This is a genomic window from Mycobacterium aquaticum (assembly GCF_002086485.1).
Classification (GTDB): domain Bacteria; phylum Actinomycetota; class Actinomycetes; order Mycobacteriales; family Mycobacteriaceae; genus Mycobacterium; species Mycobacterium aquaticum.
The window spans coordinates 57,672-115,342 of sequence record NZ_MVHF01000009.1 but is presented as its reverse complement, the minus strand read 5'-3'; the positions used below and the strand labels follow the sequence as shown (position 1 = coordinate 115,342).

49 protein-coding genes, 3 tRNA genes and 1 pseudogene (2 of these 53 cut by a window edge) are annotated in these 57,671 nt (G+C 66.7%); 28 read left to right on the top strand and 25 right to left on the bottom strand.

Features of this window, described 5'->3' with window-relative positions; genetic code table 11:
- Positions 1-361, bottom strand: the 5' portion of a protein-coding gene (locus BST13_RS38670) for a hypothetical protein (protein ID WP_083164101.1). 38 nt of this gene lie to the left of the window's left edge; 361 of the gene's 399 nt are visible here — the first part of the coding sequence; it begins with the start codon at positions 359-361; its stop codon lies beyond the left edge, outside the window.
- Positions 362-496: 135 nt separating this feature from the next.
- Here BST13_RS38670 and BST13_RS12115 point away from each other — a divergent pair, with 135 nt between their 5' ends.
- The 3 genes from BST13_RS12115 to BST13_RS12105 all read left to right on the top strand — a co-directional run bounded on the left by BST13_RS12115 (position 497) and on the right by BST13_RS12105 (position 2,949).
- The gene (locus BST13_RS12115) at positions 497-838 is read left to right on the top strand and encodes an ArsR/SmtB family transcription factor (RefSeq protein WP_064948431.1); all 342 of its coding nucleotides are present in this window, start codon (positions 497-499) and stop codon (positions 836-838) included.
- 3 nt (positions 839-841) lie between these two features.
- A complete protein-coding gene (locus tag BST13_RS12110; RefSeq protein WP_083164099.1) occupies positions 842-1,327 on the top strand; it encodes an SRPBCC family protein in 486 nt (161 codons plus the stop codon).
- Between the two features lie 152 nt (positions 1,328-1,479).
- Entirely contained in the window at positions 1,480-2,949 is a 1,470-nt protein-coding gene (locus BST13_RS12105) for an amidase (RefSeq protein WP_083164097.1), read from the top strand.
- Positions 2,950-2,976: 27 nt separating this feature from the next.
- On the opposite strand, the gene BST13_RS12100 is transcribed toward BST13_RS12105, so the two are convergent.
- Both BST13_RS12100 and BST13_RS12095 read right to left on the bottom strand, forming a co-directional pair.
- A complete protein-coding gene (locus BST13_RS12100; RefSeq protein WP_158087143.1) occupies positions 2,977-4,374 on the bottom strand; it encodes a purine-cytosine permease family protein in 1,398 nt (465 codons plus the stop codon).
- A gap of 1 nt (position 4,375) precedes the next feature.
- Positions 4,376-5,542: a serine hydrolase domain-containing protein gene (locus tag BST13_RS12095; RefSeq protein WP_083164093.1), complete on the bottom strand. Its 1,167-nt coding sequence runs from the start codon at positions 5,540-5,542 to the stop codon at positions 4,376-4,378.
- 85 nt (positions 5,543-5,627) lie between these two features.
- Between BST13_RS12095 and BST13_RS12090 the strand changes: the two genes are divergently transcribed.
- Positions 5,628-6,557 (top strand): LysR family transcriptional regulator, encoded by a 930-nt coding sequence (locus BST13_RS12090; protein ID WP_158087142.1) that lies wholly within the window; start codon positions 5,628-5,630, stop codon positions 6,555-6,557.
- Positions 6,558-6,627: 70 nt separating this feature from the next.
- On the opposite strand, the gene BST13_RS12085 is transcribed toward BST13_RS12090, so the two are convergent.
- Entirely contained in the window at positions 6,628-8,130 is a 1,503-nt protein-coding gene (locus BST13_RS12085; RefSeq protein WP_083164089.1) for an APC family permease, read from the bottom strand.
- A 126-nt stretch (positions 8,131-8,256) separates the two neighbouring features.
- Between BST13_RS12085 and BST13_RS12080 the strand changes: the two genes are divergently transcribed.
- From BST13_RS12080 to BST13_RS12040, 9 genes are all read left to right on the top strand, one after another.
- Positions 8,257-9,027 carry a FadR/GntR family transcriptional regulator gene (locus BST13_RS12080; RefSeq protein WP_083164088.1) on the top strand — a complete coding sequence of 257 codons (771 nt, stop codon included), beginning with the start codon at positions 8,257-8,259 and terminating at the stop codon, positions 9,025-9,027.
- Positions 9,024-9,755: a PDC sensor domain-containing protein gene (locus BST13_RS12075; protein ID WP_083164087.1), complete on the top strand. Its 732-nt coding sequence runs from the start codon at positions 9,024-9,026 to the stop codon at positions 9,753-9,755. Before BST13_RS12080 ends, BST13_RS12075 begins: the two co-directional genes overlap by 4 nt.
- Before the next feature lie 127 nt (positions 9,756-9,882).
- Entirely contained in the window at positions 9,883-11,085 is a 1,203-nt protein-coding gene (locus BST13_RS12070; protein WP_083164086.1) for a cytochrome P450, read from the top strand.
- Positions 11,086-11,111: 26 nt separating this feature from the next.
- Positions 11,112-11,300, top strand: coding sequence for a ferredoxin (locus BST13_RS12065; protein WP_083164085.1), 189 nt, complete (start codon positions 11,112-11,114; stop codon positions 11,298-11,300).
- Positions 11,300-12,505: an NAD(P)/FAD-dependent oxidoreductase gene (locus BST13_RS12060; RefSeq protein WP_083164084.1), complete on the top strand. Its 1,206-nt coding sequence runs from the start codon at positions 11,300-11,302 to the stop codon at positions 12,503-12,505. Before BST13_RS12065 ends, BST13_RS12060 begins: the two co-directional genes overlap by 1 nt.
- 31 nt (positions 12,506-12,536) lie before the next feature.
- Positions 12,537-13,922: a glutamine synthetase family protein gene (locus BST13_RS12055; RefSeq protein WP_083164083.1), complete on the top strand. Its 1,386-nt coding sequence runs from the start codon at positions 12,537-12,539 to the stop codon at positions 13,920-13,922.
- Positions 13,919-14,626 carry an ABC transporter substrate-binding protein gene (locus BST13_RS12050; protein WP_083164082.1) on the top strand — a complete coding sequence of 236 codons (708 nt, stop codon included), beginning with the start codon at positions 13,919-13,921 and terminating at the stop codon, positions 14,624-14,626. Before BST13_RS12055 ends, BST13_RS12050 begins: the two co-directional genes overlap by 4 nt.
- Complete coding sequence (locus tag BST13_RS12045) at positions 14,623-15,336, top strand: gamma-glutamyl-gamma-aminobutyrate hydrolase family protein (RefSeq protein ID WP_083164081.1); 714 nt, start codon at positions 14,623-14,625, stop codon at positions 15,334-15,336. Before BST13_RS12050 ends, BST13_RS12045 begins: the two co-directional genes overlap by 4 nt.
- Positions 15,333-16,172: a gamma-glutamyl-gamma-aminobutyrate hydrolase family protein gene (locus BST13_RS12040; RefSeq protein ID WP_083164080.1), complete on the top strand. Its 840-nt coding sequence runs from the start codon at positions 15,333-15,335 to the stop codon at positions 16,170-16,172. The genes BST13_RS12045 and BST13_RS12040 overlap by 4 nt, the downstream gene beginning before the upstream one ends.
- Here the strand turns inward: BST13_RS12040 and BST13_RS12035 are convergent.
- From BST13_RS12035 to BST13_RS12015, 5 genes are all read right to left on the bottom strand, one after another.
- On the bottom strand, positions 16,112-16,939 hold the full coding sequence (locus tag BST13_RS12035) for a hypothetical protein (protein WP_245839528.1): 828 nt from the start codon (positions 16,937-16,939) through the stop codon (positions 16,112-16,114). The genes BST13_RS12040 and BST13_RS12035 overlap by 61 nt on opposite strands.
- A 64-nt stretch (positions 16,940-17,003) precedes the next feature.
- A complete protein-coding gene (locus BST13_RS12030) occupies positions 17,004-18,368 on the bottom strand; it encodes an aldehyde dehydrogenase family protein (protein WP_083164236.1) in 1,365 nt (454 codons plus the stop codon).
- 38 nt (positions 18,369-18,406) lie between these two features.
- Positions 18,407-19,498 (bottom strand): phenylacetate--CoA ligase family protein, encoded by a 1,092-nt coding sequence (locus tag BST13_RS12025; RefSeq protein ID WP_083164078.1) that lies wholly within the window; start codon positions 19,496-19,498, stop codon positions 18,407-18,409.
- Between the two features lie 63 nt (positions 19,499-19,561).
- The gene (locus BST13_RS12020; protein WP_083164076.1) at positions 19,562-20,614 is read right to left on the bottom strand and encodes a polyprenyl synthetase family protein; all 1,053 of its coding nucleotides are present in this window, start codon (positions 20,612-20,614) and stop codon (positions 19,562-19,564) included.
- A complete protein-coding gene (locus tag BST13_RS12015; protein ID WP_083164074.1) occupies positions 20,611-21,291 on the bottom strand; it encodes a hypothetical protein in 681 nt (226 codons plus the stop codon). Before BST13_RS12015 ends, BST13_RS12020 begins: the two co-directional genes overlap by 4 nt.
- 80 nt (positions 21,292-21,371) lie before the next feature.
- Between BST13_RS12015 and BST13_RS12010 the strand changes: the two genes are divergently transcribed.
- Genes BST13_RS12010 through BST13_RS11990 form a run of 5 tightly spaced genes read left to right on the top strand, consistent with a single transcriptional unit; the run spans position 21,372 to position 28,750 of the window.
- The gene (locus tag BST13_RS12010; protein WP_083164072.1) at positions 21,372-22,511 is read left to right on the top strand and encodes a hypothetical protein; all 1,140 of its coding nucleotides are present in this window, start codon (positions 21,372-21,374) and stop codon (positions 22,509-22,511) included.
- An 8-nt stretch (positions 22,512-22,519) separates the two neighbouring features.
- Positions 22,520-22,795, top strand: a complete 276-nt coding sequence (locus BST13_RS12005) for a hypothetical protein (RefSeq protein WP_083164070.1) — start codon at positions 22,520-22,522, stop codon at positions 22,793-22,795.
- Positions 22,795-23,529 (top strand): hypothetical protein, encoded by a 735-nt coding sequence (locus BST13_RS12000; protein ID WP_083164068.1) that lies wholly within the window; start codon positions 22,795-22,797, stop codon positions 23,527-23,529. The genes BST13_RS12005 and BST13_RS12000 overlap by 1 nt, the downstream gene beginning before the upstream one ends.
- Positions 23,526-26,729, top strand: a complete 3,204-nt coding sequence (locus BST13_RS11995) for an ATP-binding protein (RefSeq protein ID WP_083164066.1) — start codon at positions 23,526-23,528, stop codon at positions 26,727-26,729. Before BST13_RS12000 ends, BST13_RS11995 begins: the two co-directional genes overlap by 4 nt.
- The gene (locus tag BST13_RS11990) at positions 26,726-28,750 is read left to right on the top strand and encodes an FAD-dependent oxidoreductase (RefSeq protein ID WP_083164064.1); all 2,025 of its coding nucleotides are present in this window, start codon (positions 26,726-26,728) and stop codon (positions 28,748-28,750) included. The genes BST13_RS11995 and BST13_RS11990 overlap by 4 nt, the downstream gene beginning before the upstream one ends.
- Before the next feature lie 23 nt (positions 28,751-28,773).
- On the opposite strand, the gene BST13_RS11985 is transcribed toward BST13_RS11990, so the two are convergent.
- Positions 28,774-30,927 carry a KAP family P-loop NTPase fold protein gene (locus tag BST13_RS11985; RefSeq protein WP_083164062.1) on the bottom strand — a complete coding sequence of 718 codons (2,154 nt, stop codon included), beginning with the start codon at positions 30,925-30,927 and terminating at the stop codon, positions 28,774-28,776.
- 201 nt (positions 30,928-31,128) lie between these two features.
- A tRNA-Leu gene (locus tag BST13_RS11980) sits at positions 31,129-31,211 on the bottom strand.
- Between the two features lie 261 nt (positions 31,212-31,472).
- Here BST13_RS11980 and BST13_RS11975 point away from each other — a divergent pair.
- From BST13_RS11975 to pknB, 7 genes are all read left to right on the top strand, one after another.
- Positions 31,473-32,987, top strand: a complete 1,515-nt coding sequence (locus BST13_RS11975) for an FHA domain-containing protein (RefSeq protein ID WP_083164060.1) — start codon at positions 31,473-31,475, stop codon at positions 32,985-32,987.
- Between the two features lie 130 nt (positions 32,988-33,117).
- Positions 33,118-33,585 (top strand): FHA domain-containing protein FhaB/FipA, encoded by a 468-nt coding sequence (locus BST13_RS11970; protein WP_018602954.1) that lies wholly within the window; start codon positions 33,118-33,120, stop codon positions 33,583-33,585.
- Complete coding sequence (locus BST13_RS11965) at positions 33,582-35,117, top strand: PP2C family protein-serine/threonine phosphatase (RefSeq protein WP_083164058.1); 1,536 nt, start codon at positions 33,582-33,584, stop codon at positions 35,115-35,117. The genes BST13_RS11970 and BST13_RS11965 overlap by 4 nt, the downstream gene beginning before the upstream one ends.
- Positions 35,114-36,529: an FtsW/RodA/SpoVE family cell cycle protein gene (locus BST13_RS11960; RefSeq protein ID WP_083164056.1), complete on the top strand. Its 1,416-nt coding sequence runs from the start codon at positions 35,114-35,116 to the stop codon at positions 36,527-36,529. The genes BST13_RS11965 and BST13_RS11960 overlap by 4 nt, the downstream gene beginning before the upstream one ends.
- On the top strand, positions 36,526-38,004 hold the full coding sequence (gene pbpA / locus BST13_RS11955; protein WP_083164054.1) for a D,D-transpeptidase PbpA: 1,479 nt from the start codon (positions 36,526-36,528) through the stop codon (positions 38,002-38,004). Before BST13_RS11960 ends, pbpA begins: the two co-directional genes overlap by 4 nt.
- 82 nt (positions 38,005-38,086) lie before the next feature.
- On the top strand, positions 38,087-39,319 hold the full coding sequence (locus BST13_RS11950; RefSeq protein WP_083164052.1) for a protein kinase domain-containing protein: 1,233 nt from the start codon (positions 38,087-38,089) through the stop codon (positions 39,317-39,319).
- Positions 39,316-41,196, top strand: a complete 1,881-nt coding sequence (gene pknB, locus BST13_RS11945) for a Stk1 family PASTA domain-containing Ser/Thr kinase (protein ID WP_083164050.1) — start codon at positions 39,316-39,318, stop codon at positions 41,194-41,196. The genes BST13_RS11950 and pknB overlap by 4 nt, the downstream gene beginning before the upstream one ends.
- Here pknB and BST13_RS11940 read toward each other — a convergent pair.
- Positions 41,174-41,848 (bottom strand): aminodeoxychorismate/anthranilate synthase component II, encoded by a 675-nt coding sequence (locus BST13_RS11940; protein ID WP_083164048.1) that lies wholly within the window; start codon positions 41,846-41,848, stop codon positions 41,174-41,176. The two genes, pknB and BST13_RS11940, sit on opposite strands and share 23 nt — an antisense overlap.
- A 17-nt stretch (positions 41,849-41,865) precedes the next feature.
- Positions 41,866-42,615, bottom strand: coding sequence for a DUF881 domain-containing protein (locus BST13_RS11935; RefSeq protein WP_095533509.1), 750 nt, complete (start codon positions 42,613-42,615; stop codon positions 41,866-41,868).
- A gap of 94 nt (positions 42,616-42,709) precedes the next feature.
- Here BST13_RS11935 and crgA point away from each other — a divergent pair, with 94 nt between their 5' ends.
- Positions 42,710-42,994, top strand: coding sequence for a cell division protein CrgA (gene crgA, locus BST13_RS11930; RefSeq protein ID WP_083164234.1), 285 nt, complete (start codon positions 42,710-42,712; stop codon positions 42,992-42,994).
- A gap of 155 nt (positions 42,995-43,149) precedes the next feature.
- Positions 43,150-43,557: a PH domain-containing protein gene (locus tag BST13_RS11925; RefSeq protein WP_083164044.1), complete on the top strand. Its 408-nt coding sequence runs from the start codon at positions 43,150-43,152 to the stop codon at positions 43,555-43,557.
- A 69-nt stretch (positions 43,558-43,626) separates the two neighbouring features.
- Here the strand turns inward: BST13_RS11925 and BST13_RS11920 are convergent, their stop codons facing one another.
- Positions 43,627-44,172 carry a peptidylprolyl isomerase gene (locus BST13_RS11920; RefSeq protein ID WP_170064279.1) on the bottom strand — a complete coding sequence of 182 codons (546 nt, stop codon included), beginning with the start codon at positions 44,170-44,172 and terminating at the stop codon, positions 43,627-43,629.
- A gap of 102 nt (positions 44,173-44,274) precedes the next feature.
- Here BST13_RS11920 and cwsA point away from each other — a divergent pair, with 102 nt between their 5' ends.
- Positions 44,275-44,685, top strand: a complete 411-nt coding sequence (gene cwsA, locus BST13_RS11915) for a cell wall synthesis protein CwsA (protein WP_083164040.1) — start codon at positions 44,275-44,277, stop codon at positions 44,683-44,685.
- Between the two features lie 79 nt (positions 44,686-44,764).
- On the opposite strand, the gene BST13_RS11910 is transcribed toward cwsA, so the two are convergent.
- From BST13_RS11910 to eccA, 11 genes and pseudogenes are all read right to left on the bottom strand, one after another.
- Positions 44,765-45,229, bottom strand: coding sequence for an SRPBCC family protein (locus BST13_RS11910; RefSeq protein WP_083164038.1), 465 nt, complete (start codon positions 45,227-45,229; stop codon positions 44,765-44,767).
- Positions 45,230-45,236: 7 nt separating this feature from the next.
- Entirely contained in the window at positions 45,237-45,629 is a 393-nt protein-coding gene (locus BST13_RS11905; RefSeq protein ID WP_083164036.1) for a hypothetical protein, read from the bottom strand.
- Between the two features lie 94 nt (positions 45,630-45,723).
- A tRNA-Ala gene (locus BST13_RS11900) sits at positions 45,724-45,796 on the bottom strand.
- A 162-nt stretch (positions 45,797-45,958) separates the two neighbouring features.
- Positions 45,959-46,032, bottom strand: a tRNA-Ile gene (locus tag BST13_RS11895).
- A 59-nt stretch (positions 46,033-46,091) separates the two neighbouring features.
- Positions 46,092-47,015 (bottom strand): DUF3566 domain-containing protein, encoded by a 924-nt coding sequence (locus tag BST13_RS11890; protein ID WP_083164034.1) that lies wholly within the window; start codon positions 47,013-47,015, stop codon positions 46,092-46,094.
- A 51-nt stretch (positions 47,016-47,066) separates the two neighbouring features.
- Complete coding sequence (gyrA, locus tag BST13_RS11885) at positions 47,067-50,843, bottom strand: intein-containing DNA gyrase subunit A (RefSeq protein WP_083164032.1); 3,777 nt, start codon at positions 50,841-50,843, stop codon at positions 47,067-47,069.
- Between the two features lie 267 nt (positions 50,844-51,110).
- On the bottom strand, positions 51,111-51,947 hold the full coding sequence (locus BST13_RS11880; RefSeq protein ID WP_083164030.1) for an SDR family oxidoreductase: 837 nt from the start codon (positions 51,945-51,947) through the stop codon (positions 51,111-51,113).
- Between the two features lie 43 nt (positions 51,948-51,990).
- Positions 51,991-54,282 carry a TPR repeat domain-containing protein gene (locus tag BST13_RS11875; protein WP_083164028.1) on the bottom strand — a complete coding sequence of 764 codons (2,292 nt, stop codon included), beginning with the start codon at positions 54,280-54,282 and terminating at the stop codon, positions 51,991-51,993.
- Positions 54,283-54,284: 2 nt separating this feature from the next.
- Positions 54,285-54,602, bottom strand: a complete 318-nt coding sequence (locus BST13_RS11870; protein WP_142282771.1) for a hypothetical protein — start codon at positions 54,600-54,602, stop codon at positions 54,285-54,287.
- A gap of 140 nt (positions 54,603-54,742) precedes the next feature.
- Positions 54,743-55,825: pseudogene (locus BST13_RS11865) on the bottom strand (MinD/ParA family ATP-binding protein); the annotation flags it as partial.
- A gap of 62 nt (positions 55,826-55,887) precedes the next feature.
- Positions 55,888-57,671 carry the 3' portion of a type VII secretion AAA-ATPase EccA gene (gene eccA, locus BST13_RS11860; protein WP_083164022.1) on the bottom strand. It continues 40 nt past the right edge of the window, so the window shows 1,784 of its 1,824 coding nt (coding positions 41-1,824); the start codon falls outside the window, past its right edge; it ends in the stop codon at positions 55,888-55,890.

Below are 57,671 nucleotides of genomic sequence, written 5' to 3'. Positions count from 1 at the left end.
ACCACCACTGGGCGTATGCCTCGGCCTGCTGCGCGTCCTGGCGCAGTTTGCGACGAGCATTCATGTTGTGGGCCAGGGCAATCCAGTTCATCACCAGGATCGACAGGAAGCTCCACCAGCCCAGTAACAGGTTCTGCGTCAGGGCACTGCGCAGCGCTGCGTCGCACTGGGCGTAGGTGCCCGTGACGTGCCGAGTCTGGTTGAACCAGAACACGAGTGCGCCGATGTGGGTCATCGCCGAGACCTGGAAGATCGGCTCGGCCGGCGGGGGCGGGTACTGCGGCTGCCCGGACGGGGCCGGATAGCCGGGCGGCTGCTGGGGATAGCCGGGCTGTTGCTGCGGATAGCCGGGTTGCGACATGAGCGGACCTCCCTGAAATGGGGCACGGAGCGGCGCCCTTGGCGAGAAGTCTAAAAGCGCCGCGGCGGGCTTCGAAGCACGAGTTTCGGCGCGAGGCCTTGACAACGTACAACCGTTTGGTTGTATGTTGATGTGGTGACCGAGAGCGACGAGGACCGGGCCGACGCCCTGTTCCACGCGCTGTCCGATCGCACCCGCCGCGACATCATGCGCCGGGTGTTGGCCGGGGAACACTCGGTTTCCACGCTCGCGGCGAAGTACGACATGAGCTTCGCCGCGGTGCAAAAGCACGTCGCCGTGCTGGAAAAGGCCGGCCTGCTCACCAAGCGACGCAGCGGTCGCGAGCAACTGGCCAACGGCGATGTGGCGGCGGTGCGGTCGGTGGCGTCCATGCTCACCGAGCTGGAACAGGTGTGGCGTGGCCGCATCGCGCGTATCGACGAACTGCTCTCATCCGACCCGATCCAGGAGGACTGAACCATGCCCGTGACCGATGTCAAACATGACCTCGACAACCTGACCCTGACCATCACAGCCGACTTCGCCGCACCGGTAAAGCGCGTCTGGCAGGTCTACGCCGACCCGCGTCAGCTCGAAAAGGTTTGGGGCCCACCGACATACCCCGCCACGGTGGTGGACCACGACCTCACGCCCGGCGGTCGTACGACGTACTTCATGACCGGGCCGGAAGGCGACAAGCACGCGGGGTACTGGGAGATCACCGCCGTCGACGAGCCGACGAGCTTCTCGTTCGTCGACGGCTTCGCCGACCTCGACTTCAACCCGAACCCCGACATGCCGGTGTCGACCAACGTCTACACCTTCTCCGAGCACAACGGCGGCACCCGTGCGGTCTATGTGAGCACCTTCGCCTCGGCCGAGGCACTGCAGCAGGTGCTCGACATGGGCGTTGTCGAAGGCGCCACGCTGGCGATCAACCAGATCGACGAGCTGCTTGCTTCCTGACCCACGGCGCCGGCCGGCCGGCCTGGACACCAGGGCGGCCGGTGGCCACGGGCCCGTTGTCCCCCACGCCCACTGCAATCGCCCGGATCATCGAAGCGCGTGGGTAACACGATAGGTCCCTACGCAGGGCCCGGGCGGTATACGTTCGTACCGTGGACTTCGACGAGTACCGCGCGCATGATGCCACTGGCCTGGCGAAACTGGTTGCAGACAAGGAGGTTTCGCCGGCAGAGTTGCTCGCCGCAGCGCAGGAACGCGCAGCCGCCGTCAATCCGCGGATCAATGCGATCGTGCGCGATATCCCGGCGACACCACCCGATGACCTCAGCGGACCGTTCGCCGGTGTCCCGTTCCTGATCAAGGACCTCGGCCAGGATTACGCGGGCATACCGACCTCGGCCGGATCACGTGCGCTGATGTGGCGGCCCGCTGCCGAGCACGCCACTGTCGTACAGCGCTGGATCGATGCGGGACTGATCATCTTCGGCAAGACCAACACGCCGGAGTTCGGCGCGAAAGGCATCACCGAGCCCGTCGCGTGGGGTCCGGCGCGCAATCCCTGGGACCTGACGCGGACACCCGGTGGTTCGTCGGGCGGGTCCGCGGCGGCGGTGGCCGCCGGGATCGTGCCCTGCGCGGGAGCAAACGACGGCGGCGGTTCGATCCGGATCCCGGCGGCGTCCTGTGGACTTGTCGGCCTGAAACCCGGTCGGGGCCTGGTGCCGTCGGGGCCGGAGACCGCGGAATCCATGCACGGTGCGGCCGTCCAGGGCGTCGTCACCCGAACGGTGCGCGACACCGCGGCGATGCTCGACGTCCTCAGCGGCGGGGAACCGTGGGGCCCGTACGCACCCGCGATGCCCACCGCGTCGTTCGCGTCGTGTGTGGGTGCGGATCCCGGAAAGCTGCGGATCGGGGTACAGGTGCCGAGCGCGATCAATCCGACGCCGCACCCCGAAGCCGTTGCGGCGGTGGCGGCAACCGTGGGCGCGCTTACGGAACTCGGCCACCATGTCGAGGAACTCCCGCAAGCACCCTTCGACGACGCCGCGTTGGCGCGAGACTTCCTGCTCACCTGGTTCGTCTACACCGCTTGGGAACTCGCCGAGGCCAAGCGCCTGACGGGGGCCGGCGACGACCTGTTCGAGCGCGACACGTTGATCATGGCGGCTCTGGGCCGGGCCACCAGCAGCGTCGATTACGTGGATGCCGTGCAGCGACGCCATGAGCACACGCGCCGGTTGAGCACCTTCTTCGAGTCCTACGACCTGCTGCTGACGCCCACGTTGGCGACGCTGCCACCGACGATCGGCGAGTTCGACCTGCCCGGGGTGGTGCAACACGCCGCGGATGCGCTGATCAAGACCCGCACGGCAAGTCTGTTGCGCTACACCAAGATTGTCGACGACATGGTGGACAAGAACCTGGGCTGGGTGCCATACACCCAACTGGCGAATCTCACTGGCAGGCCCGCGATCTCCTTGCCGCTGCACTGGACCGCTGAAGGTCTGCCGCTCGGCGTCCAGTTCGTCGCGCCGCTCGCGGGCGAATCACTGTTGCTCAAGCTGGCCTCCCAGCTTGAGCAGGCAGTGCCGTGGGCGGATCGGCTCGCCCCGGTCTGACCTCGCACCGGAACTGCGTGGGCTGGCCTATGCGTCGACGAGGGCTTCGGCCGTTGCCGGGACCCGCTGCGCTGTCACCCGGGTGTAGCCCAGATAGAGAGCTGTGGCCACCACGAGGCCGACGATCCACGAGATATCGGACCCACCAAGGTGTTTGACAAACGGGCCCACGTACAGGCTGCTGTTGATGAAGGGGATCTCGGCGCCGATGGCCACCAGATAGATCACCAGCGCCGGCCAGTTGACCAATCCGTATTCGCCGCGGGCCTTGAACAATTCGCCGACGTTGTAGTGACCGCGCCGTACGAGGTAGAAGTCCGTGAGGTTGATCGCCGTCCACGGAACGAGCAGATACAGCAGGAACAGGGTGATGTTCTGGACTGTCTCGAGGATGTGGCCACTGGACAGCAAGGTGGCAGCGGTGGCGATCACCCCGGCGACGACGATGAAGACGGTACGTACCAACGCGGTGGATGAACCGTGGCCCTTGACCGAGATCGCGCTCACCGCAGTGAGATACATCCCGTAAGCCCCGTAGGCACCGGCCGGGACGGCGCCGACGACGATGGCGAGCAGGATCACGGAGCTCAGGCCGGCCACCTCGTTGCTGAGCATTCCGACCGCGTCTGCGCCTACGGCTTCCGCACTGATCGTCGCGGCCATCGCGCCGAGGATCATGACCCACGAGGCACCGACTGCGGACCCAAGGTAGGTCCACAGGAACGTCGTCCGTGACGGGGTGTCCTCCGGAAGATATCGGGAGTAGTCGGACACGTACGGCGCCCAGGTCAGCTGCCAGGACACGAAGATCGAGATGGCCAGCAACACGGTGCCGAACGTAGGGGCCGGGCCTGTCGGAGCGGACGCCGGCAGGTGGTCGGCGAGCGCCACGGTCAACACCGCGAACAGCAGAACCGACACCACACTGACGATCCGGGAGGACAGGTGCAGCAGCTTGTAGCCGACGATCGCGATGACCGATGGTACGGCGACCTGGATGACGATCGACCAGGTGAGGGAGATGTGCGCCCAATTGGCAAGTGCCTGCCCGGTGATGACGCCGCCCTCGATCTGAAAACCCATGTACATGAGCAGAACAAAGACCACCGGCAACAGCGCACCGAGAAAGCCGAACTGGGCGCGGCTCTGGATCATCTGCGGGACGCCGAGTCGCGGTCCCTGTATCGAGTGGTAGGCCATGAACAGGCCTCCGACGAGATTGCCGATCAGGATCGTCCCGATCGCCCAAGCGAGGTCGAGTCCGATGGTGACCGCGAGCACCCCGGTGACGAATCCGGTGATCTGGACGTTGCTTGAGAACCAGATCGTGAACAGGTGCCACGGTTTTCCGTGACGCTCGTCGAGCGGGATGTAGTCGATCGAGCGGTGCTCCAGGGCGTCGCCCGAAGCTGGATTGTGTTCCATGTCAGATCTCCTGCGCTGTTCTGGTCGCGGCCCGAGCGATGGCGGCCAGCGCATGCACCGATTCAGGGGTTTCGGCGACCGGGGAATCGTCGGCGGAGAACTTCGCGATCACCACGTCGGCCGACGGATCCAGCCAGAGGTACTGACCGAAAATGCCGACACCGTAGAAGCTTTCGTGTGAGTCCCCCGGAATCCACCATTGGTTCTTGTACGTGCCCGTGTTCTCCGCGTCCGATTCCGCGGTGGTGGCGAAGTGGCCGCCGCGACGAGTTTCGGCGATCCAGTCGGCCGGGATGACCGGCACCCCGTCCCGCTGCCCACCATCGAGGACCAGTCGCCCGAACCGGGCCAGGTCGCGCAGTCGCATACCCATTCCGGCACAGGCATAGGGTGTGCCGTGATCGTCGACGGTGAGGAACGCGTCGGCCTCGGCGCCGATCTTGGACCAGATGTGCTCCCCCATCATTTCCCGGTATCCGGATCCCCCGGCGCGCTCGATCACCCAGGACAGAACATCCGTTGTGCCCGAACAGTATTGGAATGCGGAGCCATGCTTTCCCGCTCCCCGCAGTTGCGCCAGGAACGCTCGGGTGCCGGCGACGTCTCCCGGGCGCCGTGCCCGCCAGCCCGCCGCGCGGTCGCCCGCGTGCACCTCGGCGGCCGGGTCCAGGTACGACATGTCGTAGTTCGGCGCCGCCGTCATGTCCAAAAGTTGCCGGACCGTGGCGGTGCCGAACGAGGATCCGTCCAGCTCCGGAATGTAGTACCGGACCTGGGCGGCCACGTCGAGCGCGCCCATCGATGCAAGGACCCCGGCCAGCATGCCGCAGAACGATTTCGAGATCGACATGACGATGTGCGTCGTGTTCGGCGTGAAATCGTCGAAGTAGCGTTCGAAGACGATCTCGTCGCCACGCAGCACGAGGATTCCGTCGGTGTGGCTACGGCGCAGAAACTCGTCTCCGCTGATCTCGCGGCCCTCTGCCGCGTCGACTGCGACCGCGTCCCAGTCGAGTTGTTCTGTGCCGATGGGTAATTCGCGTACTGCGGCATCTCCGCGCGTGATCGGGGCGCAGCGTACGAACTGCTCCACCCGGTGCAGGCCTTGCCGGTGATGCGGTGGGGTGAGCCAGTCGTCCAGTGCCGGGGCGTGTTCATCGTGGTTCATGCGACTGATCGTTGATCTGCACCGATGATTCGTCAAAGACCTAATGTGTAGGAATAGCCATGCCCATGAATTATTGTTGCTGGTCGTGGAGCTGCGACACCTGCGATACTTCTTGGCCGTCGCCGAGCATGGGACCGTCACCGCTGCGGCCGCCCGCCTGCACGTGGCGCAACCGGCGATTTCCCGGCAGCTCCAACGACTGGAACACGATCTCGGTGTGAGTCTGTTTGTCCGCCAAGGCCCGCGGCTCACCCTCACCGACGCGGGGCGGCACATGCTCGACATCGCCGCCGACATCGTGGCCCGCGCCGAGACGGCGAAAATGGCGGCGCAGCAGATTGCTCAAGGCCATCTGGCCAGGGTCTCCGTCGTCGCCGCAACCACAACCATCGAGTACGTCCTTGCGCCTTTCACCGCGACACTGGGCGCAGCCGATCCGTTCATCTCGGTGGTCGAGGTGCCGTCGGAAGCCGTGCACGATGCCGTCTTCGGCGGTCACGACCTGGGCCTTGCCGCCACGGCACCGCCTGCGAGCAGGCTTGCCTGGATCCGCCTGACCAGTGTGCCGTTGCGGGCCTATGTCGCACCCGAGCATGCCTGGGCTGCCCGGAGGGCGGTCTCCCTCGAGGAGCTGTCGCAGGTACCGCTGTTGCTTCCGACCCGCGCCGACCCGACCCGACTCGTCTTCGACGAAGCGGTCAACCGGGCCACGCTTCAGTACCTCCGCTACGAGGAGGTCGAGTCCCCACCGCTGCGGCAGGCCCTGGCCGCAGCCGATCGCGGCGTGGCCGTGGTTACCGACCTGGAACGCTTCGGGGCCCGACCGCTGCTCATTGTTGACGACGCCGGGGATCCGGTGCTGTTGACCATCCACGCCTGCTGGAATCCGGCACACTACGCCGCCGGATCGCTGGCCGCATTCGCGGAGAAGCTGAGTGTTTTCTCCGACACCGTCGTTCGTGCGGACGCGGAACGGATCGGCTCGCCCCGCTCTGACCCCACACCGGAACTCTGACCCCACACCGGAACTGCATTCCCGGTCGTAAAAGTGGGCGCTCAACGACCGGGAATGCAGTTCCGCGGCATCAGGGGGTGGGCATCTTCCTGGGCGTGGCCTTCGTGGGGATCGCGTCGCTGTGTGGGGCCGTGCTGCGGTCGTGAAGCGGGTGAACAACCATGTACACCAAGCCGATTCCGACGACGACGGCGGCTGAGAGGGCCACGATCCAGTTGTCGTACCAAGGTGCACCGGGGGTCCGGGGCCATGCCATGTTGATCATCGCGGTGACGCCGTAGACCAGGGCGGCGATGTTGACGGCCAGGCCCCACTTGCCGAGTTGGTACTTGCCGCTGGGCACCCAGCCCTTGAGCCGCGCCCGCAGTGCGGCGAGCACAACCATCTGGAAGCCGAGGTAGATGCCGAACGCCGCGAAGCTGATGATCTTGGTGATGGCGTCGGTGGAGACCTTCGACCCGATGACGATGAGGGCGGGGACGATCGCGGCCAATATCAGCGCGTACGGCGGCACGTGGCGGGTCGCCGAGAACTTCTTGAGCAGTGAGCTGCCCATGATCATGCCGTCACGCCCGTAGGAATAGGCCAATCTGCTCGCGGCGGCCTGCAGGCTCATCGCGCAGGACAGAAAGGAGATCAGCACCACGAGCAGGATCACCTTGGCGCCGACGGGCCCGAACGCCTCGTTCAGGACGGTGCTCACCGGATCGGTGTCCGTGCCTGCGATGACGGCCGGGATGTCGGCGACCGACAACACGAGCGCCAGGCAGACGAATGTTGCTGCGGCGCCGCCGATGTAGATGGTGCGGCGCATGGCCTTGGGAATCAGACGGCCCGGATTGGGCACCTCTTCGGCGACGTCACCGCACGCTTCGAAGCCGTAGTACTGGTAGACGCCGATGAGCGCAGCCGCGGCGAATGCCCACATGTAGTTGCCGTCGCCGCCTGCGCCGAAGCTGTCGAACAGCACGCTCAGGTTGTGATGACGGTGCCCGATGAGCAGCCAGCCGCCCACGACCAGCGCGCCGATGATCTCCGCGGTGAAACCGATGATCGCCGCTTTGGCAAGCACTTTGGTGCCCATGAAGTTGATGGCCGTGGCCACCGCGAGGAGAACGAGCGCGAAGGCGATCGTGTTGTTCACCGTCGCGTCGAAACCGAATGCTGCCGCGATGAACGGTCCGGCGCCGTAGACCACGGAGGCGATGGTGACCAGGAGGGCCACCAGGTAGACCCATCCGGTCATCCACGCATACCGGCGACCCCACAGCCGTCGCGCCCACGGGTACACGCCGCCGGCGACGGGGAACTGGGCGACGATCTCGCTGAACGTGAGCGCCACCAGGAGCTGGCCCACGCCGACGATGAGGAAGCTCCAGATCATGGGTGGACCGCCAGTGGCCAGCGCATAGGCGAACAGCGTGTAGACGCCGACGACGGGCGACAGATACGTGAAGCCGAGCGAGAAGTTCGCCCAGGGGCTCATGTCGCGTTTGAATTCGGACTGGTAACCGAGGGCGTGCAGATGTTGGACGTCGTCCTCGTCGGGACGGGCGGGGCTGGAAGTTGACATGGCCGTACTTTCTTGGGTAGGCGCAAGGTGAAGTAGTGCGAAAAACTACAGTCCTATGGTTTATCCGGCAAGAGATTCGGCGGAATTGGCCCGAAATCCGGTAGATTGCCGTCGTCGGACCTCGCGATGAGGACGTTCGCGGAGGAGGAGACGCAGGTGTCGTCGTTGTCGCCGCTGGTCGCGCCGGAAGCGCCGGTGGGGCGCGCCGACGAGATCGTGCAACGCATCACCGAGGCGATCCATCTCGGGTTGCTCGACGACGGCGAGCGGCTGCCCGTCGAAATCGATCTCGCCGCCCAGTTCGGGGTGGCGCCCATGACCGTCCGCGAAGCGCTGGCGACGCTGCGCGAACAACAGCTGGTCGAGACCCGGCGGGGCCGCAGCGGCGGCTCGTTCGTACGACGGCCCGAGGGCCCACCCATCGACCAGCTGACCGCGCGACTGGCCGCCATGAGCGCCTCTGACCTGCGAGACCTGTTCGATGAACACACCGCGATCGCCGGGCTGGCCGCGCGTCTGGCCGCGCAGCGCGCCGCGCCCTACGCCGTGCGGCGTCTGTTCGCCCTCACCGATCAGCTCGATGCGGCGACGACGCTCGGGGATCGGATCCGGGCCGACAGCCGGTTCCAGATCCAGGTGGCCATTGCGTCGCAGTCGGCGCGGTTGGCCCGCCGCGAGGCGAACCTGCAGGCCGAAGTGGCCGGCCTGATCTGGCTGCCTCTTGGCCCGCCGCTCGACGTGGCCGCCTACGTCGAGGAGCAGCACGCCATCGCCGCAGCAGTTGCTGCGGAGAAGGCCGACGACGCGCGGCAGCTTGCGGAAGCGCACGTCATGGGACAGCTTGCGCGCCTGACCACCGTCAACTTGGACCTCACGACCCAGGAATCCGGCTCATGACCGACGACACGCTGGCTCGCCACCTCGCCGAGCGGGCGTCGCAACCGCTCGAACCGATCTATGACCTGCTGGGCCAGGTCGCCGACGAGGTGCTGCGCAGCCGGCCCCGGCGCGCGGCGCTCACCGAGTCGCATTTCAGCGGGCTGCAGCGCATGCTCGCCGGTCTCCTACAGAACCATCGTGGGGTCTGGGGCATGGGTTTCATCGCCGCGCCGTTCGCCGTCGAAGGCAAAGAGCGCTATCTGGCCTGGTGGCAGCGCCGCGACGACCGCGTGGCCCGGCTGCGCCTCAACTTCGACCCCACCAGCATCGACGTCTACGACTACCTGCAGATGGACTGGTACCAACTCGCGCTGCACGGCCAGCAACGCGTGGCCTACGGACCGTACGTCGACTACAGCGGCTCGGACATGTACACCATCACCGCCACGATTCCCATCGTCGGCGAGGACGGCACGTTTCTCGGCATCGCGGGCGCCGACCTGGTGGTCGGCGAGGTAGAACGCAAGCTGCTCGAAGTGCTGCGCGAGACCGGCGACGACGCGTTGATCGTCAGCACCGAGCGCCGCGTCATCGCTGCGAACACGCCACGCTGGTTCGTTGGCTCGCGGCTGCCCGCCATGCCTGCGGTGGGCCCGGCCGATGATCCGTCGGCATATCGCGAGGTCGCCGACATGCCGCTGGGCATCGGCTGGGTGCTCGCCATCGCCTGGCCTGCCCGCGACTGACTTATCAGCGGTAAACCCCCTGCTGTCCGGCATTTTGCCGCCAGTTCGCATTCACCTATTGACATTAAGGATCTAGTTCTAGAGTATTTAGTGATCATTCGATCCCCGAGCTCTCGGAGGAAGCCCAATGCCTTCCGCAACAATCGGCCAAGCCCCCGCCTTCGACGTCGCCGACCCGGCCTTTTCCATCACCTCCGCCGAGGTGCACGACGCCAGGGAACGCAGCTGGTACGCCACCACCCCGTACGGCATCGCCGTACTCCGGTACGAGCAGGTCAGCCGCCTGCTCAAGCACCCGAAACTGCGCCAGGGCAGCGTCGCCTGGCCGGCCCACAACGGTGTGACCGAAGGCCCGTTCGCCGACTGGTTCGCCAGCTGGATCCTGAACAAGGAGGGCGAGGAGCACCACCGGCTGCGCCGGCTCATGAACCCCGCGTTCTCCCCCAAACTCATCGGCGGGCTGGTGCCGCGGTTCCAGGCCCTGGCGAGCGAGCTCATCGACGGCTTCGCCGAACCCGATCGGTGTGAATTCGTCAGCGAATTCGCCGAGCCGTACGCCGCCCGGGTCATCGCAATCATGCTGGGCATCCCCGAAACCGAATGGAAGATCATCGCTTCCGAGTCGGTGACGATCGGCCTGGCGATGGGCGTGACGCTGCGCGAGGATCTGCCCAAGATCGAAGCCGCGTTGCAGCGCCTGTACGACTACTGCGATGACCTCATCGCCGACCGGCGAGCCAACCCGCGCGACGACTTCGTCACCGCACTGGTCAACGCGTCCCGGCCCGAGGACGGCAGGATGTCCGACACCGAGCTGCGAGATGCCATGGTGCTCTTGATCTTCGGCGGATTCGACACCACACGCAATCAGCTCGGTCTCGCGATGCAGACCTTCATGGCCAACCTCGACCAGTGGCGCCTGCTCGCCGAGAACCCCGGCCTCGGCGGCAAGGCCGTGGAAGAGGTCATGCGGGTCAACCCGACCGTGCGCTGGGTAACCCGCGAAGTGCTCGAGGATTTCGAGTACGAAGGCGTCGAACTCGCCGCAGGCACCACCGTGCACCTGTACAGCGAGTCGGCCGGTACCGATCCGCGCGTGTTCGCGCCTGGCTTCGACATCGCCGCAGAACGCAAGCCACACTTCGGTTTCGGCGGCGGAGCCCATCACTGCCTCGGCCACTTCGTGGCCCGCTCGGACATGAGCGAGGCGCTGCCCCTGCTGGCCCGCAGACTTCGCGAGCCGCACGAACTGCCCGGCGCGACCTGGCTTCCGGACTCCGGTAACACCGGCCCGATCCGGCTGCCCATCGGTTTCACGCCGGCACCCTGACCCCACTCCCCCAGGAAGGAACCCTCATGCGCGTCACCGTCGATCTCGCCCTCTGCCAGGACCACGGCCAGTGCGCCATCGCCGCACCCAACGTCTTCACCATGAACGACGACGGCAAGCTCGAATATCACGGCTGTCCCAGTGATGCCGAGCGGGATTACGTCGAAGAAGCCGCGGACGTCTGCCCCGCCCAGGCCATCCTCATCGAGGACTGATGTCTCGCCACATCGCCGTCGTCGGTGGCTCACTGGCCGGCCTGCGTTCAGCTGAGCAGCTCCGCGCACTCGGCCACACCGGGACGATCACCGTGTTCTCCGCCGAGCGGCACTTTCCCTACAATCGGCCTCCGCTCTCCAAAGAGGCTCTCGCCCAGCCAGATTCGGATCTCCCCGCCGAGCTGGCCACCCGCCTGGCGTTCCGCCGCCGGACGAGCCTGGCCGACGTCGACTTCCGCTTCCGCACACCGGTGGTGGCCGCAGACCTCGCCGCGCACACCGTGACTGTCGACTCCGGAGCCACGGTGTCCTACGACGGGCTCGTCGTCGCCACGGGGCTGCGGCCCCGACGGCTCACCGTGCCGGGCCCCGAGCGGGGCCGACACGTATTGCGGACCGTCGAGGACTGCCTCGGCCTACGCCACGCCCTGCGACCGGAAAGCCGCGTCGTCGTGGTGGGTGCCGGCTTCATCGGGTGCGAGGTGGCCGGAACCCTCACATCGTTGGGGCACCAGGTGACGGTTGTCGAACCCGCGGGGGCACCGATGCAACGTGTCCTCGGCGTCGACGTGGCCACCGCGGTCCAGCGCCATCACAGCACCAATGGCATCCAATTCCTCACCGGGACCGGCGTCACGGCCTTCACCGGCGACGGCAAGGTCACCGGTGTGGTGCTCGACACCGGTACAACTTTGGCCGCCGATCTCGTGGTCGAGGCCGTGGGATCGGTCTGCAACGTCGAGTGGCTCGACCGCAATGGGCTCGACCTGAGCGACGGCGTGCTCACCGACAACGAGCTCGCCGTGATCGGTGCCGCGGATGTGGTTGCGGTGGGTGATATCGCGCGCTTTCCCAACCCGCTGTTCGATGACGTGCCACGCCGTGTCGAGCATTGGTCGATACCCACCGACACGGCCAGGCGGGCAGCGGCCACGCTCGTGCGCGGCCCTGGTGACGGCACACCGTTCAGCCCCGTCCCGGCGTTCTGGAGCGACCAACGCGACCTGCGCCTGCAGAGTTACGGCTCACCGGCATTGGCCGACGAGATCCGCATCGAGGAGGGCGATCTCGACGACCTGACCGCGGGCGTCGTCGCCACATACCACCACGACAACCGCCACATCGGCACCGTCGCGGTCAACCTCAGCCCCGCCCGGTGCCGCGCCCTGCGCGAAGCCTTCGTCGCCGCCGACGTGACGGCATGACAACCAATCCTTTCCACAACGAGGTAATCCGATGACCACCACACCACTGGACCTGCACCGCCAGGACAACGCCACCAGCCCCGACCTTGCCGCCGCGCTCTCCACGATCACCGATCGCGGGGTGGAACTCGTCTACTTCCAGGCGATCACCATCACCGGCCGCGTCGTGGGAAAGGTGGTGCCCGCCCACCACTTCGAACGGTTGGCCGTCAAAGGTGTGCAACAGCACCAGACCGCGATCGCCAACCTGCAGGGCACCCGCGCGGGTGTACTGCTGGCCGGTGGGGTGAACGCCCCCGAATACACCGCGGTGCCGGACCTCGACACCTTCGCGGTCCTCCCCTGGGACACCACCTTTGCGCGGGTGTTCTGCCGGCTGTACGAACCCGATCACCTCGCCGAGGATGCCGGCGCCGAATTCGCCTGTGACACCCGCGGTTTGCTGCATCGGATGCACTCCGGGTTCACCGATCGCACCGGCCTGGAGCTGCGCACCGGCTGCGAGCCCGAGATGACCTGGCAGGGTGAAGGACTCGAGGCGCACTTCCGGCCCGGGTCCAGCCCGGCGTACCACATCGAGCACCTCGAGCGGAATCGCCCGATCGTCAAGAAGGTGATCGAGTACGCGCAGGCGCTCGGCCTGGACATGATCGAAGGCGACTACGAGGACGAGTTCCAGGTCGAACTCAACTTCATGTTCGACCGGGCCGATCTGACCGCCGACCGGCTCACCACTTATCGCCAGATCTGCAAGCAGGTCGCACGTGAGCTGGGCATCCAGGCCAGCTTCATGCCGAAACCGGCCACCGGCATGATGGGCAACGGTTGCCACCACAACTTCAGCCTGTGGCGCGACAACGTCAACGTCCTGGAGGACCCCGAGATCGCCGAGCTACACCTGACCGAAGTGGGCAAGCACGCGCTCGGTGGCCTGCTGGCCCACAGCGCCGGCGCCATGCTGGTCAACGGCTCGACCGTGAATTCCTACAAACGATATTGGGATGCAGGGCAATTCGCGCCGTCCCGGATCAACTGGGGCCTGGACAACAAGACCTGCACGGTACGGTTGTCGGCCAACGGCCGCCTCGAGTACAAGCTGCCCGACGCGAGTACGAACCCCTATCTGTCGCACGCGATCATGTTGGCGGCGCTCGAGGATGGCATGAAGAACTCGATCGACCCGGGCCAGCCGACGAAAGGGTCGTCCTACGACACCCCGCACGACGCGCGGTTCCCCGCCCTGCCGCTGACCCTGGGAGAGGCCATCGACGCCTTCCGCGCCGACGAGGTGCTGACCCAGGCTTGCGGACCGAAGTTGTCCGAACTGCTCATCGACTTCCACACCGATGAGTGGGCTCGATTCTGTGGTTACGTCACCGATTGGGAGCGCAATATGTACTGGGATGACACGCCGTGAGCGCGCCGCTGCGACTCGCCTGCCTCGACGCCGAGGCTCCGCCATTGTTCTCGCTGTGGACACCGGAAAACGGCCGCACCGGTTATGAACCCGGTGTCGCCGACGCGCTGGGCACCGAACTGGGCCGGCCTGTCGAATGGGTCCGGGTCCCGTGGGTCGACATGATTCCCGCTGTGCAGCGCGGTGACGCCGACGCCGTGCTGTGCGGCCAGGGCATCACCGCCGAACGGCAGGCGCAGGTCGATTTCACCCGGCCCTACGCGATCTTCCACGAGGGTGTGCTGGTGCGGCGCGGTGCCGGAATCCGGACCGCAGCGGACCTGGTGGGCCGCAAGGTTGCCGCGATCGAGAACAGCACCAATATGGCGCTCGTCGAAACCTTCAGCGGCGCAGTGCCGGTCGCATTCGGCCCGGGATCCGACGACGTCTACGCGGACATGCTGGCCGCGTTGCTCGCCGGCGACGTCGACGCTGTCGTCGACGACGATGTGGTGTTCGTCCCGCTCGGCACCACGCACCCCGATTACGAACTCGCATTCACCGTGCAGACCGCCAACCGGTGGGGCGTCGCGGTGTCGAAGAACCGGCCGGACACCTTGGCAGAGATCGACGGCGCGCTGGGCCGTCTCATCGAGTCGGGCCGCCTACGCGACGTGTGGAAGGAGTGGCTGCCGACTCTCGACTACCCATTCGGTGACACGTGAGCCGGCCTCTGGTGGCGGTGATCGGCCGCCGTGCCGCGCAGGTGCCGATCCTACGGTTCTCGGCAACGCTTGCCGCAGAGGCCATCTGCGAAGCGGTGTGGTCTGCGGGTGGCGAGCCTGTGGTGCTGCACGGACCGTCAGCCGATCCGCAGGCCGAGTTACCGGAGCGCCTGACGCAATTCGACGGTGTGCTGTTGCCCGGTGGGGCTGACATCGAGCCGTGCCGCTACGGCGCCGAGGCTGCGCCCGAGACCACGGATACCGTGGCCTTCCAGGACGACCTCGACCTCGGCGTCGCGCGGGCGGTGATCGACCTCGACCTGCCGACCCTGGCGATCTGCCGGGGCATGCAGGTGCTCAACGTGGCGCTGGGCGGTAGCCTCGTCCAGCATGTTGTCGAAGGAAATACGCAGCACCACAATGGAATTCACTCGGTGTCCGTCGCTGCCGGCTCCGCATTGCATGCCATCGTGGGCGCGGAGACCATCGACGTGTCCTCCTACCATCACCAGGCGCTCGACCGCCTCGGCACCGGATTGAATGTCACCGCCCTGGCTGCCGACGGCGTCGTCGAGGCCGTCGAGCACGCCCGGGCCGACATCGTCGCCGTGCAGTGGCACCCCGAAGATCGCCACGCCACGTCGGCCACCGATGCCGCACTGTTCGGCGATCTCGTCGACCGCGCCCGCAAACGAAAGGAATCCAGATGACCGCTCGGGTCCGCATGGCCGACGTCCTGCCGGATCTTCCGGTCCCGGCGACGCCGCGCGCACATGTATGTGTGCTGGCCTCGCTCAACTTTCCCGGTATCACCGTCGAGGATGTCGGGCTGATCAGGCGGTTCACTCGCCTCGCGTTGACGACACTGATCGAGCTGGGCGCTACCTTCGAGCTGTGGGACACCACCGAGGCGCTCGACAACCCCTCGGGTGCAGGGGAATTCGACGGTCTCCTACTGCTCGGCGGTGGCGACATCGACGGCTCCTGCTACGGGGTGAGCACGCCGAACCCCGCCGGCTACGGTATCGACGCGCGGGCCGATCGCGACGCGTTCGACGCCATCGAGGCTACCGTTGCCGCCGATCGCCCGATCTTCGGCATCTGCCGCGGATCGCAGCTGCTCAACGTCGCCCGCGGCGGGACCATCGTGCCCGATATCGTCGACTACGCACTACATCACGGCGCCCCGGGTGAGCCGACATTCGTCGACGAACCGATCGACATCGTCCCGGGCACCCGGTTGGCATCGATCCTCGGCGCCGACCGCATCACCGGACGGTCCGGCCACCACCAGGCGGTCGACCGGGTCGGTACCGGACTCGTGGTAACAGCGCGAGCACTCGACGGAATCGTCGAAGGCATCGAGGATCCGGACCGCTTCTACCTCGGCGTGCAGTGGCATCCCGAAGACGTGGACGGGCCTGCGGCCGACCGGCAGCGCCTGTTCAGCGCCTTCGTCGACGCTGCCGCACGGTCCCGCGCGGTCTACTTGGCGGCGAACTCCGCCAGCTTGGCGTCGACGGCGGCGTCGTCCGGCGATGCGTAGACCTTCGGAGAACTCTTGCTGAACGTCGCCAGGAATGGGCAACTGGTGGCCGGTCCCTTCACCGAACCCAGCGAGGTGATGGACTTTCCGGTCTTGGCTTCGTACAGGTCGATGTCGTATTCGACTGCGTAATAGTCGGCCTTGACCGTGTCGCCTCCGGAATCGAATTCACACGTCATCGATTTCACCTCGGTGCCCGCCTTGCGCGACAGGCACGCGACCGCGTTGATCGATGACAGCGAGTCAGCCGACGATCGGTACCCGACCGGAGCGGTGAGTGTCACCGAATCCCACGAATCGGGCCGATCGCCCTGGCTGAAGGCGATGATCTTGTACGGCTTGGCGTAAGCCGCAGCGTTGCTCACCGAGCCGTTTCCGCACACCGTCTCGAAATCGGACTCGTATTTGGCCGTCTTGGCGTTGGCCGCGCGCTGATCATCGCCCGCCGGGCCCCGTTTTGGCTCCGAGTTGACGGCGCTGACGACGAAACCCGCTACCAGGAGCAGTCCCAGCGCCCCGGCGATCGCCAGGAACACCGTGAAGGCCCGTGACTTCTTGGGTGGCGGCCCGCCCGGCAGTCCCATGGGTGGCCATGGCGGGGGCTGACCTGGTTGTTGGCCCCACTGCGGCTGGGGGCTCCATTGGGGCTGCTGCCCCCACTGCGGCTGACCCCACTGCGGCTGCTGACCCCACTGCGGCTGCTGGCCCCACTGCGGCTGCTGGCCCTGCGGCGGCCATGGTGGCGGACCTGGTGGCGGCAAACTCACTACGCAGTCCTCTCCTGACACCCACTCGACGACAGTAATGCTCGTTATTCTGGCAGCTTGCCTCTCAGCCGCGGATCATGCCCTTGTTCCGCATCAGGAAATCGGCAAAGAATCCGTCGTGCGGAATGCCCGCGGCGGTGTGTGAGGTGGCGTGGTCACCGGCGTAGACGTTGGCCACGGTGGGCTCGGCAAGCAGTGCGTCGATCAGATCCTCGTCGGTGGTGATCGCGTTGACGACCAGGGACCGCCGCAGCGGGGCCAGCCCGTCGGCGCGGCACCACGGTGCGATCCACACACACGGGAACGCCAGCTCGGTGTTGAGCAGGTCGGCGTCGGGACGCTCGAGCAGGTGCACCGCTGGACGCAATGCGGCGGAGCCGTCACCCAGATCAGCGACCACCTGGCCGGCCCCCAGAAGCGGTTCTGCGCCACGGGATTTGGCTGCGAGGTACCCGGCGACGCGCCGTGCCGAATCCAGCCGTTGGATCGGCAGGATCGCACGTTCGTCGGATGCCGGCAGCGGCTCGATCGTCGTGAGCCGCGCGGCTATCGCCTCGGCTAGTGCGCGCGGATCCCCCTCGTACAGAACCGCGGTGGCATTGGTGCATGCCATCCCGCCCTGGCCGCTGATCGAGTCGACGATCACATCGAGGTAAGCGTGCCAATCCATTTCGGCGGTGATCAGGATCTTGGTACGACCCGGCCCGTTGGTCAGCACGGTCGGGTCGCGCGCGTACTTGTCGACGACGTCCTGACCGCCGTACACAACAGCTAGGTCGGCCACGTCGATGACCTCGGCCGCACCGGCGTGGTCGGTCGGCAGATACACCGCATCTTCGGGTCGAAAACCGGCCTGACGCAACGCATTGACCAGCCGATGCCCGGTGAAGGGCTCGCGGCGCGACGGGCGAACGGCCACTCGGAAGCCGAGCACGAGGGCTTGCGCCCACGATCCGTGCACCCCCGGACTGTTTCCCGACGCGTGCACGGCCAGGACGTCGCCGCGCCGCGCCCACACGGCGCTGCCCCGCCGGGTGCGTTCATCGCGCCAGTCGAGGACGGCCCCGACCGGGCGGGCCGGCGTCACCGCATCCACGGCGCCACGCACAGCCTCGGCGACACCGCGGGCACTGGCGTGTGCGACGGTAACGGGGAGCCCCGACACCTTGCTCGCCATCGCGACATATTCGTCGAAATCCAGGCCGCCGACCGGTGCCGTCTCGAAAATGTCGGCGGCGTCGGCCAACGCGCTTTCACGCCGCGCCATCGGCAACGGCGCCACCCGTCGCTGCGCCCGCACGGTCCGGCTGACGTACAGCGGCGGCACGACGCTCAGCTCGGCAACCGGGGTGCCGGCCACGTCGGTGATCACCTCGCGGGTGCGGGTCCGGTACTCGCCGGCCGGCCCCAGAGCGTCGAGGTAAAGCACCGTACTGCTTGCCTTTTCGAGTTTGTCCGATGCCACGTTCAGTAGACGCCCTCGATGGCGGGCTCACCTTCGAACGTGGCGACGGGAGCGACCTCGCTGATCGAATCACCGATCTGCCCGGCGGCCCCGGGCATTCGAATGGCCGTGTCGCGTTCGAGGTTGTTCGGGATGAAAGCGCCCTTGCTGATGTGGTTCATCACCACCTGGCCACGCCTGCCGTAGGGCACCCGCTCCCCTGTCTCGGCATCGATGACCCAGAACACCACGTACGGCGTGCGCGGGTCGAAAACGAACGCGTCCCCTTCGACCCGGGTCCTGGCCTGCGACAGGATCATGGTGCTGCCGAAGGCCATCGCGAAGGCCGTCGCCGGGAAGATGTCGCGCAGCAGGTCGAGGGTGTCCAGATCCACGTGCGCGCCGCTGAGCAGCACAAAGCGGATCTTCCTGTTGATCAGGTCCACCATGGCGTCGTCGCGGGCAAGCGCCTCGAGCAGCGGCGGGCTGGTGTGCAGGTTCGCCACGTTCTGGGTCTGCAGGATGAAGCCGGCCTGCTCCAACAGGTGTTCGACGTACGCCGAGGCCTCCCCCGCGGCGCCCCGCGCGATGACCTTCTTGACCCACCGCGGATCCATGTCGACCGGGAAGAACACCGAGCCCAACCGCTCGCTCACCGCACGGGAGAAGTGGCCGACCCCATGCGGCCCGCCGGGCATCATGAAAAGTAGACCCGAGCCGGGCACGAACCCGCCTGCGGTGAAGTCCTCGATCTGCCACCGGGTGACCTGCTCGACCCAATCAGGTAGTTGCGCCGTACGTTTCGGAGCCCCTGTGGTTCCGCCCGACTCGAACACCTTGGGCACCGGATGCGGCGATCCGTAGCCGCGCGGGATGAGGTCCTCGACCGGCGCGCTGCGCAGTTCGTTGACCAGATTCGGGAACAGCCGCAGGTCGTCGAACCCGTGCACGTCGGTCAGGGGGTCGAAGTTCAGTGTCCGTGCCACACGCAGCCAGAAGGGCGAGCCTGTGTCCGTCCCGAAGTGCCACGCGATGGCGGCGCGCAGATAGGCCTCGGGATCGGGCACTGGCTCAGGGCGGGGAACATCCAACAGCGAGAATTCAATCTCGGCCATACCGCAATCCTGACGCAGCGACCAGCGCAGGCGCAGCCGATCGGGTGGAGAGTCAGTGAACTCTCAGCGCCATCTGGCCCACACATAGGGCACCAGGGCACGCAAGAAGTCCAGGTCGGGCCCCGGCTGGGCGTCCGCGAACGCCTGCTCGAAGTACTCCTCGGCCACCAGCAGGATGCCTTCGGCGAATTCGGCGGTGAACGCGATGCTGCCGTAGTGGTCCATCATCGCGCGCACGGTCCGCACCGTCTCGGGCGACCGTTGCGGGCGTGACAGATTCAGGAACTGCCGCACCAGCGTCTTGTCGGCGTCGTCGGCCACGCTGAGCAGGTGCACCAGCGGCAGGGTCCGTTTGCCCTCGTAGAGGTCGCCGAGGATCTCCTTGCCGTACGTTTCCTCATCCCCGACGAGGTTGAGCAGATCGTCGCGAATCTGAAACGCCGCGCCGAAGTGAAAGCCGAAGCGCACCAGCGGGCCGAGCTCGACGGTGCCGCCGCTGCCCACGATCGCCCCGACCCGCAGCGGATGAATCGTGGTGTACCAGCAGGTTTTGTGCATGATGAGGTTGAGGTAATCCTCGGGGACCAGGTTGTCCACGGAGTCCAACCGCCAACCGACCTCGGTGGCCTGACCTTCCAGCGTGCGCATGGCCATCGTGTCGAACTCGGCCCAGATCAGATCGGCGAGGTCGCGGTCCAGGCGGCGCACCGCTCGGCGCAGCACCTGCCCGGCCACCACCGCCAGCCCGTCACCGGCATTGAGCGCAGCTGCGACGCCGTAGGCGGCCGACAACGTCGGCCTGCCCCGGCGCATCTCACTGCCGTCGGCGATATCGTCGTGCACCAGGAAAGCGTTGTGCAGCAACTCGATTGCCACGGCGAGTCCCAGCAGATCGTCGGGGTCAGCGCCGAACGCGCGGCCCGCCGACATGCACAGCGCAGGCCGCAGCGCCTTGCCTGGCCGAGCCGGATACTCCCGCATCGGCGTGTAAAGCCATTGCGCGGGTTCACCTTCGGGCAAGGCATCGAGCATCGACCGGCGCACCAGCTTGCCAACACCGCGCAGCCTGTCCTCGACAACGGCGATGAACTCGTCGCGGTCGGTCGCGCTGCTCATGGCGTGCTCGGCGCCACTGTCAGCGCTATCGGCAGCCAGACAGCCGGATGTCCGTCGGCCAGTAGGGTTCCGCGGTAGCACCCGGGCGTGGCGTCGTCGGGTATGTCGATGTCCATCATCACCCCGCGGCTGGAGCGCGCGACCATCGGAACCGCGGCGGGGGTGAAGTGCACCCTGGCCGCGGGAATCGCCGACCCGTCATGGGCCAGCAGATCGCTGCATCGCAGCGCCACGGTGCCGAGATCCTCGGCTCCGCTGTTGTGCAACCACACCTCGGCGCACACGGCTCCGGCCTCGGCCACCTCGAGCAGCAGCTGACCGCCGGCACTTGAATTCAACAAGTCCAACGTCGCAGTGTCCTGCCGCGTGGCGGCCACCGAACGCAGTGATCCGACGACCTGGCCGAGCATCTTCTGCCACGCCGCGAGGACCTGGTCGACATCGGGCAGCGCGGGTTGCTCGCGCGATTGTGTTGCCTGCGAGGGACTTTCGGTCGCGCCGGGAGCCTCAGCAGTGGGCTTGCCCATCCGGACGAATCGGTCGACGATGCTCGACGCCGCGCGAAAGCCCCGCGCTTGGATCTCACCGAGCGCGCGGATGTTGACCGCCGGGTCGAATGCAGCTGCCCAGGGAATGTCGGACAGGGTGCCCTCGCCCTGCGGCCCGCCGTTGCTCATGTGGTCGTTCCCTCGTCGATTCGGCCAAATTGACGCCTGTTACGCGTATGCTAAGGCCGCATTCGACCGGAGGGCCGCTGATGCCGAAACTTCAATCGCAGCTTGCCCTCTTCGGAGCTATCGACCAAGAAGTTGTCGACGCAAAGACCCGCCTGCGCGACGGGGATCCCGGACGCGACGCCGACGTCGATTCAGCCATCATCGACATGGTCGGACGGTTCCTCCCCGGATCGGCGGGGTTCGGCCAGTCCGGCTGGTACCAGGAACTGCAAGTTCTCGTGCAGACCCAGGCCGTCCATTCGTCAGACAGCGAGGGGTTCACGTTTCCTGACCTGCGCACCGCGCTCGACGATCTTGCGGAGCACCACGACGACGAGGAGACCGACGACCGCGACCCGGTGCTGGCCAGGGCCACCTACGCGGCAATCGTGCTCGACAAGATCTATCGCCTGACCGGACAGCGCGAGGAGATCTCGCCGCTGAGCATCCTCAATCGCACGTTGGCCGGCTGGACGCATGAACCGGTCGACGATCTCACGTTCCGGCTCGAATCCGAGATCGACGACATCAACAGCCGCGACGACTGGGTCATGCGCGCCGAGATGTTCGTCGGCGGGGCGTTCGCGCGCGCGTCGAAACCCTGCTTCGGCGCGCTGCGCAAGGTCGACGGGAAATACTGCGCCTACATCACCACCGACGACATCGCCGACGATCTGACGGTCGCAGACGTCGCCAAGATCGTCGACCCCATCAACTGGCACAACTGCTGCAGCTTCTTCTGCGAGATGCAGAACCAGAACCCTCAGTTCAGCGACGGCTGGAGCAGGCTCGTCGAACGGATCAGCGGCGAGTGCAAGAAGTACTACCTCGACACCGCCCTGATCTTCTGGAAGCAGCAGCTGCCCGACGGTTCCCTCTACATCAACTACGACCTCGACAGCGACCGCCAGCACGACAGCATGTACGTCGAGGTCGACAGTGGCTACATCTGGGTTTCCCCGTTGCAGCCCGCTGGTGTTCGGATCCGCACCTCGAAGTTGGAGCGCGTCAACGGGTTGAGCCCCACCGCGACCGCGGCGCTGGCCTGCCTGATGGGCTGGGGCACCGTCGCATCCGAGATGCTCGGCGGCACGGCGCGCGCTCACATGCAGAACCCCAACAAGCCGCCGGCGATGCTGCCGTTGCTGCTGTCCCCCGACAACTCATCCGCCTACCACTAGGGGGCCACATGAATCCGGAAAAGCCCACGCTGCCACCGAATTTCGCCGATACCGTCAACGACACGGCGATGCTCACCACGGAGGCCATCAACCGTGCCGGCAGTGTCCTGGGCGACGCCGTCAAACGGTGGATGGACGGCCTGGCCCGCTCGGATGTCGACGCCGTCACCCGCAACATCGGGACCCAGCTCAACGAGTTCTGGCTGAAGGTCTACGACACCGCCGAGCAAAACGTGACCCCGCCGCCTGCCGGACAAGGCAATCCTCCGGGAGGCGGCATCTGATGGACGATCCGAACGATATCGCCGCGGCGTTCGCAGCCACCGCCGACAACATCGTCGACCAAGCGCGCGCGGAGGCCGTCGACGCGTTCAGCAAGATCAACGATCCAGCTCCGAACGCACCGGCGTACACCGCCGGGGATGCCCTCAAGACCGTGGGCGCGCTGGCCAAGATCGCCCTCACCGGCAGCATCGAGATGGCCCAGACGGCGCTCGACGTGCGCCCCAACAACGGGGTGCTGATCCTGGCGGACTACGTAAGCACCGTGCTGAGCCAAGGTGTACAGCAGGCTGCCGATGTGGCCAAGGACGCGGCCACGCTGATCGACCAGAACGACTTCGGCAAGGACCGGTGGGTGGAGTCGGCGATCAAGCTGACCACCATCGCGTATCTGCGCGGTTCGGAGATTTTCCAAACGGTGGCAGCCGGGCCGGCCCAGTTCGCCGACCCGGTCGTCAAAGAGACGTTCACGTTGGCGCCCGGCGACGTCGACGCCACCAAGGACCGCACGCTGACGTTGACCACTCTGCGGCTCGGCGGCCCGGCCACCACCAAGCCGGTCGCCGGCTTCCGCGTCAGCTTCGAGCCCACCAACGGCGTGCTCCCCGCCGGGGCGGACCAATTCACTCTCGTCGTGAACGGGGCCGGTCTGGCCAGTGGGGTCTATGTCGGCCAGGTGCAGCTGACGGGCGGGTCCGGCGCCGACGTCACGGTGGACGTGGCAATCAACCTGTGAACCAGGACGATCCGACCGGCGTTGACGAGTTGCTCGACCGCGCCCTCAAAGCTGCCGCCGAAGGAGACCGCGCGACCGCACAGTTGCTCGCCGGACAGGTCCTGGCCGTGGACCGCGACAACGCCGATGCCGAGCATCTGCTGACCGCACCCGAGGGATCGGGCGAAATTCGCCGTTTGACAATTGCTTTCGTCGATCTCGTGGACTCGACGGAACTGTCGACACGGATCGAACCCGAGACCTACCGGGCACTCGTGGGCCGCTACCGCGACGACGTGCTGCGCATCGTGGGCGCTTACGGCGGGCACGTGGGCTCCACGAAGGGCGACGGGCTGCTCGCGCTGTTCGGGCATCCCGACGCGCACGAGGACGACGTGGTGCGCGCGGTTCAAGCCGGCCTCGACATCACCCGCGAGGTCGCGGCGCTCAGTGCACGAGTGCGCGGCCGGCTGGGTTTCGACATCTCCGTGCGGGTGGGTGTGCACCGCGGCGTCGTGTACCTCGACCGGGAGCAGGACGACGTCTACGGGCTGGCGGCCAACCTCGCCGCGCGGATCAACAGCATCGCCGCACCGGGCACGGTCGCGGTGTCCGACACGATCGAACCGCTGATCTCCGACCGGTTCGAGCTGACACCGAACCCACCGCAGCACGTGAAGGGCGTGGCTGACCCGGTCAACTCCTATCGCGTCGACGCCGAACGCGAGGTGGCCCACCCGACGACGGGGCCGCTGGTCGGTCGCGGCCCCGAGATCGAGTGTCTGCAGCGCAGCTGGCAGGCCGCGCGGGACGGCACCCTGGCGACGCCCGGCGTGGCACTCATCGGCGACGCCGGAATCGGCAAGAGCCGGCTGGCGTGGTCCGCCGTGGCACTGGCCGAACAGTGCGGTGGAGAGGTCCTGCAGCTGCACGGTTCACCGTTCCACACCGATGTCGGGCTGCGGCCGATCCGCCGCCTGCTGGAACGGCGCTGCGGCATCGGCACCGGATCCGATGCCGCGCAACGCTTGTCGCTGCTGACCGCCGAGATCGCCGGGCACGGTCTCGACCCCGCGACGATGGTGCCGCTGCTGGCGCCGATCCTGGGGATCGAGCCCACGGCCGGCTATCAGCCGGTGACCTCGGAGGGCCGGCGACTCTTCGAGCAGATCGAGGACGCGGTCCGGCGGTATCTGTTGGCCTGCCTACGCGGCGACGAGCCGGCGCTGCTGTTGGTCGAGGATCTGCATTGGTTCGACGAGGACACCGCCGACGTCGTGGCATCGCTGGTGCGCGAAGACCTGGGCGGGCGCGTGCTGATCGTCATGACCAGCCGCGAGCCGGTGACCGCCGATGCATCGCGCACGCAGACCTTCGAGCTGCGGCCGCTGTCCGGCGACGAGACCGACGAACTCATCATCGCGCTGTTCCCCGCAGCGAGCGACGAAGACCGTGCTGCGGTGCGGCACCGCTGCGACGGCGTTCCGCTCTACATCGAAGAAGTGGTCGCCAAACTGCGGGCCCAGCCGGGTGATGGCTTCAGCTCGGCGGGCGTACCCGACACCTTGTACGAAGCGTTGTTCGCGCGGCTTCAGTCCAGCACGGACGCCCTGCCCGTGGTGGAGGCCGCCGCGATCATCGGCAGTCGCGTCGAGCGTGCGGTGCTCGCCTCGGTCGTCGATCTCGACGCGGACGCCTTGGACGCCGTCATCGCCGAACTCCTCGACGCTCGGGTGCTCGACCCACTGGGCCCCGACAGCTGGCGCTTCCGCCACGAACTGCTCCGCGAACTCGCCGCCGAGATATCGCCGCCGAGCTCACGACGCCGTCTGCACAGCCGCATCGCCGACGCGTTGATCGCGACGGCCGCCGTCGGCAACCCGGACTGGCCGCTGATCGCCCGGCATTACGAACGTGCGGAGCGCTTCGCCGAGGCTGCGGGCAGCCATGCGCAGGCCGCGGCCAACGCCCGCCAGCGCGGCGCACTGCGTGAAGCGCTGACCTACCTGACCTACGCGGTCGCCGCTGCCGAGCGCTCGGCGCCGGGGCCCGACCGCGACCGCCTCGAGATCGGTTTGCGGCTGAGCCGCGCCCTGCTCGCCCAGGCCGCCGAGGGCGTGTTCAGCCCGAACGCCGCCGCGGACTTCGAGCGGTGTCTCACGTTGTGCAGCAGCGACTTACAGGATGACGACCTGCTGTCGACGGTGATGTCGCTCTATCCCTATTACACGATGAAAGCCGACATCGCGCGTGCGCAGCGTCTCGTGGAGTCAATCCGTGGCAGCCTGATCGGCCCGCGTGAGGCGTTCCTCCCGGTCAACGACTTCGCGTTCGGCATGCTCGCCTGGTACCGCGGTGAATTCGATGCGGCGCGAACTCAAATGGAGCTCGCCGCCGCGGCGTTGACGCCCGCGGGCACCCGCGCGCTCGACGCGCTGCTGTTCATGCCCAACGACCCTGCTGCAGGCCTGTACACACATCTGGCGTTGACCCGCTGCTTCGACGGCGACCTCGCCGGGGTCCAGGCCGAACTGACCAGGGCCGAAAACCGTTGTGCCGAACTACCGTTCCCCAAGGGCGCGTTCAGCCTGGCGTACACCCGCCAGATCGAGGTGCTGATCCGCATCGAAGCCGGTGACCTGCAGCGGGCGGCAGCCGTCGCTGTCGATCTCGCGACCATCGGTGAAGCCCACGGCTTCGATTCCTGGGCGCTGGTCGGTCAGGCGCAGTTCGCCACGGTCGGTGCACTCGGCGCGCTGGCCACCTACAACGGTGACCCCGCGGTGCTGGCGCCGCACATCGAGATGCTGACCACGTTCGTGGAAGGCTGGCGGGCCGTCGGTGTCCTCGCGCTGATCACGTTCTACGACGCGATCCTGGCTCGACTGCTGGTGGCGGCGCGCGAGCCCGAGCGCGCCCGCGCCCGTCTGCGCACCGGGCTTGATCTCGCCGCATCCACCGGCATGCGGTTCTACGACGCCGAGCTGCTGCGGCTGGGCGCGTCGACCAGCGAGGACGCCGAGCAGCGTCGTCGCGATCTGGAAGCGGCCATCGCCACCGCGCGCTCACAGGATGCCCGGATCTTCGAACTGCGCGCTGCGCTGGACCATTTCGTGCTGGACCCCGACGCCGGCCGGGCACCGCTCACCACGGCGCTGGCTCACTTTCCCGCCGACAGTGCGTGGCCGGACGTAACGCGTGCCCGGACGATGCTCGGGTGAGGCGGCCTGGAGGCAAGGTCGCCATTCTGGGCGGCGGCGTCGCGGGTCTCAGCGCTGCCTGGCGGTTGAGCGAGCCGGGCTGGCAGAACCGGTTCGAGTCGATCACGGTGTATCAACGGGGCTGGCGGCTGGGCGGTAAAGGCGCATCCAGCCGCGGCGTTCACGGGCGCATCGAAGAACACGGCCTGCACGTGTGGCTGGGATCCTACGAGAATGCCTTCGCGTTGCTGCGCGAGTGCTACACCGAACTCGACAGGGACACAACCGATCCCACCGCGCCGATTCGTACATGGCGCGACGCGTTGATCCCGGCCGACAATCCGGCGCTGGCCGAACAATGGGGCGGCGGCTGGCAGATGTGGTTCGGCACCCATCCGGTGACTCCGGGGCTACCCGGCGATCCGCAAGGCACCGGTCGGGAGGTCAGCGCCGCCACCTTCGTCACCCAGGCACTGCAACTGGGCATGGCGTTCGTCGAGTCGTTGCGTGACGCCGGACCCGGTGCCCTGGTGCTCTCTCCCACATCGCACCGCCCCGCCGCGGCGCCGTTGGGTTTGGCCACAGTGGTAGCCCGGGCCCTGACGGCAGCCATGTTGGCGGTGGCCGACCGAGACCTGCGTCCGGATTCGGCTGTTGCCGTGCTCAATCCGGCGCTCGAAGCGATCGGTGACTCGATCGACCGGGAGAACCGATTGGACCATCGGCGGCTGTGGGTGCTGCTGTCGTTGGTGGTCGCAGTGGTGCGCGGGATCCTCGCCGACCACCTGATCACGCATCCGAACGGATTCCGCGCGATCAACGACGAGGAGTTCGGCGACTGGGTGGTGCGCCACGGCGGACATCCCGACGTGCTGCAGTCGCCTCTGGTGCGTGGCTTGTACGACCTCGTGTTCGGCTACCGCGACGCCGATCCCGACCAACCCGCCGTGGCCGCAGGGGTGATGACGTTCCTGCTCGGCCAGGTTCTCTTCGGCTACAAGGGATCTCTGTTCTGGAAGATGACGGCCGGGATGGGCGACGTCGTCATCGCCCCGCTGTACCAAGCCCTGCGCCGGCGCGGCGTCGTGTTCGAGTTCTTCCACCGCCTCGACGCGTTGCACCTCGACACGCGCCGCCAGCACGTGGAGGCGATCACGATGGGCCGCCAGGTCGCGCTCGCCGACGGCGTCGAGCACTACGACCCGCTGATCACCATCCGCGGTCTTGCGGTGTTTCCGGCCGAGCCCCGAGCCGAGCAACTCGTCGGTGATGCTCGCCGCGATCTGGAGTCGCACTTCGGTACTCGCGACGACGTCGAGAAGCGGGTACTGCGCCGTGGCGTCGACTTCGACCACGCCGTGCTCGCCGTATCGCTGGGAATGGTCCCCACCGTGGCCGACGAGCTGCTCCGCGACCGCGTCGAGTGGCGCGAGATGACCACTCACGTGCGCACCGTCGCCACCCAGGGGATGCAGCTGTGGTTGCGGCCCGACGAGAAGACGCTGGGCTGGGAACGTCCCGGCGCCACGGTCACCGCCTACCAGCGTCCCTTCGAAACCTTCGCTTCGATGCCGCACACCTTGTGGGCCGAAGAGTGGCCGGCCGACGACCGCCCCCGCTCGGTGGCGTACTTCTGCGGCAGCCTTCCTGCCCCGTGGCCGTGTGACTCCGCTTGCTATACAGAATCTTTGACTCAGCGGGCCCATGCGGATGCCACCGACTTCGTCGATCGCCACCTCGGCGTCTACTTCCCCAACGCGGTGCACGACGGTCGGTTTGCGCGGCATCTGCTCACGTCCCAGCACCTCAGCGTGAACATCGATCCGTCAGACCGCTACGTGCAGTCGGTGCCGGGGTCGGACAAGTACCGGCTGCGCCCCGACGAAAGCGGTTACGACAACCTGGTGTTGGCCGGCGACTGGACCGACACCGGCATCAACGCCGGCTGCATCGAGGCTGCGGTGGTGTCGGGACTGCAGGCCGCCAATGCAGTCGCCGGCCGCGGGCGCCACCACCGCATCCGGGGGTATTACATGCCGTGAGGGGCATCTGAGAGGCCGGTGTTCTAACGCCTCAGTATGAGTTTGGGAGGGTTCTTCATCCTGTGCGCAGCGATCCGAATCCTGTTCGCCAGGGAATTATCGTCCGGGGCGGGGTCGGTCAACGCCGATTCCGGAATGTCCTCGACATGCCAATCAGACTCCGGCACAAGCTTTTTGAAGAGATAGAAGCTGCCCGTCGGCTTGTGCAGCGAGATCTTGCCCGGCTCGGGGATGACCACCCTGATGAATCGGCCGGCGAGTTGGTAGGGAGCGACACGCCCATCCCTGACCATGCGCTCGGCACATTCGCGAAGCGCTTCCCACAGCTCGTCGTCGAGGTAGTCGGTGAAATCGAGTATCGTCTCCGCCTGCGGGTCTGCAGCCAGAACGTCGGTTTCCAAGTCGCGTCGACAAATGTCGAGGACCTCGCCGCGAAACGCGTTACTTGTCGCGTTGATCGCACCGGCGTCGACCCCTGCAACCGAGGTCGGGTAGGCCAGGATGTCGGCAGTGTACGGCCGTCCGAAAGCCTGGACGAACCGCTCGAGCGCCGTCGAACCGGGGCTGTCCGCGTGGGAGGCACGGGCCAGTAACGCGTACAGCACGGGACTCCACCCGTCGTTGATGAGGCTTGTGCGGGGAATGCGGTGGGCCAGGAAATGGGCTGCGTGCTCTGCATGGGCGCTCTTGGCCTGGGCTGCCATGCCCAGGCGTCGCCGGATCTTCCTCAAGATCAGCCCGCTGCCGATGTTATCGACAATTACCGACGGTGGTTTCGGTTCACCGCCGCACAGTAGTAGTCCGAACTCTTCTGCTACTCCGCTGTCAGGAATATCCTTCACAGGAATTCCGAATACCAGATACCGATCGAAATAGTCGCTGTCGCAGATCCGGGGCGCGAAGTTGTCGTTCTCGTCGCCGCTCAACTGTGGGAACAACTTTTTCAGGAACGCATAGATCCGCGCCGATTTCTCAGGGTCCTCCGGCCATTTCTGGGAGCGGTCGGCCAACGCATCTGAGATGCGCTCCTGCCATTTCTCGGGCGTCACCGGGTCGCCACGCTGTGAAGATCCGAGAAGGTCGTCACGCCACTGGGCCAGCTTCGGGTACACCTGCGGGTAGCACGTGCGCAGATAGGTGACCAGCGCGGCGTCCCTGAAGTCCAGCTCCCCCTGGCCGGCCAGGGTCAGCAAGATGTCCGTTTGAGTAGCCAGTCGCTTGATGGCCCGGATGGTCATGGTGTCGACGTCTTCGTCTGGCAATGAATCGATGATGTCTGTTATCGCGGCATCTTTCTGATGGGGATCGATCCGGTACATGTCGGCGACTTCACCCAGCGCTTCCCGCATCTGGCTCTCAAAATATGCGGTCTGCAGGGGTGGCAATACAAATGGGTACTGGACGATTTTCTCCACATATTGCCGGGCGCGAACTCGGTTTCCGTTGGCAAGCGACGACGCTGACAGAACACCCAACAGCGTCTCCTCATCGAAGGAGAGCAAGTAGTGCACCCCGTCGAACCGCCCCAGCAGTCGGACGGCCTTCATCACCGTGAGCAACTCGTCTGAATGCAGTCGGTCAACGTCATCGACAATCACCAGGATGTTCTGGCGCGCCCTGGAGATGGCTTCGGATATGTGCTTGAACCTCAGGACGAACGGGTCCTGCTCGACCTTGAATTTGTCCAGCTTGTCGGCAATTTCATCCACAGCCGCGTCAGCGATATCGTCGACCGCGCCTTTTCCCAGATACTTCTCGGCCAGCGACTTGGCGGCTGCCTTGCCTACCGCGACTCCGATCGGGGCCAGGGTCAGAAGTGCCCGCGCACGTTTGCCGACGGGGTTCGACGGCATCGCAGCGGCGATCGCCGCATAGAACTCCGCGGTCAGCGACGTGATGTCATCGGCGGCCCAGGGCGTGAACTGGATGACTTTCCAGACCACCGCATCGTCCGCATCGCTGGTCTTTGCGCCGTCGAGCGTTTCCTTCACCATGTTCAGAACTGACGATTTGCCACTTCCCCACGCTCCCGCCAACCCGAAGACAACGCTCGAGCCATCGCCGGCCGCAGCGATCCGACCGGCAACATGCTTCGCAAATTCCTTGCGCCCCAGCCGATCTTCACTTGCGTCGTTGATTGCGGCATCCCTGTTCACAGCAATCGGACTCGCCGTCACCGCCCGATCATCGCAGACCTACCGGACCGACCGGCGGGATTTGATACGCGTAGAGAAGCCCGTTGGACGGCCTTGAGGGGTTCTCGCGACGACGTCACGCAGTCCGTCCGGCCCGACAAACATGCCAACAAATCACAAAGGCCACGAACCCGATGCGTTCGTGGCCTCAGCGCTATGCGGTCCAAGCGAACCGCCATTTTGTGGGCGAAGGGGGACTTGAACCCCCACGTCCCGAAGGACACTGGCACCTGAAGCCAGCGCGTCTGCCATTCCGCCACTCGCCCGAGCGACCGGGGCAGCGTATCACTGCCGTCGCGAGGTTCCCAAACCGCGACGTTCGCGGCCACGAGCAGCACAGGAAATGATTCGGGTCATCAAGATCAGGTCACTGACCTGCTGCGATCTGATTCTCAGAGTTCTGTTGGTCCCGCACGATGGCGCAGGGCCGATACCATTCATGTGAGCAGTGTGGCCAGAGCGACACGCGGTGGCTTCGGCTGCCGGTACGCACCACGAACGACGAATGAGTGAAGGCGGGCGGTGATATGGGTCTTGTCGACCGCATCGAACGCAAGCTCGAGTCAACCGTGGGTGATGCGTTCGCCCGGGTCTTCGGCGGCTCGATCGTTCCGCAGGAAGTGGAGTCGATGTTGCGCCGCGAGGCGCAGGCCGGTGCCCGGACCGTGGGCGGCGGCCAGGTTTTGGCACCGAACGACTACGTAATTACTCTCAGTGACACTGACTATCAGAAGGTAAGCGCCGATACTGACCTGACCGCGTCCGCATTCGCCAAACATCTGGGGGGATTTATCCATGATCAGGGGTGGCAAACGTATGGTGATGTGGTCGTCAGATTCGAGCAATCACCGCACTTGCACACCGGACAGTTCCGCGCACACGGCGCGGTCAACCCCGATTCCACCGTCGGCGAATCCGCACGAGTACATCGCGACCAGGCGTTCACCGCAGAATCAGGAGAACCATCTATGACCGACAATCCGAGCTACCGCGGCGGCCAGGGACAAGGTCGGCCTGGCGACGAGTACTTCGATGACCGGTACGGACGCCAGCAGGACGACCAGCGCGGCGGCGGCTATCCCCCTCAAGACGACCAGCGCGGCGGCGGGTACCCCCCGCAGGACGACCAGCGCGGCGGCTATCCCTCACAGGACCAGCAGGGCGGCGGCTACCCACCACGCGGCGGCGGCTACCCCGACCACGGTGGCTATCCCGATCAGGGTGGCTACGGCGACCGCGGCGGCTACCCCGATCAGGGTGGCTACCCGGACCAGCGCGGCGGCTATCCCCCGCAGGACGACCAGCGCGGCGGTGGCGGCTACGGCGGCGGCCCGAGCTACGACCAGCGCGGCGGAGGCTACGGCCAGCAGCCCGGTGGGTACGGCCCGCCTCAGGGTGGCGGCTACGGCGGCCCGGCGGGCCCGGGGCCCAGTGCCGACTATGACTACGGACGTCAGCAGCCGGGTGGCGGCCGTCCGGGTCCGGATCCTCGCCAGGGTGGCTACGGCGACCAGGGTGGCTACGGCGGCGGTTACGGCGACCAGCGCGGTGGTTACGGCCAGCCGCAACAGGACTACGGCCAGCAGGACTACGGCCGCGGCTACGGCGACCAGCAGCAGGGTGGCTACCAGGACCAGGGCTACGGCGATCAGGGTGGCTATGGCGGCGGCTACGGCGACCAGGGCGGACGTGACTACGACTACGGCCAGGACGCCGGCCAGGGCGGGTACGGCGGCGGCGACTACCACGCCGGCGGCGCGACCGTCACGCTGCAGCTCGACGACGGCAGCGGCCGGACCTACCAGCTGCGCGAAGGCGCCAACGTGATCGGCCGTGGCCAGGACGCTCAGTTCCGCCTGCCTGACACCGGCGTGTCGCGTCGTCACCTCGAGATCCGGTGGGACGGTCAGGTGGCGCTGCTCGCGGACCTGAACTCCACCAACGGCACCACTGTGAACAACGCCCCGGTGCAGGAATGGCAGCTGGCCGACGGCGACGTCATCCGGCTGGGCCATTCCGAGATCATCGTGCGCGTGCACTGAGGTATCGGACCGGACACACCGGGGTGGCTAGCAACCCGCTTCACCCTCATGCCAGTCGCCGCCCAAGTATCGTGACGTTGCCGCAGGGCACGGAACGACGTCATCGGGACGGGTACGGAGAGGATGTCAGATGCAGGGGTTAGTGCTGCAGCTGACGCGTGTCGGGTTCCTGTTGCTGCTGTGGCTCTTCATCTGGTCGGTGCTGCGGATCCTGCGCACCGACATCTATGCACCGACCGGTGCGGTCATGGTGCGTCGAGGGCTCGCCTTGCGCGGCTCACTGCTGCCCAGCCGCCAGCGCAGGCACATCGCCAGGCAGATGGTCGTCACCGAAGGCGCACTCGCCGGGACCCGCATCACGCTGAGTTCCCAGCCGGTGCTGATCGGGCGTGCCGACGACTCCACATTGGTGCTCACAGATGATTACGCCTCGACGCGCCACGCCCGACTGTCACCACGCGGTTCGGAGTGGTACGTGGAGGACCTAGGATCGACCAACGGCACATACCTTGACAGGGCGAAGGTGACAACAGCGGTAAGGGTTCCCATTGGCACGCCGGTGCGAATCGGTAAGACGGTAATCGAGCTTCGACCGTGACACTCGTGCTTCGATATGCCGCGCGCAGTGACCGCGGCCTGGTCCGCGCCAACAACGAGGACTCCGTGTATGCGGGCGCGCGCCTGCTCGCGCTGGCCGACGGCATGGGTGGACACGCCGCCGGTGAGGTGGCCTCGCAGCTCGTCATCGCCGCGTTGGCCCATCTCGATGACGACGAGCCCGGCGGCGATCTCCTCGGGAAGCTGAATTCGGCTGTCGCCGAAGGTAACTCGGCCATCGCCGCGCACGTCGAGGCAGACCCCGAGCTCGAGGGCATGGGGACGACGCTGACCGCGATCCTGTTCGCCGGCAGCCGACTCGGCCTGGTGCACATCGGTGACTCCCGCGGCTACCTGCTGCGCGACGGTGAGCTCACCCAGATCACCAAGGACGACACCTTCGTCCAGACCCTGGTCGACGAGGGCCGCATCACCGCCGAGGAGGCCCACAGCCACCCACAACGCTCGCTGATCATGCGGGCGCTGACGGGCCATGAGGTCGAGCCGACGCTGACGATGCGCGAGGCCAAGGCCGGTGACCGGTACCTGCTGTGCTCCGACGGGCTCTCCGACCCGGTCAGCCAGGAGACCATCCACGAGGCGCTGCAGATCGAAGACGTCACCGAAAGCGCCGACCGGCTCATCGAATTGGCGCTGCGCGGCGGCGGACCGGACAACGTGACGGTGGTGGTCGCCGACGTCGTCGATTACGACTACGGCCAGACCCAGCCGATCCTGGCCGGTGCCGTTTCGGGCGTCGACGACGACACGATCCCCCCCAACACCGCGGCGGGCCGGGCCTCGGCCTTCAACCCGCGCCGCAACGAGCCGAAAAAGGTGGTCCCCCAACCGGCCGAACCGGCCCGCAAGCCCCGCTCCCGGCGCCGCTACGTGATCGCTGCGGTCCTGCTGGTGCTGGTGGTGCTCGCGGGCCTGGCCATCGGCCGTCAGATCATCAGAAGCAATTACTACGTCGGCGAGCACGACGGAATCGTTGCGATCATGCGGGGTATCCAGGGCTCGTTTCTCGGGGTTTCGCTGCAGGAGCCGTACGGGCTGGGCTGCCTGAACGCCCGCAACGAACTATCTCTGATCGGCGCGGGCGACAACCGCGACAATCTCGGGTGCCGGCTGATGGCTGTCAGCGACATGCGCCCGTCCGAGCGGGCCCAGGTGATCGCCGGGCTGCCGGGCGGCACGCAGGACGAGGCCATCGCCCAGATCCATGAGCTGGCCCGCAGCTCGGTGCTGCCGGTGTGTGTCACCCGCACCCCGCCGACCACCACGAGCGCCCCGCCCCCTGCACCGGCCGCCACGACCGGCCCGGCCCCGTCGCCAGTCCCGCCTCCTGCGCCGACGACCACGACGGCCCCGCCGGCCCCAGCGCCATCCACCGAGGCGTCGGGAGAACCTTCTGCGCGCCCACCGGGCGAATCGGGGTCCCCGGAGCCTGCGCCGCCATCAACGCCCACCGCGACAGCGCTACCTCCCCCGTCGCAGGTACCGGGGACGGACTGCCGGGCGGTGTCATGACCACCCAACCCCAGTCACCGGTTACCGTGACGCCGGCGCTACCCAACCGGCGCAACGCGGAACTGTTTCTGCTGGGGTTCGCGGCACTGATCACCACTGTCGCGCTCCTGATCGTCGAGGCCAACCAGGAACAGGGCATCACCTGGGACCTGCTGCGCTACACGGTCGGATACCTTGCCCTCTTCGGCGTCGCCCATCTGGCGGTGCGCCGCTTCGCGCCCTATGCCGACCCGCTGCTGCTTCCGGTGGTCGCCCTGCTCAACGGACTGGGCCTGGTGATGATCCACCGCCTCGACCTCGCCGAGGGCACCGCGAGCTCAGGCGGTCTGGGTGGCACCGCCAACCAGCAGATGTTGTGGACCCTGCTGGGAGTGGCGGCATTCGCGGTGGTGGTCATCTTTTTGCACGATCACCGCATGCTGGCCCGCTACGGCTACGTGTGCGGCCTGACCGGCCTTGTGCTGCTGGTGATTCCGGCAATCCTGCCCGCCAGGTACTCCGAGCAGTACGGCGCCAAGATCTGGATTCAGTTCCCCGGCTTCTCGATTCAGCCTGCCGAGTTCTCCAAGATCCTGCTGCTCATCTTCTTCGCCGCCGTGCTCGTGGCCAAGCGTGAATTGTTCACCAGCGCAGGCAAACACGTCCTTGGCATGGATCTCCCCCGGCCCCGCGACCTGGCCCCCCTGTTGCTGGCATGGATCGCCTCAGTCGGCGTGATGGTCTTCGAAAAGGACTTGGGCGCATCACTTCTGCTGTACGCGTCGTTTCTGGCGCTGCTCTACATCGCCACCGAACGGCTCAGCTGGGTGGTGATCGGACTCGCGCTGTTCGCCGCGGGAAGCGTTGTGGCGTATCACATTTTCGGTCACGTGCGGGTGCGGGTGCAGAACTGGTGGGATCCGTTCGCCGATCCCGACGGCGCCGGCTATCAAATGGTGCAGTCGCTGTTCAGCTTCGCCACCGGTGGCATCTTCGGCACCGGCCTTGGCAATGGTCAGCCCGGCACGGTCCCGGAGGCCTCGACCGACTTCATCATCTCCGCCATCGGCGAGGAACTCGGCCTGGTGGGGCTCGCCGGCGTGCTGATGCTCTACACCATCCTGATCATCCGCGGAATGCGCACGGCCATCGCCGTGCGTGACAGCTTCGGCAAACTGCTCGCGGGCGGGTTGTCCTCGACGCTGGCGATCCAGCTGTTCATCGTCGTCGGCGGCGTCACCAAGCTGATCCCCGAGAGCGGCCTGACCACGCCGTGGATGTCCTACGGCGGCTCGTCACTGTTGGCCAACTATGTGCTGCTGGCCATCCTCGTGCGCATCTCGCACGGCGCCCGACGGCCGATCACCACCACCCGGCAGCCCAACGCCACCCCGATCGCCGCGGCCAAAACCGAGGTGATCGAGAAGGTATGAACACCTCGCTGCGCCGTGTTGCCGTCACGATCATGGTGCTGATCGTGTTGTTGCTGGCCAACGCCACCCTGACCCAGGTCTTCACGGCCGACGGGCTGCGCGCCGACCCCCGCAATCAGCGGGTGCTGCTCGACGAGTACTCCCGCCAGCGCGGGCAGATCACCGCCGGGGGACAGCTGCTGGCCTACTCGGTGTCTACCGACAACCGGTTCCGCTTCCTGCGGGTGTACCCCAACCCGCTGGTCTACGCGCCCGTCACCGGCTTCTACTCGCTGGGCTACTCGAGCACGGGGCTTGAGCGCGCCGAGGACACCATCCTCAACGGTTCCGACGAGCGCCTCTTCGGCCGTCGGCTCGCCGACTTCTTCACGGGCCGCAACCCGCGCGGCGGCAACGTCGACACGACCATCAAGCCACAGGTCCAGCAGGCCGCCTGGGACGCCATGCAGAACGGTTGCGACAACGGCCCGTGCAAGGGCTCTGTGGTGGCCCTGGAGCCGTCTACCGGCAAGATCCTGGCCATGGTGTCGTCGCCGTCCTACGACCCCAATCTGCTCGCGTCACACGATCTGAACGCGCAAGCCGCCGCCTGGCAGAAGCTGCGCGACGACCCGGCCTCACCTCTGCTCAACCGGGCCATCTCCGAAACCTATCCGCCGGGCTCCACGTTCAAGGTCATCACCACCGCGGCCGCGCTGCAGGCCGGGGCCACCCCGGACACGCAGCTGACCTCGGCGGCGCGCACCAACCTGCCGGACAGCACCGCGACGCTGGAGAACTTCGGCGGCGCCCAATGCGGTCCTGGCGCGACAGTGTCGCTGCGCGAGGCGTTCGCCAAGTCCTGCAACACCGCATTCGTGCAGCTGGGTATCGATACCGGCACCGACAAGCTCAAGAGCACCGCGCAGGCGTTCGGCTTGGACACCTCACCGCCGGCCATCCCGCTGCAGGTCGCCGAATCCACCGTCGGACCCGTCGACGACGGCGCGGCGCTGGGCATGTCCAGCATCGGGCAACGCGACGTGGCGCTGACGCCGCTGCAGAACGCGGTGGTGGCCGCGACCATCGCCAACGGCGGCGTCGCGATGCGGCCCTACCTGGTCGATAGCCTGAAGGGACCCGACCTGGCCACCATCAGCACCACCGCCCCCGCGCAAGAGCGCCGGGCGGTGTCACCGCAGGTCGCCGCTACACTTACGAACTTGATGGTCGGCGCCGAGCAGGTGACGCAGCAGAAGGGAGCCATCGCCGGCGTGCAGATCGCTTCGAAGACCGGTACGGCAGAGCACGGGACTGACCCCCGTAACACTCCGCCGCATGCCTGGTACATCGCCTTTGCGCCGGCCACGGACCCCAAGATCGCGGTCGCGGTGCTGGTCGAGGATGGCGGGGACCGGTTGTCGGCCACCGGCGGCGCACTGGCCGCCCCGATCGGACGTGCCACCATTGCGGCGGCCCTGCGGGAGGGATCATGACTGACGCTTGCGGGCGGATCGTGAGTTCGCGCGAGCGAATCATCGGTTCGGCATGCGTCAACCGACTCTGGGAGGTGGACGCATGAGCCCCCGGGTCGGCGTCACGCTGTCGGGCCGGTACCGACTGCAGCGACTCATCGCCACCGGCGGTATGGGCCAGGTGTGGGAGGCGGTCGACTCCAGGTTGGGGCGCCGTGTCGCGGTCAAGGTGCTCAAGGCCGAGTTCTCGACGGACGCGGAGTTCGTCGAACGCTTCCGCGCCGAGGCCCGCACCGTGGCCATGCTGAACCACCCCGGCATCGCCAGCGTGTACGACTACGGCGAGACCGAGCTGGACGGCGAGGGCCGCACCGCGTACCTGGTGATGGAACTCATCAACGGCGAACCGCTGAACTCCGTGCTCAAACGCACCGGAAGGTTGTCGCTGCGGCACGCCCTTGACATGCTCGAGCAGACCGGGCGTGCACTGCAGGTCGCCCACACCGCGGGCCTGGTCCACCGCGACGTGAAGCCCGGCAACATCCTGATCACGCCGACCGGCCAGGTGAAGCTCACCGATTTCGGTATCGCCAAGGCGGTCGACGCCGCGCCCGTCACCCAGACCGGCATGGTGATGGGCACCGCCCAGTACATCGCGCCCGAGCAGGCGTTGGGGCACGATGCGACGGCCGCCAGCGACGTGTACTCGCTGGGTGTGGTCGGCTACGAGTCGGTGTCGGGCAAGCGTCCCTTCACCGGCGACGGTGCCCTGACGGTGGCGATGAAGCACATCAAGGAGACACCTCCGCCGCTGCCCGCCGACCTGCCGCCCAATGTGCGCGAGCTGATCGAGATCACCCTGGTCAAGAACCCCGGCATGCGTTACAAGTCCGGCGGCCCGTTCGCCGACGCCGTCGCCGCCGTGCGCTCCGGCCGGCGTCCACCGCGGCCCAACCAGGCCCCGACGCTGGGCCGCGCCGCACCCGCGGCCGTGCCGTCGGCCGCACAGGCCCGGGCCGCGGCCGATATGACCGGGCGGGCTCCGGCGACCGCTGCCAGGCCTCGTACCAACACCGGAACGCATCGGCCTGCGCCGGCGCGCCGGACGTTCTCGTCCGGCCAGCGGGCCCTGCTGTGGGCTGCCGGTGTACTCGGCGCGCTCGCGATCGTGATCGCGATCCTCATCGTGCTCAACGCCCAGGACCGCAAGCAACAGCAGTCGCCGCCGCCCACCGTCACCAACACGGTGACGCAGACGACGCCCTTCCAGTCGCCCGCAGCGCTGCCGGCGATCGTGCCGCAGCAATCTGCTGCCCCGGAACAGATACTGCAATGACGACCCCTCAGCACCTTTCCGACCGATACGAACTCGGTGAGATCCTCGGCTTCGGCGGCATGTCCGAAGTCCATCTGGCCCGCGACCAACGCCTGCACCGTGACGTCGCGGTCAAGGTGCTGCGGGCGGACCTGGCTCGCGACCCCAGCTTCTACCTGCGTTTCCGCCGCGAAGCGCAGAACGCCGCGGCGCTGAATCATCCGGCGATCGTGGCGGTCTATGACACCGGCGAGGCCGAGACGCCCAACGGGCCGCTGCCCTACATCGTGATGGAGTACGTCGACGGCGTCACGCTGCGCGACATCGTCCACAACGACGGGCCGATCCCGCCGCGGCGCGCCATCGAGATCATCGCCGACGCCTGCCAGGCGCTGAACTTCAGCCACCAGCACGGCATCATCCACCGCGACGTCAAGCCGGCCAACATCATGATCAGCAAGAACAACGCTGTGAAGGTGATGGACTTCGGCATCGCCCGCGCGTTGGCCGACGTCAACAGCGTCACGCAGACCGCCGCGGTCATCGGCACCGCCCAGTACCTTTCGCCCGAGCAGGCCCGCGGCGAGTCCGTCGATGCGCGCTCCGATGTGTACTCGCTGGGCTGCGTGCTGTACGAAATCCTCACGGGGGAGCCACCTTTCATCGGTGACTCACCTGTCGCGGTGGCCTATCAGCACGTCCGCGAAGATCCGGTGCCGCCGTCGACGCGGCATCCGGGCATCCCGCCCGAACTCGACGCGGTGGTGCTCAAGGCGCTGGCCAAGAATCCCGACAACCGGTACCAGTCGGCGGCCGAGATGCGCGCCGATCTCGTGCGGGTCCACAGCGGCGAGGCACCGGACGCGCCCAAGGTGCTCACCGACGCCGAACGCACGTCGATGATGACGCAGTCCGGCCCGATGTCGTTCAGCGCGCCGACCGAGCACATGCCCGCCCCGATCCAGCCCACGGCCGCAGGCCGGGACCGCAACGCGTCGATCGGCCGCTGGCTCATCGCGGTGGCGGTGCTCGCCGTGCTCACGGTGGTGGTGACGGTGGCGATCAACATGATCGGCGACCGCCCGCGCGATGTGCAGGTGCCGGATGTGACGGGCCAGACCGCCGACGACGCGGTGGCTGCGTTGCAGAACCGCGGCTTCCGGACCCACATCGACCGGCAGCCCGACAACACGGTTCCGCCCGAGAAGGTCATCAACACCGACCCGGCGGCCAATGCACAGGCCAGCGCGGGCGATGATGTCGCCATCGTCGTCTCGACCGGACCGCAGCAGGCACTGGTACCGGATGTGACGGGGCTGAGCCCGGCGCAGGCCCGGGACAAGCTCAAGAAGGCCGGCTTCACCAAGACCAAGGAGACGCCGACCGCTTCGACGCCGGAGCAGAAGGACAAGGTGATCGCGACGGTCCCGCCTGCGAACCAGACGGCGGCGATCACCAACGAGATCACGATCGCGGTGGGTTCGGGTCCGGGCAGCAAGCTCGTGCCCGACTGCGCCGGGCAGAGCGCCGAGGTGTGCAAGCAGATCCTCACCGCCGCCGGTTTCCCCAACACGGTCCCGGTCGATGTCGACAGCCCGCAACCCAAGGGTCAGGTGATCGGTACCGAGCCGACTTCGGGGCAGAACGTGCCGGTGGACACGCTGATCCAGATCCGGGTGTCCCGCGGCAATCAGTTCATCATGCCCGACGTGCGCGGGGGATTCTGGACCGATGTGGAGGCCAACCTGCGCAACGCGTACGGCTGGACCGGTCAGCTCAACCGCGCGCCGGATGTGTCGAACAGCGGTCAGCGGACCAACGCGGTGGTGACCCAGAGTCCGTCGCCGGGGACCCCGATCAACTTCGGGGACCCGATCACACTGGCGTTCGCGTCGTAGCAGCGGCGACCGCGCGGGCGACCTCGTCCTCGAGCTGACGCACGAGGTTCTCGTCCGGCGGGAAGCCGCAGATGCCGAGCCAGTTGGCCAGCATCCGGTGTCCACCCTCGGTGAGGATCGATTCGGGGTGGAACTGCACGCCGTGAATCGGGAGCTCGCGGTGGCGGACGGCCATGATGACGCCGCTGTCGGTCTGTCCGAGCACCTCGAGCTCGGCAGGCACGCTGTCGGGCAGGATCGTCAGCGAGTGGTACCGGGTGGCCGTGAACGGATCCGGAAGTCCTTGCAGCACACCGGCATCGGCGTGATGCACCACGCTGGTCTTGCCGTGCAACAGTTCGGGTGCCCGGTCCACGGTGCCGCCGAACGCGACACCGATGGCCTGGTGCCCGAGGCACACACCCAGTAGGGGAGTGCCTGCGTCCGCGCACGCCCGGACCAGCGGAATCGACGCGCCTGCGCGTTCCGGTGTGCCGGGGCCGGGGCTCAGCAGCACGCCGTCGAAGTCCTGGGCGGCCTTCGCGATGTCAGCCTCGGTGGCCAGCCGCGCGTCGTCGTTACGCCAGACCTGCGCGTGCACCCCGAGCTGGCCCAGGTACTGGACCAGGTTGAACACGAAACTGTCGTAATTGTCGACGACCAGAACCTGCATCGGCCCAGGTTACCGGCTCAATAGCCGATCGGGCCCGCCGGCTGGGCATAGCGCATGCGCACCGGCCCGGTGTGCCCCACGAGGTCGACCTGGGCGCGGGGTTCCTCGGTGTAGCCAAGGCCGAACCGCACGACATATTGCTTGTACAGCGTGACCAGTGGGGCGGCCGCGAGCGCCGCCTGCATGGCGCCGGCATCGCCGATCGCGGTGATCACGTACGGCGGGCTGTAGGTGCGGCCGTTGAGCAGGAGAGTGTTGCCGACGCACCGGGGGGCCGAGCCGGGCATGATGCGCTGGTCCTGCATCTGGATACCTTCCGCACCGGCGCTCCACAGTGCGTTGAGCACGGCCTGGATGTCCTGCTGATGTACCACCAGGTCGTCGGGGGAGGCGTCGCGCGGGAATCGGCCCTGGGCGTCGCGCTGGGCATCGTTGAGCGTCACCACCAGGCCCGGACCACGCATGGGGGTGACGTCGGCCTGGGCGGCCAGCGCGTCGGCACGTTCGGTGATGGCGGCCAGTGCGGCGTGCGAGCCGGGCGTGCCGCCGTGATGGCTGTCGACCTGGCCGGCCAGCGCGTCGCGTTGGGCGGTGAGTCGCTCGACCGACTGCTGGGCCTCGCGCACCAGGTCGACGAGGCGTGGAGCGTCGCTACGACGGATCTCGCCGCCACCGGAGACACCGTGCGTCGCAGCCAGCAGGAGACCGGCCAGCAGGCACACGACCGGCACCCCGAAGCGCCACCGAGATCGGTCCGGTCGGTCCATCGGTTTATCTCCTGGACGTGCAGCTACGTTAGTGTCGTGAAGCATCCTGCTCCATCGTCGCACCGTGTGACGCCGACTGTCCGTGAAGGTACCCATGCCCAAGTCCAAAGTCCGTAAGAAGAACGACTTCACCATCAGGCCGGTGAGCCGGACACCGGTCAAGGTCAAGGCCGGGCCGTCCAGCGTCTGGTTCGTGGCCCTCTTCATCGGACTGATGCTGTTCGGCCTGATCTGGCTGCTGGTGTTCCAGCTGGCTGCCACCAACCCGATCGACACCCCGTCGTTCCTGCATTGGATGGCCGACCTCGGTCCGTGGAACTACGCAATCGCGTTTGCTTTCATGATCACCGGTCTGTTGCTCACGATGCGCTGGCACTGAGCTGCCCCGACCTCATAATGAATTCATCTTACGATCCGAGGGTTACGGACTCAGCAACGTCGCGGCCTCTCAATCACACCGTTGTGATTCATCCCCATTGTGGATAGCACTTGTGGATAACTTCATTAGCCACGGTAAGAGGGTGTGAACAACCCGTGCAGCAAACGCAGTGGAGCCCGTCGACGTTGGGAATCGCAGCTTGCGGCATAGCCGGACTTATGATGGCTGCAGCGGCTGTGACGCTCATCACAGATTCCCCGGGACGTGTTCTTGCCGGCATTGCCGGGGTGGGATTGCTCACGTTTGCAAGCTTCTCGTGGCGCGCTCGACCAAAACTGGCAATCACCGGTGACGGTTTGGCCATCGGTGGCTGGTGGCGCACCCGAACACTTCGCCGCAATGAGATCCGATCGATCCGCATCACGGAGTTCCGGCGGATCGGGCGGAAGGTCCGACTGCTCGAGGTCGACACCGCCGACGACCGGCTCGTCGTCTTCACCCGGTGGGACCTGGGAACCGACCCTCTCGACGTTCTCGACGCCCTGAAAGCGGCCGGCTACTGATCTGCCCGTACACACGACGCGACGCCCCCGCGTACGAGGGCGTCGCGTCGTGTAGCGGACGTCAGAAGGTCAGGACACGGTGACCGACTCGATCACGACCGGCTCGGTCGGACGGTCGCCGCGATCGGTCGCGGTGGTGGCGATCGTGTCGACCACCTTCTGCGACTCCGGATCGACGACCTCACCGAAGATGGTGTGCCGGCGGTTCAGGTGCGGCGTCTTGCCGACTGTGATGAAGAACTGCGAGCCGTTGGTGCCGGGCCCGGCGTTGGCCATGGCCAGCAGGTAGGGCTTGTCGAACTGCAGTTCCGGATGGAACTCGTCGGCGAACTGGTAGCCCGGGCCGCCGCGACCGGTGCCCGTCGGGTCGCCGCCCTGGATCATGAAGCCGTCGATGACACGGTGGAAAATGGCCCCGTCGTAGAACGGACCGGATGTGCCACCAGAGGCGTTCTGGGTGCTGTAGTCCTTGGTGCCCTGCGCCAACCCGACAAAGTTGGCCACGGTCTTGGGAGCGTGGTTTCCGAACAGTGCGATCTTGATGTCACCGCGGTTGGTGTGCAGTGTCGCCGTCGCGGTCTGAATGGGACTCGTCACGGGCGTTGAGTCTGCCACTACGGTCCGCGACGCCAACCGGCACCCGCCAGTTACCCACCGGAACGCCGCCGGGATGGCAGTCTGGGAGCAGTTTTCCCCACGGCGGCAGAAAGGTGCGAGATGACCGCGACGACCGATGACCGGCTGGCTCCCAACCAACGACTGGCCCGCGGCCTGAAGTACACCGCGGTGGGCCCGGTGGACATCTCGCGGGGCGTGGCGGGGTTGGGCATGCAGGCAGCCGTGGCGGCCGGCGCGAGCGCTCGCAGGCGCTACCAGGACGGCCAACTGCGCCGCCAGCTGGCCGCTGTGGCCGAGAAACTGGAGGCGCTGCCGGAGGTACTGCCCGACCTGCTCGCCGATGTGGCCCCGGCCAAGCCCAAGCGTCGTCGTCGTCCATGGCTCATCGTGGCGGTGGCTGCCGCCGTCCTGGCCGGGGGAGCGGTGGCCTTCTCCGTCGTGCGGCGCACCAAGCGGCCCGAGGAGCCCGCCACGCTCGCCCCGAGCGTCGACGTCGCGCCCAAGCCGTAGCGGCGGGCCCTGCCGGCCAATTCGACGAGAATGTCGTCCCAGCACGGGATTCACGACCGTTTCGTCGAATTGGCGGTCGTCAGCCCGCCTCGACGACCGCCTTGATGGCCGCGAGGGTCACGGGGATACCGGACAGCGCTGCGTCGCTGCGAGCTTTGATCTGAGCGTCGGCTTCGGCACCGTAGCGCTCCCGGAAACCGGCCAGGCCCCGCGGCAGGAACACCCAGGACTGCGTCAGCCGGGTGCCGCCGTCCTCGGGGGCCATCGCGTAGCCCCAGCGGACCCATCCGTCGTTGACTTCCCACGCGAATTCACGGCCGGGTCCGGCGATCACCACCTGACTGCGGGTCTCCCATTCCCGTTCGGGTGTGACATTGCGGCCGGTGAACCACGCGCCGATTTCCGGTCCGGAACCTTCGTCCCACCAACATTCCTTGCAGACCGGGCTCCACTCGCCGGTGCGGGTCACGTCGGAGACAACGGCGTAGACGGCGTCCGGCGAGGCTGAGACGTGGATCGAGTCAGTGAATTCCAATGGCGGCACAATCGGATTATCCGTTGCCGTCGTCACCCGCACCGTGGTTGGGGTTGGTACAAATGGTCCCCTCGCACGGCACCGCGGACCCGTCTCCGTTCGGATTCGGCATCACCGCACCCCCGTTGCCGGCAGGATCGTCACCCGCACCGTGATTCGGATTCGTGCAGATCGTGCCCTCACACGGCACCATCGAGCCATCCCCGTTCGGGTTGGGCATCATCGGGACCGTCGAGCCCGGCGCGGCCGGGGCGGTGCGTTGAGTGGGGGCGGCGGGCTTCGCGCTGGACGACGATGTCGCCGGGCTGGTGCTCGTCGGCGCCTGTTCGGTGGTCTGACTCCCGCACGCGGCCGCGCTGCACACCACAAGCGCGGCCAGGGCTGTGACAATTCTCTGGCTGTAGCTCATATGAGCCGACCCTAGCAACGTCCTCACCGATTCCTGGGAAGTTGCTGAAGACGTTCCAGCGCAAATGATTTCGCGACTGACGAATGAAAGGTTGTGGAGCCTAGGAGATTCGAACTCCTGACATCTGCCTTGCAAAGGCAGCGCTCTACCAACTGAGCTAAGGCCCCGTGCCTGGGATCAGGACGGCTCTGCCGCCTGGTGCCACACCTCTGCGCCGTGTCGGGATCGCCACACGATCACCGCCACAGCTGCCACCGCGAGTGCCAACACCAACTTCATGGTGGACCTCCGGTTGGGCAGTACCGACACGACCGGCAATGCCGGTTCCGTGGGCCTAGGAGGACTCGAACCTCCGACCTCTTCGTTATCAGCGAAGCGCTCTAACCGCCTGAGCTATAGGCCCTTATTGGGGACGACCGAGCGACGAGATTACCGTACCGATGCCCCGTCTCCCAAACCGGATCAATCCCGGTCGGCCAACGTCACCTCCACGCCGCCGACGAGGTCGGTGGTCAGGTTGTAGATGAACGCTCCGATGGTGGCCATGGCCGTCAGCACGACGATGTTCACCAGGCCGATCAATGCCGCTCCGCCGAAGATCGTGCCACTGGACACGAGCTCGCCGCCGGCATTGCCGCCGCTGCTGGTCAGCAGATCGCCCACGTTGCTGTTGAGCTTGCTCCAGACGCCCATACCGCCGAGCACGAGGTACAGGAACGCCACGGCGATCATCCACACGAAGAACAGCGCCGAGGACAGCACCAGCGCCACCTTCAGCACGGTCCACGGGTCCACGCGGCGGATCTGCATGCTGGCCCGGACGGGTCCCTTGGTCGACGTGCGGCTCGCGACCTGGATGCGGCTGGTCGGACCCGCGGACGTCGCGCGTGACGCAGCAGGCGCCTCGGCGGACTTGCGTTGCGGGGACCGCGGCGTGGGTCCTGACAGGTCCGGCAGCTCGCTGGCGTAGGCCTCGGTGCGTCCCGGCTCCGACCGCGACGCATCGGGGCGAGGCGCCTCGGTACGGGGCGGTTCAGAGCGGGGCGGTTCGGCGCGGGGTGGCTCCGGACGCGTCGGCTCAGGACGCTGCCGTGGCTGTTCGACCTCGACCCCATCCGCGCCCGACACGAAGCGCTGCAACCGCGCCTCGACGCCGGCGGAGTGGCTCCCAGAACTGCGGCCACCGTCCTGACGCGGCTCGGCAGGCTGCCCGGCGGGCCGGGCAGCCTTGCCCCGCTGCCACGGTGGCACCTCACCGGTCTCGGTGATGTTGCCCGTCGGCCGGGGCACGTTACCGACGCCCCCGCCCTCGGCTCCTGAGCCGTTGGTACCGCTGCCGGGCCGGTCGCCCGTACGCGGGTACCCCGGCTCGCTCGGTGAAGTCACCTAACAGCTCCTTAGCTCAGGCCGAGGGCCAGGTGTGCCTCGGCGGCTGCGTTATGTCTCAGAGGACTCGCCGGACTCGGTTTCTTCCGCATCCGGTTCCTCTTCGGCATTGCGCGCAATCGCAATTAGTGTGTCGCCCTCACCCAGGTTCATCAAGCGGACCCCCTTGGTTTGCCGCCCGGCCTTGCGAACCTGACGGGCCGCGGTCCTGATGACGCCCCCGCCTGAGGTGATGGCATACAGCTCTGTCTCGTCATCGACGATCAACGCTCCGACAAGGTTGCCACGCCGACGGTCGTACTGGATCGTCAGGATGCCCTTGCCGCCTCGGCCCTGGACCGTGTACTCCTCGATCGCCGTCCGCTTCGCGTACCCGCCCGACGTCGCGACCAGCAGATACGTGTCGGGTTGGACCACATTGAGCGAGAGCAGGCGGTCGTCCTCGTTGAACCGCATGCCCTGCACACCGGAGGTGGCCCGGCCCATCGGCCGCAACGCCTCGTCGGTTGCCGAGAACCGGATCGACTGCCCGTTGGCGCTGACCAACAGCAGGTCGTCCTCGGCCGAGCACAGCACGGCACCGACCAACTCGTCGCCGTCACGCAGGTTCACTGCGACGATGCCACCGGACCGGTTGGAGTCGAAGTCGGTGAGCTTCGACTTCTTCACCAGACCGTTGCGGGTGGCCAGCACCAGGTACGGCGCGTCCTCGTAGCTCTTGAGCTGGATGACCTGGGCGATGCGCTCCTCCGGCTGGAAGGCCAGCAGGTTGGCGACATGCTGGCCGCGCGCGGTGCGGGAGGCCTCCGGCAACTCGTAGGCCTTGGCCCGGTACACCCGGCCCTGCGTGGTGAAGAACAGGATCCAGTCGTGCGTGGAGCAGACGAAGAAGTGGTTGACGATGTCGTCGGCCTTGAGCCCCGCGCCCTGGACGCCCTTGCCGCCACGCTTCTGGCTGCGGTACAGGTCGGTCTTCGTGCGCTTGGCGTACCCGGTCTCGGTGATCGTGACGACCACGTCCTCACGGGCGATCAGATCCTCGTCGCTGACCTCGCCGTCGGCCGGAACGATCCGGGTCCGACGGTCGTCGCCGTGCTTCTCGACGATCTCGGCCAGCTCGTCGCGGACGATGGCCCGCTGTCGCTCGGGCTTGGCCAGGATGTCTTCCAGGTCCGCGATCTCGGCTTCGATCTTGGCGAGATCGTCGACGATGCGCTGACGTTCCAGAGCAGCCAACCGGCGCAGCTGCATGTCCAGGATCGCCTGCGCCTGGATCTCGTCGACGTCGAGGAGCTCCATCAAGCCGGACCGGGCGACGTCGGCGTTGGCCGATGCCCGGATCAACGCGATGACCTCATCGAGCGCGTCGAGGGCCTTGACCAGACCGCGCAGGATGTGGGCCCGCTCGTTGGCCTTGCGCAACCGGTAGCGGGTGCGCCGCACGATGACATCGAGCTGATGGTCCACGTACAGCCGGATCAGCTGGTCCAACCGCAGTGTGCGCGGCACACCGTCGACGATCGACAGCATGTTGGCGCCGAAGCTGGTCTGCAGCTGGGTGTGCTTGTAGAGGTTGTTCAGCACGACCTTGGCGACGGCATCGCGCTTGAGCTCCACCACAATTCGGATGCCGACGCGGTCGCTACCCTGGTCCTCGATGTTCGAGATCCCGGCCAGTTTGCCGTCGCGCACCTGTTCGGCGATCGAGGTGATGAAGTTGTCGTGGTTGACCTGATACGGCAACTCGGTGATGACGATCGAGGTACGCCCGCGGGAGTCCTCCTCGATCTCGACGACACCCCGCATGCGGACCGACCCGCGGCCCGTCTTGTAGGTGTCCTCGATGCCCTGTGAGCCGACAATCAAACCGGCAGTGGGGAAGTCGGGACCCTTGACGCGCTCACACACCGCGGCCAGGGTGGCCTCTTCGTCAGCCTCGTAGTTCTCCAGGCACCAGTACACCGCCTCGGCCAGCTCGCGCAGGTTGTGCGGCGGGATGTTGGTGGCCATGCCGACGGCGATACCGCCCGAACCGTTGGCGAGCAGGTTGGGGAACCGGCTCGGCAGAACCGTCGGCTCCTGCACCCGACCGTCGTAGTTCGGAATGAAATCGACTGTCTCCTCGTCGATTTCACGCAGCATCTCCATGGCCAGCGGGGTCAGCCGGGCCTCTGTGTTGTGGCTGACGAACCCGTTGGTGATGAACGCGTGGTCCTCGGTGTCGACGCGCAGGCTGTACACGGGCTGCACACCGGCGTCGGTCACCGATTCGACCTTGGCGTAGTAGAACCGGCCGTCGGTCAGATCAGAGGCGATGGCACGGACGTCGGGATCGGCGATGTGCGAGAGGATCTCGGCTCCGTTGCGCCGCCACCGATCGAGTCGGTCGATGTTGTGCTTGCTCAGCCACTCCGTGTCGGCCCAGCGGCCGCCACCATGAGTGCGGATGAACTCGCCGAGACCGGGCACATGATCGCCGTCGAGACCCTTGGCCGCCGCCGGCAGCGCCGACAGGATTTCCTGCAGCTTGGTCTGCTTGGCACCACCGAAGCCGATGTGTGCGGCGAACAGTTCCGCCTGCGCGCGGTTGGTGATCGCGACCTTGTACTCACCGGTGGCGTGCCGATAGCGGCTCGACACGACCCCGAACTCCAGCAGCATCTGCTGGACGTCCTTGGCGAGCCGGTCACTACGCGTCGAATAGGAGACCTGGATCGTGTTGCGCGGCAATGCCGAGCACGATCCGTCACCCTCGAAGAGGGCCTGCAGGAAGGCGCGCTTGACCACGGTCGCCGCGTGCCACAACCATTCCGGCACGGCCTTGTCTGCCGATCGCCGGCCGAGCATGTCGCCGAGCCGGGAGGCCTTGAGCGCCTTCAGGTTATGCACATCGAGCTCGTGCAGCGTGGACCCCGATGCGATGGTCCGCGACGACACATACCTCGGCCCGCCCACGACAGCGTCATAGGCGGCAACAACGATTTCGAAGAAATCCCGGTCGAGATTGTTGAAACCCGCCCGAGTCTCGGACACGAAACCTTCGCTGACAAATGCGCCCAGCAGCAGTGCTTCCAGAGTTTCGTGCCAGTCGGCAGGACCGAACTCAGCCGGCGGTGTGCGCTGGATGGCGACGCGGTCGCCGGGACCAATCTCCTCGATCAGCTTCCACAGGAGAGTCGGCACGCCCGCGAGATCGACCAGGCACAGCAGCGGGTGATTGCTCGTACCCGTGACGGTGTACCCCTCGGCCGTCGTCACCTTGTAGGTCTGGTGCTCGCCCGAATGGAAGAGCCGATCCGCCACCACCGGATTGCCGTGTCGATCGACAACCTTGAGATCGATCACGTGCTCGGTGTTCGGCCGCGCCGTGGGGACTACGTCGGCGATCCGCACCGAGTGACCCATCGGCAGACGGATCAGCGCATCACCGGTGGTGCAGTACCTCATTGCGGCCGGCGGGTCGTTACCCGGCGAGCCGAAGTTCCCCTGGCCGTCGACCAGCGGATAGCGCAGTGACCACGGCTGGGCCATCCGGACCAGGGTGTCGTAGATCGACGCGTCACCGTGCGGGTGATAGTTGCCCATTGTCTCGGCAACCGAACGCGCGGACTTGGCGTGGCTGCGGTCCGGCCGGAAGCCGGAGTCGTACATGGCGTAGAGCACCCGGCGGTGCACCGGCTTGAGACCGTCGCGCACCTCCGGCAGCGCGCGGCCGACGATCACGCTCATGGCGTAGTCGATGTAGCTGCGCTGCATCTCCTGCTGGATGTCGACCGGTTCGACGCGGTCTGAGGCGCCGTCGCCAGGCGGCAACGTGGTGTCTGTCATCTAATCCTCGTTCGTCAGGCACGCCCGGGCGACCAGAGCAACCTCGGGCAACCCCCAAAGTCTAGTTGGTCAGTAGCTCAGCACCTCCAGACGCGTCGGAGCAATCTGCTCAGAAGAGCCACCTACCGCCGAACCTCCCAGGCCGCCAGGTTGCTCCAGGCCGAAAGAGTTTCATGTCCGTAAACGATGACCACCGGCGGCGCAATCGGGCGTGGCCGCGGTGCGGCCCGTCAAACCTGCTCGCAATGCACGTCTTTCGAGTGGCCGCTACCCGGCTCGGGCGACGCGAGCTCGTTCCCGCACCGAAGCGACCACACCACCGTCGTTGAGGATGTCGGTGCCCGTCAGGTAGCCGGCCCGGTCGCTTGCGCAGAACGCGAACAGCTCGGCCATCTCTTCGGCCTTGCCCCAGCGCGGCACGGCGGCGTCGGCGACCATCGCGCCGGCACCGGCCTGCTCCTCGAGCCGGCCCATCTCCGTGTCGACCGATCCGGGGGACACCGAGACGATGCGCAACCCCCGGGCGTTGAACCGCTCGGCCTGCGACGAGCTGTACCACTTCACGAAGTTCTTGCTGATGGCGTAGGCCAGCCCGGAGCGGGCCTGCTCACCGCCGATCCCGCATGCGGCAGCCATGCCGCTCATGAACGCCTCGTCGTCGCGCAGGGCCAGCGGGAACTGCCCGGTCGGGATCAGTTCCTCGGGCAGCAGATGCGCTGCCATCGACGCCACGTTGACGATCGCGGCGCCCTCGCGAGCGGCAGCGTAAAACACCTCGTTGACGTTGACCGTGCCGAGCGCATTGGTCCGCATCACGTAGTCCCCGTCGCCCATGCTGGGGCTGACGCCTGCGGCGTGGATCACCGAGGTGACGGCGCCCAACCCGGAGGCGGTGTCGAAGAGCTCGTCCACCGCCTGCCGATCGGTGACATCGCAGTTGACGGCGGTCGCGACGATCCCGAGCTCACCGAGCTGAGCCAGCGCGGTGTCGAGCCTGTCCTGCCGCACATCGCACAGGACGACGGCGTGGTCGCGGCCGACGACCTTGGCCGTGGCAGTGCCCATACCGCCCGCACCACCTGTGATCAACGACACTCGAGTCATACCGCGGACCGTAACGAAATCGGCCCGATCTGTCACGCCTGGGTTACTTGCCCGACTTGCTCTGGATCACTCCGGCGCGCGCCCCGACGTCGTACTCGTTGGTCCATTGCTCCAGGTCGATGCCGTAAGCGGCCTTCAACCGATCCTTGAGCAGTTCCTGTTCGGTCAAACCCTGGACCACAAGGTGCACATCACCGTCGGGCTCGGTCTCCCGCAGCGACGCGAGCGCCGGATCATTGACCACGGCGGGATCCTTGCTCTCGAGTCCGTTGAGCACGTTCTGCATCGTCACGCTCGAGTCGACCTCGTTGGTCGCATGCTGGTACGGCACGCCGTTCTGGGGGTTGGTCACGGCCTGCTGGTCGACGATGCCCATCAGCGCCAGCTTGGCCTGCGGGGCGATGATGTCGACGGCCCACTTGCCCGGTTTCATACCGGCCGCGTCAAATGCCGTGGTGGCCACCGATTTCGCGGTGTCGAAGTTCGCCGAGTTCACCGCGTACTGCCACTGCGCGTTGTAGACGTCGTTCTGACCCATGGTCGTCTTCGCATCGAGCGTCCCGTCGACCACGGCGCTGTGCATCTGCCCCGCGAGCTGACCGTAGGTGCTCACGCCGTTGCCGCTGCCGTACTGCGCGGCGAGCGCGTTCTCCTGCGCGTAGGTGTAACTCGCAGCCTTCACGCCCGCCTCGGGATCGCTGGCCAGCACCGCGTACATGTTGGCCAACTGGCTCTTATGGTCGAAATGATGGACCCCGGGGATGGTTTCGGCGCCGGCGAAGGTGCTGTAGTACGGCGCCAGATCGTCGGCGAGGTTGCGCATCAGATCGGGATTGAGCTGACCGGCCGACATCTTGTCCTGATAGCCGGGGACCCGCAGCAGGTCCTTCTTGTGATCGGCCATGTAATCGGCTGTGGCTTCGGCGATTTGGCCGTGCAGCTGCGCATTCTTGGTGTCCACCGGGTCACCCGGCTTGGCGACGGCATCGTCGGCGGTGGTGTGGAACAACTCGGAGACCGTCTTGCCGTTGTCGGGCCACTCGTGCTGGAAGATGTCGCCGACCAACCGCTGACCGGTGTGCGGATCGCTCATGGCCGCAGCGACGGCGAACTTGTCGTCGCCGACCGAATGGAACATCTGCTCGGTGATCTGCTCCTTCTTCGGGTCGGCGCCATGGCCGTCGATGGAGAACATCGTCGTGTCCTTCGGACCGGTCTCTGCCCGCACCTGCGCGTCGAGATACTGGCCCGCGACATCCATGACCTTGCCGTCGAGGCTCGAGCCGGCCCGCATGTTGGCGTCGCCCATCCCCGCGATCCGGGCGATGGCCTGGTTGGTGCCGACGCCGTTGACGTTGATGGTGTTGAAGAGAATCGGGAACCCGGTGCTCTGGGTGCCCGCCATGGTGGATCCGTACTGCACCAGGTCTTTACGGGTCAACGAGTCGCGCATCTTCTGCGGCAGCAGGTTGAAACCGCCGTTGGTCGGGACATCGACGTTGCCTTCGACCGACGCTGTCACGCGACCGTTGGAGGCGATCTGGAACGTGTTGGCCATGCCCGTGCGGGCATCGGTGGGCAGCGAGTTGAGCAGCTTCTCGATGTCTTCGGGTGACTTGCCGTCCAGGGAGCGCATCAGGGCGTTTATGTATTCCATCTGCGACGCCGGAATGTCCACGGGCTCACCGGATTGCAACGCCTTGAGCTGCTCGGGAGTCAGCGAGCCCGCTTCCTTGAGGCGCTGCAGCACATCCGGCGGGATCTTCCCACTCTGCAAGGCCTGACCATCGGAGGTGCCCTGCTGGCCGCTGAGCGACGCCGGATTGGTGAACTTCGCGATCAGGTTGGCGGCCAGCCCGTTGATGGTCTTGGCTCCGTTGGAATCGGCCGTGACCAACGCGTTGACCAGGGTGGTCAGCTCACCGGCGTATTGCCGGGCCAGCGCGGCGCGCTGCCCGGTGTCCTTGATGCCGGAGGTGTCGGTCACCGACCAGTTGTCCCCGACGGTGAACTGCTGCCCCGAGATGGTGACGACCTTGTTGAGCACATTGGTGCGGGCCGTGCCGATGTCGGTGGCGACGCCGCGCGCGGTCTTGGCCGCACCCTGCAACTCGTCGACGAGCTTCACGGCGACCTTGCGGTCGTCGCCGGCCCGGTTCTGCGCGGCCTCGGCCGCCTTACCCTCCCAATAGCCGCCGCTGGCAGTGTTTTTCACCAGGGACACATACGAGTCGAACTTCTGCTCGAGCGTCGTACCGAGCTTGTCCCAGCCCGCCGCGATATTGGAAACGACGTTGGGGTCCATGTTCTGGACCTGGGATTTGGTGAATCCCACTGTCATTCACCCCAATTGCCGGTGGCGTTGGTGAACATGGTCACCATGTCCAGGGTCTTGGTGTCGTCGGCGTTCTTGAACTTGTCCGCGCAGTTGACCATGATCTCGCCCGTCTCCGAGAGACGCTCCGAGAACGACGGGATCAACGTGGTGTTGAGGACGTCGTACTGGATGTGCTGCATGGCACCGACGGATTGCAGTGCCGCTGAATCGGTGCCCATCATCATGGGCCCGAATTTCAGCCCGGTCACCTCGGCACCCAACGTCGCCAGATGCCCGGCGACCGTGCGCATTTGATCCAGATCCGCTTTCAACGTCACAGCTGACCCCTACCGAGTTGAATTGGTACTGAGTTGGGTTGGTCTTCGGACGGTCGCGGCGGGATCGCCCGGCACAGCGCTAGCGAAGACTGTAGTCTCCGATTCTTTTGGCGTGCAACAGTCGCAGCGCTTCCAGTGCATCATCTGGCTGGGGTGATCGGGACGAACTGGCCATGATCGCGATAGCTGAACGCGTCGGCCACCGTCGCCGCCAACTCGATGAACGCGTCCTGCGTCTTGCGATTCATCAAGCTCAGAACCACTTCGGAGCCTTCGGCCAGGTGATCGTCGAACGGGATGAAATGAACAGCACGTGAACGACTTTGGAAATATTGCATCAGCTGCTCGATATCCATCGACGTGGCGCCCGGGCGCGCGGAGCTGACCACGACCACCGCATTGGCGACGAGGCGTTCGTAGCCCTGGTGGGCCAGCCAGTCCAGGGTGGCCGACGCGCTGCGGGCCCCGTCCATGGCCGGTGACGTCACCAGGATGATGGCGTTGGCCTCGTCGAGAACCCCCGTCATCGCCGAATGCATGAGCCCCGTACCGCAGTCGGTGAGGATGATGTTGTAGAAGCGCTGCAGCAGCGAAATCACCTGGCGGTAGTCATCTTCGGAGAACGCCTCGGAGGCGGCGGGATCGCGTTCGGAGGCCATGATCTCCAGTCGGCTCTCACTCTGCGAGGTGTATGCCCGCACATCGGAGTACCGCCGGATTGACGTGTCGGCCAACAGATCGCGCACCGTGGCCCTGGTCTGATCCGGCCCACGCTGAGCCAACGTCCCGAAGTCCGGGTTGGCATCGACCGCGATCACCCTGTCCCCACGCACCGACGCCAGCGTCGCACCCAGCGCGACGGTGGTGGTGGTCTTGCCGACTCCGCCCTTCAGTGACAGGACCGCGATCCGGTAATCCCCGCGTACCTGCCGGTTGACCCGGGCGACCAGAGCACGCCGGTTACGTTCATAGGGAGATTCACCCGGATTGATCGCCCCGCCGGTCAACGCGTACACCAACTTGCGCCACCCGCGCGTCGGCCGCCGCTGCACGGGCGCAATCAACCGCAGGTGCTCCGGGCCCGGCACGACCGGTTGGCCGACCATCGCGCCTGGATGGTGTCCAGTGACAAACGGCGTCTGCAACGGGACCGGCGGCACAGGCGTGTAACGGGCTGGTGGGCCGACGGGCCGGACGATGAACTGCGTCGGGTCGTCGGGACTGAACGTGCCCGCCTGCTCGAGGTTGCGCGGGATCAGCCGGGTCGGGTCGTCGTATTCGTGGGTCATGCGCCGGCCTTGTGCATCTCGAGCACGTTCTTCAACGCCGCCCGCATGTCTGCGAGTTCGATCCGCATCAGCAGGTCCTCACTCAAGGCGTCGAGATCCACGTCGGGATCCTCGCTGAGCCGGAATGCCCGCTCCTCCTCTGCGGATTCGACGACGTTACGGATGAAGCGACCGTTGCCTGCGATGTCGATGGCGGGCCGGGCCACTCCGGTCTGGTCGATCGCTTCGGTCTCACACAACTGGCGGCAGATCAGGATCAGCTCCTGGTAGGCGTCGCCGGTGAGTTCGGAGTCACGGGCCTTGGCGATCATCTGGGCGATGTCGCCCAACTCGCCTGCGGTGTACGAGTTGAATCGGATCCGGCGGGAAAAGCGGGACGCCAGACCCTCGTTGGACGCGAGGAAGCGATCGATCTCGCGGTCGTAGCCGGCGATGATGACGACCAGCCGGTCGCGGTCATCCTCCATCCTGGCCAGCAGCGTGTCGACGGCCTCCCGGCCGAACGCGTCACCGCCTGCCAGACCGGACTGGATCAGGGTGTACGCCTCGTCGATGAACAGCACCCCGTCCAGCGCCCGATCGATGAGTTCGGAGGTCTTGATGGCGGTGCTGCCGAGGTGCTGACCGACGAAGTCGGCGCGTGTGGCCTCGACCACCGAGGAGGTCTTCAACAAGCCCAACCCGCAATAGATCTTGGCGATCACACGGGCGATGGTGGTCTTGCCCGTGCCGGGCGGGCCGGTGAAGGCGAGGTGCAGGCTGCGCGGGACCGAACTCAGACCCTTGTCTTCCCGGACTTTCGCCAGTTTCGCCGTCGACCGCAGTTTGGCGACCTGTGTCTTCACCTCGGCCAGCCCCACCTGGCGGTCGAGTTCCTCCTGGGCCTGGCGCAGGTAGTCGTCGTGGCGGTCGGCGGCGTCCGCTTCGGCGATCTCGACGCGGGTGCGCGCCGACCTCGGGTCCCACCTGTCGGTGCGCGAGTCGATGGTCTCCTGGTCGGTGATGACGAGCCGGTACTTCGGGTCGCGCAGCGCGGCGATGTTCGCGGTGAAACTCGGATCCTCGCTGTAGATCCGTTCGAACACCGCCCTGGCATCGTCCTCACGTCCCATCTCGCGCAAGGTGAGTGCGCGGCAGAATTCGGAGGCTTGCCGTGCGGCAGGAATCGGACCGGCCGCGGCGAGCTCGAGCCGGCGCAGCGCTTCGCCGAACAAGCCCAGCTGCGCACAGGCGCTGCCCACCATCATGTTGGCGCCGGCCCCGATGAACTCGTCAGTGAAGCTTGACGAATTCGCCAGGGCGACAAGGACGTCGGGCCACCGCTGGGTCAGGAAGTGCAGGACACCGCGGATGTAGGTGCAGATCTCGGTGGAGTTGGCGTCACCGCCGGGCATCCTGGTGCGGATGCGGTCCAGCTCGTCGAGTGTTCGCTCGGCTTCGCTGTAGTCTTGGCCGGCGATCATGCTCGCGGCGTAGGCCAGCCAGATCTCGGTGAACGAGCTCAGGTCGTAATCGATGTAGAGGTTGGTCTGAAACCGGCCGGCCAGCGCCCGGCCGGGCAGCCCGAGCCTGCGCTGCTCCCGAAACAGGGTCAGCGTGCTGGTGCGGTAGAGGTGGTAGATGATCTCGGGACTGGATTCGCCTGCGGCGACCCGGCCGAGCCAGGCGTCGCACATGTCGGGGTCGTATTCGGTGGCCCGGGCGAACGCGAGTCTCGCGTAGTCGATGTCGCGGTCCGCCTCGACACCGTTGATGGGAATTCCCAGCGAGAGAACCCCGG

What these genes read in the sequence shown, in the direction of transcription:
- gyrA (WP_083164032.1), bottom strand. Translation starts at nt 50,843, where the DNA reads ATGACAGACACCACGTTGCCGCCTGGCGACGGCGCCTCAGACCGCGTC.
- BST13_RS12070 (WP_083164086.1), top strand. Translation starts at nt 9,883, where the DNA reads ATGCCTTCCGCAACAATCGGCCAAGCCCCCGCCTTCGACGTCGCCGAC.
- BST13_RS12100 (WP_158087143.1), bottom strand. Translation starts at nt 4,374, where the DNA reads ATGGAACACAATCCAGCTTCGGGCGACGCCCTGGAGCACCGCTCGATC.
- BST13_RS11905 (WP_083164036.1), bottom strand. Translation starts at nt 45,629, where the DNA reads ATGAGCTACAGCCAGAGAATTGTCACAGCCCTGGCCGCGCTTGTGGTG.
- BST13_RS12025 (WP_083164078.1), bottom strand. Translation starts at nt 19,498, where the DNA reads ATGGCCGAGATTGAATTCTCGCTGTTGGATGTTCCCCGCCCTGAGCCA.
- BST13_RS12110 (WP_083164099.1), top strand. Translation starts at nt 842, where the DNA reads ATGCCCGTGACCGATGTCAAACATGACCTCGACAACCTGACCCTGACC.
- cwsA (WP_083164040.1), top strand. Translation starts at nt 44,275, where the DNA reads ATGACCGCGACGACCGATGACCGGCTGGCTCCCAACCAACGACTGGCC.
- BST13_RS12085 (WP_083164089.1), bottom strand. Translation starts at nt 8,130, where the DNA reads ATGTCAACTTCCAGCCCCGCCCGTCCCGACGAGGACGACGTCCAACAT.
- pknB (WP_083164050.1), top strand. Translation starts at nt 39,316, where the DNA reads ATGACGACCCCTCAGCACCTTTCCGACCGATACGAACTCGGTGAGATC.
- BST13_RS12010 (WP_083164072.1), top strand. Translation starts at nt 21,372, where the DNA reads ATGCCGAAACTTCAATCGCAGCTTGCCCTCTTCGGAGCTATCGACCAA.
- BST13_RS12005 (WP_083164070.1), top strand. Translation starts at nt 22,520, where the DNA reads ATGAATCCGGAAAAGCCCACGCTGCCACCGAATTTCGCCGATACCGTC.
- BST13_RS11960 (WP_083164056.1), top strand. Translation starts at nt 35,114, where the DNA reads ATGACCACCCAACCCCAGTCACCGGTTACCGTGACGCCGGCGCTACCC.
- BST13_RS12075 (WP_083164087.1), top strand. Translation starts at nt 9,024, where the DNA reads ATGACCGACGACACGCTGGCTCGCCACCTCGCCGAGCGGGCGTCGCAA.
- BST13_RS12065 (WP_083164085.1), top strand. Translation starts at nt 11,112, where the DNA reads ATGCGCGTCACCGTCGATCTCGCCCTCTGCCAGGACCACGGCCAGTGC.
- BST13_RS12055 (WP_083164083.1), top strand. Translation starts at nt 12,537, where the DNA reads ATGACCACCACACCACTGGACCTGCACCGCCAGGACAACGCCACCAGC.
- BST13_RS11940 (WP_083164048.1), bottom strand. Translation starts at nt 41,848, where the DNA reads ATGCAGGTTCTGGTCGTCGACAATTACGACAGTTTCGTGTTCAACCTG.
- BST13_RS11935 (WP_095533509.1), bottom strand. Translation starts at nt 42,615, where the DNA reads ATGGACCGACCGGACCGATCTCGGTGGCGCTTCGGGGTGCCGGTCGTG.
- BST13_RS12080 (WP_083164088.1), top strand. Translation starts at nt 8,257, where the DNA reads ATGAGGACGTTCGCGGAGGAGGAGACGCAGGTGTCGTCGTTGTCGCCG.
- BST13_RS12040 (WP_083164080.1), top strand. Translation starts at nt 15,333, where the DNA reads ATGACCGCTCGGGTCCGCATGGCCGACGTCCTGCCGGATCTTCCGGTC.
- BST13_RS12020 (WP_083164076.1), bottom strand. Translation starts at nt 20,614, where the DNA reads ATGAGCAGCGCGACCGACCGCGACGAGTTCATCGCCGTTGTCGAGGAC.
- BST13_RS12095 (WP_083164093.1), bottom strand. Translation starts at nt 5,542, where the DNA reads ATGAACCACGATGAACACGCCCCGGCACTGGACGACTGGCTCACCCCA.
- BST13_RS12000 (WP_083164068.1), top strand. Translation starts at nt 22,795, where the DNA reads ATGGACGATCCGAACGATATCGCCGCGGCGTTCGCAGCCACCGCCGAC.
- BST13_RS12015 (WP_083164074.1), bottom strand. Translation starts at nt 21,291, where the DNA reads ATGAGCAACGGCGGGCCGCAGGGCGAGGGCACCCTGTCCGACATTCCC.
- BST13_RS11970 (WP_018602954.1), top strand. Translation starts at nt 33,118, where the DNA reads ATGCAGGGGTTAGTGCTGCAGCTGACGCGTGTCGGGTTCCTGTTGCTG.
- BST13_RS11880 (WP_083164030.1), bottom strand. Translation starts at nt 51,947, where the DNA reads ATGACTCGAGTGTCGTTGATCACAGGTGGTGCGGGCGGTATGGGCACT.
- pbpA (WP_083164054.1), top strand. Translation starts at nt 36,526, where the DNA reads ATGAACACCTCGCTGCGCCGTGTTGCCGTCACGATCATGGTGCTGATC.
- BST13_RS11975 (WP_083164060.1), top strand. Translation starts at nt 31,473, where the DNA reads ATGGGTCTTGTCGACCGCATCGAACGCAAGCTCGAGTCAACCGTGGGT.
- BST13_RS12060 (WP_083164084.1), top strand. Translation starts at nt 11,300, where the DNA reads ATGTCTCGCCACATCGCCGTCGTCGGTGGCTCACTGGCCGGCCTGCGT.
- crgA (WP_083164234.1), top strand. Translation starts at nt 42,710, where the DNA reads ATGCCCAAGTCCAAAGTCCGTAAGAAGAACGACTTCACCATCAGGCCG.
- BST13_RS11950 (WP_083164052.1), top strand. Translation starts at nt 38,087, where the DNA reads ATGAGCCCCCGGGTCGGCGTCACGCTGTCGGGCCGGTACCGACTGCAG.